This is a genomic window from Streptomyces sp. ISL-12, from assembly GCF_018614415.1.
In the GTDB taxonomy this organism is placed as follows: domain Bacteria; phylum Actinomycetota; class Actinomycetes; order Streptomycetales; family Streptomycetaceae; genus Streptomyces.
The window spans coordinates 1-40,701 of sequence record NZ_JAGGOO010000067.1; the positions used below are offsets into that span (position 1 = coordinate 1).

The 40,701-nt window shown below is 72.4% G+C and carries 39 protein-coding genes and 2 pseudogenes; 26 read left to right on the forward strand and 15 right to left on the reverse strand.

Going from position 1 to position 40,701, the window contains the following annotated elements:
* Window positions 1–189, reverse strand: a pseudogene (locus J7I94_RS18705) (xylose isomerase); the annotation flags it as partial.
* A 206-nt stretch (window positions 190–395) separates the two neighbouring features.
* On the opposite strand from J7I94_RS18705, the gene xylB reads away from it, so the two are divergent.
* The 7 genes from xylB (at window position 396) to J7I94_RS18740 (ending at window position 8,838) form a co-directional block, all read left to right on the forward strand.
* Window positions 396–1,841: a xylulokinase gene (gene xylB / locus J7I94_RS18710; protein ID WP_215168271.1), complete on the forward strand. Its 1,446-nt coding sequence runs from the start codon at window positions 396–398 to the stop codon at window positions 1,839–1,841.
* Window positions 1,842–2,051: 210 nt separating this feature from the next.
* The gene (locus J7I94_RS18715) at window positions 2,052–3,260 is read left to right on the forward strand and encodes an ROK family transcriptional regulator (protein ID WP_215168272.1); all 1,209 of its coding nucleotides are present in this window, start codon (window positions 2,052–2,054) and stop codon (window positions 3,258–3,260) included.
* A 423-nt stretch (window positions 3,261–3,683) separates the two neighbouring features.
* On the forward strand, window positions 3,684–4,286 hold the full coding sequence (locus J7I94_RS18720; RefSeq protein WP_215168273.1) for an N-acetylmuramoyl-L-alanine amidase: 603 nt from the start codon (window positions 3,684–3,686) through the stop codon (window positions 4,284–4,286).
* A gap of 162 nt (window positions 4,287–4,448) precedes the next feature.
* On the forward strand, window positions 4,449–5,579 hold the full coding sequence (locus J7I94_RS18725; RefSeq protein ID WP_215168274.1) for a cellulose binding domain-containing protein: 1,131 nt from the start codon (window positions 4,449–4,451) through the stop codon (window positions 5,577–5,579).
* 102 nt (window positions 5,580–5,681) lie between these two features.
* Entirely contained in the window at window positions 5,682–6,767 is a 1,086-nt protein-coding gene (locus tag J7I94_RS18730; RefSeq protein ID WP_215168275.1) for a lytic polysaccharide monooxygenase, read from the forward strand.
* A 255-nt stretch (window positions 6,768–7,022) separates the two neighbouring features.
* Window positions 7,023–7,412, forward strand: coding sequence for a luciferase family protein (locus J7I94_RS18735; protein WP_215168276.1), 390 nt, complete (start codon window positions 7,023–7,025; stop codon window positions 7,410–7,412).
* Window positions 7,413–7,626: 214 nt separating this feature from the next.
* The gene (locus J7I94_RS18740; RefSeq protein WP_308114615.1) at window positions 7,627–8,838 is read left to right on the forward strand and encodes a phosphodiester glycosidase family protein; all 1,212 of its coding nucleotides are present in this window, start codon (window positions 7,627–7,629) and stop codon (window positions 8,836–8,838) included.
* A 64-nt stretch (window positions 8,839–8,902) separates the two neighbouring features.
* Here the strand turns inward: J7I94_RS18740 and J7I94_RS18745 are convergent, their stop codons facing one another.
* From J7I94_RS18745 to J7I94_RS18770, 6 genes are all read right to left on the reverse strand, one after another.
* Window positions 8,903–9,097, reverse strand: coding sequence for a hypothetical protein (locus J7I94_RS18745; protein WP_215168277.1), 195 nt, complete (start codon window positions 9,095–9,097; stop codon window positions 8,903–8,905).
* Window positions 9,098–9,224: 127 nt separating this feature from the next.
* Entirely contained in the window at window positions 9,225–10,088 is an 864-nt protein-coding gene (locus tag J7I94_RS18750) for a phosphatidylinositol-specific phospholipase C/glycerophosphodiester phosphodiesterase family protein (protein ID WP_215168278.1), read from the reverse strand.
* 182 nt (window positions 10,089–10,270) lie between these two features.
* A complete protein-coding gene (locus tag J7I94_RS18755) occupies window positions 10,271–11,344 on the reverse strand; it encodes an acyl-CoA dehydrogenase family protein (protein WP_215168279.1) in 1,074 nt (357 codons plus the stop codon).
* Window positions 11,341–12,522, reverse strand: a complete 1,182-nt coding sequence (locus tag J7I94_RS18760; RefSeq protein ID WP_215168280.1) for an acyl-CoA dehydrogenase family protein — start codon at window positions 12,520–12,522, stop codon at window positions 11,341–11,343. Before J7I94_RS18760 ends, J7I94_RS18755 begins: the two co-directional genes overlap by 4 nt.
* Window positions 12,519–13,490, reverse strand: a complete 972-nt coding sequence (locus J7I94_RS18765) for an NADPH:quinone oxidoreductase family protein (RefSeq protein WP_215168281.1) — start codon at window positions 13,488–13,490, stop codon at window positions 12,519–12,521. Before J7I94_RS18765 ends, J7I94_RS18760 begins: the two co-directional genes overlap by 4 nt.
* A gap of 101 nt (window positions 13,491–13,591) precedes the next feature.
* A complete protein-coding gene (locus tag J7I94_RS18770; RefSeq protein ID WP_215168282.1) occupies window positions 13,592–14,164 on the reverse strand; it encodes a helix-turn-helix domain-containing protein in 573 nt (190 codons plus the stop codon).
* 78 nt (window positions 14,165–14,242) lie between these two features.
* Here J7I94_RS18770 and J7I94_RS18775 point away from each other — a divergent pair, with 78 nt between their 5' ends.
* The 5 genes from J7I94_RS18775 to J7I94_RS18795 all read left to right on the forward strand — a co-directional run bounded on the left by J7I94_RS18775 (window position 14,243) and on the right by J7I94_RS18795 (window position 18,969).
* Window positions 14,243–15,226: an NAD(P)/FAD-dependent oxidoreductase gene (locus J7I94_RS18775; protein ID WP_308114616.1), complete on the forward strand. Its 984-nt coding sequence runs from the start codon at window positions 14,243–14,245 to the stop codon at window positions 15,224–15,226.
* A gap of 30 nt (window positions 15,227–15,256) precedes the next feature.
* Window positions 15,257–16,795: an ATP-dependent DNA ligase gene (locus J7I94_RS18780; protein WP_215168283.1), complete on the forward strand. Its 1,539-nt coding sequence runs from the start codon at window positions 15,257–15,259 to the stop codon at window positions 16,793–16,795.
* Window positions 16,792–17,253, forward strand: coding sequence for an NUDIX domain-containing protein (locus tag J7I94_RS18785; protein ID WP_215168284.1), 462 nt, complete (start codon window positions 16,792–16,794; stop codon window positions 17,251–17,253). The genes J7I94_RS18780 and J7I94_RS18785 overlap by 4 nt, the downstream gene beginning before the upstream one ends.
* 64 nt (window positions 17,254–17,317) lie before the next feature.
* Entirely contained in the window at window positions 17,318–18,703 is a 1,386-nt protein-coding gene (locus tag J7I94_RS18790) for an NADP-dependent succinic semialdehyde dehydrogenase (protein WP_215168285.1), read from the forward strand.
* A 26-nt stretch (window positions 18,704–18,729) separates the two neighbouring features.
* The gene (locus J7I94_RS18795; RefSeq protein ID WP_215168286.1) at window positions 18,730–18,969 is read left to right on the forward strand and encodes a DUF6213 family protein; all 240 of its coding nucleotides are present in this window, start codon (window positions 18,730–18,732) and stop codon (window positions 18,967–18,969) included.
* On the opposite strand, the gene J7I94_RS18800 is transcribed toward J7I94_RS18795, so the two are convergent.
* Entirely contained in the window at window positions 18,957–19,643 is a 687-nt protein-coding gene (locus tag J7I94_RS18800; RefSeq protein WP_215168287.1) for a transcriptional regulator, read from the reverse strand. The two genes, J7I94_RS18795 and J7I94_RS18800, sit on opposite strands and share 13 nt — an antisense overlap.
* 164 nt (window positions 19,644–19,807) lie before the next feature.
* Here J7I94_RS18800 and J7I94_RS18805 point away from each other — a divergent pair.
* The 3 genes and pseudogenes from J7I94_RS18805 to J7I94_RS18815 form a co-directional block, all read left to right on the forward strand.
* Window positions 19,808–20,890, forward strand: a pseudogene (locus tag J7I94_RS18805) (type III polyketide synthase); the annotation flags it as partial.
* A complete protein-coding gene (locus J7I94_RS18810; RefSeq protein WP_215168289.1) occupies window positions 20,887–22,101 on the forward strand; it encodes a cytochrome P450 in 1,215 nt (404 codons plus the stop codon). The pseudogene J7I94_RS18805 and the gene J7I94_RS18810, both read left to right, overlap by 4 nt.
* A gap of 7 nt (window positions 22,102–22,108) precedes the next feature.
* Entirely contained in the window at window positions 22,109–22,630 is a 522-nt protein-coding gene (locus J7I94_RS18815) for a cupin domain-containing protein (RefSeq protein ID WP_215168290.1), read from the forward strand.
* A 323-nt stretch (window positions 22,631–22,953) separates the two neighbouring features.
* On the opposite strand, the gene J7I94_RS18820 is transcribed toward J7I94_RS18815, so the two are convergent.
* Window positions 22,954–24,180 (reverse strand): acyl-CoA dehydrogenase family protein, encoded by a 1,227-nt coding sequence (locus tag J7I94_RS18820; RefSeq protein WP_215168291.1) that lies wholly within the window; start codon window positions 24,178–24,180, stop codon window positions 22,954–22,956.
* Between the two features lie 169 nt (window positions 24,181–24,349).
* On the opposite strand from J7I94_RS18820, the gene J7I94_RS18825 reads away from it, so the two are divergent.
* Window positions 24,350–24,991 (forward strand): TetR family transcriptional regulator, encoded by a 642-nt coding sequence (locus J7I94_RS18825; protein WP_215168292.1) that lies wholly within the window; start codon window positions 24,350–24,352, stop codon window positions 24,989–24,991.
* A gap of 110 nt (window positions 24,992–25,101) precedes the next feature.
* Here the strand turns inward: J7I94_RS18825 and def are convergent, their stop codons facing one another.
* The gene (def, locus tag J7I94_RS18830) at window positions 25,102–25,644 is read right to left on the reverse strand and encodes a peptide deformylase (RefSeq protein ID WP_215168293.1); all 543 of its coding nucleotides are present in this window, start codon (window positions 25,642–25,644) and stop codon (window positions 25,102–25,104) included.
* A 151-nt stretch (window positions 25,645–25,795) separates the two neighbouring features.
* Here def and J7I94_RS18835 point away from each other — a divergent pair, with 151 nt between their 5' ends.
* The 5 genes from J7I94_RS18835 to J7I94_RS18855 all read left to right on the forward strand — a co-directional run bounded on the left by J7I94_RS18835 (window position 25,796) and on the right by J7I94_RS18855 (window position 30,297).
* Window positions 25,796–27,034 carry a MurT ligase domain-containing protein gene (locus J7I94_RS18835; protein WP_215168294.1) on the forward strand — a complete coding sequence of 413 codons (1,239 nt, stop codon included), beginning with the start codon at window positions 25,796–25,798 and terminating at the stop codon, window positions 27,032–27,034.
* Between the two features lie 27 nt (window positions 27,035–27,061).
* Window positions 27,062–27,790, forward strand: a complete 729-nt coding sequence (locus J7I94_RS18840) for a type 1 glutamine amidotransferase (RefSeq protein ID WP_215168295.1) — start codon at window positions 27,062–27,064, stop codon at window positions 27,788–27,790.
* Window positions 27,791–27,968: 178 nt separating this feature from the next.
* On the forward strand, window positions 27,969–28,994 hold the full coding sequence (locus J7I94_RS18845; RefSeq protein ID WP_215168296.1) for a 6-phosphofructokinase: 1,026 nt from the start codon (window positions 27,969–27,971) through the stop codon (window positions 28,992–28,994).
* A 124-nt stretch (window positions 28,995–29,118) separates the two neighbouring features.
* Window positions 29,119–30,072 carry a cytochrome c oxidase assembly protein gene (locus J7I94_RS18850; protein WP_215168297.1) on the forward strand — a complete coding sequence of 318 codons (954 nt, stop codon included), beginning with the start codon at window positions 29,119–29,121 and terminating at the stop codon, window positions 30,070–30,072.
* Window positions 30,073–30,126: 54 nt separating this feature from the next.
* Entirely contained in the window at window positions 30,127–30,297 is a 171-nt protein-coding gene (locus tag J7I94_RS18855; RefSeq protein ID WP_215168298.1) for a hypothetical protein, read from the forward strand.
* A 3-nt stretch (window positions 30,298–30,300) separates the two neighbouring features.
* Here J7I94_RS18855 and J7I94_RS18860 read toward each other — a convergent pair whose 3' ends face one another.
* From J7I94_RS18860 to J7I94_RS18875, 4 genes are read right to left on the reverse strand one after another with little or no spacing between them, the layout of a single operon-like run.
* Window positions 30,301–31,506, reverse strand: coding sequence for a sensor histidine kinase (locus J7I94_RS18860; protein ID WP_215168299.1), 1,206 nt, complete (start codon window positions 31,504–31,506; stop codon window positions 30,301–30,303).
* Entirely contained in the window at window positions 31,503–33,239 is a 1,737-nt protein-coding gene (locus tag J7I94_RS18865) for a cation acetate symporter (protein ID WP_215168300.1), read from the reverse strand. The genes J7I94_RS18860 and J7I94_RS18865 overlap by 4 nt, the downstream gene beginning before the upstream one ends.
* 5 nt (window positions 33,240–33,244) lie before the next feature.
* On the reverse strand, window positions 33,245–33,607 hold the full coding sequence (locus J7I94_RS18870) for a hypothetical protein (RefSeq protein WP_215168301.1): 363 nt from the start codon (window positions 33,605–33,607) through the stop codon (window positions 33,245–33,247).
* A 3-nt stretch (window positions 33,608–33,610) separates the two neighbouring features.
* Window positions 33,611–34,360 carry a LytTR family DNA-binding domain-containing protein gene (locus J7I94_RS18875; RefSeq protein WP_215168302.1) on the reverse strand — a complete coding sequence of 250 codons (750 nt, stop codon included), beginning with the start codon at window positions 34,358–34,360 and terminating at the stop codon, window positions 33,611–33,613.
* A gap of 77 nt (window positions 34,361–34,437) precedes the next feature.
* Here J7I94_RS18875 and J7I94_RS18880 point away from each other — a divergent pair, with 77 nt between their 5' ends.
* From J7I94_RS18880 to rocD, 3 genes are all read left to right on the forward strand, one after another.
* Complete coding sequence (locus J7I94_RS18880; RefSeq protein ID WP_215168303.1) at window positions 34,438–34,953, forward strand: Lrp/AsnC family transcriptional regulator; 516 nt, start codon at window positions 34,438–34,440, stop codon at window positions 34,951–34,953.
* Between the two features lie 126 nt (window positions 34,954–35,079).
* Window positions 35,080–35,889, forward strand: coding sequence for a dimethylargininase (gene ddaH / locus J7I94_RS18885; protein ID WP_215168304.1), 810 nt, complete (start codon window positions 35,080–35,082; stop codon window positions 35,887–35,889).
* Window positions 35,889–37,109, forward strand: a complete 1,221-nt coding sequence (rocD, locus tag J7I94_RS18890) for an ornithine--oxo-acid transaminase (RefSeq protein ID WP_251075373.1) — start codon at window positions 35,889–35,891, stop codon at window positions 37,107–37,109. The genes ddaH and rocD overlap by 1 nt, the downstream gene beginning before the upstream one ends.
* Before the next feature lie 79 nt (window positions 37,110–37,188).
* Here the strand turns inward: rocD and J7I94_RS18895 are convergent, their stop codons facing one another.
* Complete coding sequence (locus J7I94_RS18895) at window positions 37,189–37,644, reverse strand: RpiB/LacA/LacB family sugar-phosphate isomerase (protein WP_215168305.1); 456 nt, start codon at window positions 37,642–37,644, stop codon at window positions 37,189–37,191.
* Window positions 37,645–37,760: 116 nt separating this feature from the next.
* Here J7I94_RS18895 and J7I94_RS18900 point away from each other — a divergent pair, with 116 nt between their 5' ends.
* Window positions 37,761–39,281 carry an MFS transporter gene (locus J7I94_RS18900; RefSeq protein WP_215168306.1) on the forward strand — a complete coding sequence of 507 codons (1,521 nt, stop codon included), beginning with the start codon at window positions 37,761–37,763 and terminating at the stop codon, window positions 39,279–39,281.
* A gap of 177 nt (window positions 39,282–39,458) precedes the next feature.
* Window positions 39,459–40,424: a YihY/virulence factor BrkB family protein gene (locus tag J7I94_RS18905; RefSeq protein WP_215168307.1), complete on the forward strand. Its 966-nt coding sequence runs from the start codon at window positions 39,459–39,461 to the stop codon at window positions 40,422–40,424.
* The last annotated feature ends 277 nt before the right edge of the window (window positions 40,425–40,701 follow it).

Below are 40,701 nucleotides of genomic sequence, written 5' to 3' on the forward strand. Positions count from 1 at the left end.
CGCACCGAACGGGATCAGATCATCGTCGTGGAACGTCACCCCGTACGCGCCCAGCTCCGCCAGACGCCGCACCGACTCGACCGGATCCAGCTCCGGCCGGGTCGCGTCCCCGAACGGGTCCCTGCCCTGCCAGCCAACGGTCCACAGACCGAACGTGAACCTGTCCTCGGGAGTGGGCTGGTAGCTCATGCCGCGGCTCCTTGCTCGCTTGCGACTATTTCGTCATGGCGCTTTACAAATTAGTATGCGGACGCATTCCTGGGAAGGGTCAGGGTGTCTCGGAGGAGTGATGTCCGTGTCTTCGCGGTCCTGGCTCCCGAAGCGGAAGCCCGTGGAGACATCCCTGGAGTCCCAGGTCGGAATCGCACAGAGCCGCGGAAAGAGGGAGAAGCCCGATGTCAGCAGCCGAGGGTCCGCTCGTCGTCGGTGTGGACACGTCCACCCAGTCCACCAAGGCACTGGTGGTCGACGCGGCCACCGGCCGGGTCGTCGCGAGCGGCCAGGCCCCGCACACCGTGTCGTCGGGGGCGGGCCGCGAGAGCGATCCGCGCCAGTGGTGGGACGCCCTGTGCGAGGCCCTGCGGCAGTGCGGCGAGGCGGCGCACGAGGCGGCCGCGGTGTCGATCGGCGGACAGCAGCACGGACTGGTCACGCTGGACGCGCGGGGGGAGCCGGTGCGCCCGGCCCTGCTCTGGAACGACGTGCGTTCGGCACCGCACGCGCGGCGCCTGATCGAGGAGCTGGGCGGCCCCAAGGCGTGGGCGGAGCGCACGGGCAGCGTCCCCAGTGCCTCGTTCACCGTCACCAAGTGGGCCTGGCTGGCCGAGAACGAGCCGGAGGCCGTCCGCGCGACCAAGGCCGTACGCCTCCCCCACGACTACCTCACCGAGCGTCTCACCGGCGAGGGGACCACCGACCGCGGCGACGCGTCCGGCACCGGATGGTGGGCGGCCGGGACGGAGGCGTACGACGAGGAGACCCTCGCGCGCGTGGGGCTCGATCCGGCGCTGCTGCCCCGGGTCGTACGGCCCGGCGAGGTGGCCGGCACCGTACGCGGCGGTCATGACCTGCCGTTCGCCACGGGCACCCTGGTCGCGCCCGGCACCGGCGACAACGCGGCCGCCGCGCTGGGCCTGGGGGTCAGCCCCGGCGTGCCGGTGATGAGCCTGGGGACGTCGGGGACGGTGTACGCCGTGACGCGGCACCGGCCCGCCGACCCGACCGGCACGGTGGCCGGTTTCGCCGACGCGCGCGGCGACTGGCTGCCGCTCGCGTGCACCCTCAACTGCACGCTCGCCGTCGACCGGGTCGCGACGCTGCTGGGGCTGGACCGGGAGGCCGTCGAGCCCTGCGCCGACGTCACGCTGCTGCCGTATCTGGACGGCGAGCGCACCCCCAACCTGCCGAGCGCCTCCGGCCTGCTGCACGGGCTGCGGCACGACACGACCGGTGGCCAATTGCTCCAGGCCGCCTACGACGGCGCGGTCCACGCCCTGCTGGGCGCCCTGGACCTGGTGCTCGGCGCGGACGCCGACCCCTCCGCCCCCCTCCTTCTGATCGGCGGCGGTGCCCGCGGCACGGCCTGGCAGCAGACCGTACGGCGGCTTTCGGGACGCCCCGTGCAGATTCCCGAGGCCCGGGAACTGGTGGCTCTCGGGGCGGCGGCGCAGGCGGCCGGTCTGCTCACCGGGGAGGACGCGGCAGCGGTCGCGCGGCGCTGGAACACCGCCGCCGGTCCGGTCCTGGACGCCGTGGAGCGGGACGAGGCGACACTGTCCCGGATCTCCGGCGTACTCTCCGACGCGGCCCCGCTGCTGGAGCGGAGCGCGCCCACCAGGTAAGTACCGCCAGGCGATCGCCACCCGCCGAGGCCGGCCGGCTGGACCCGCCGACGCGCGTGGCCGCCATGAATCCACCGTGAATCAGCCATGACCCCGCCGAGGGCATCGACCGAGGACGTCGACCGAGAACATCGACGCGCGCATCGACTGAACATCAACTGACACACCGACTGATAGATCGACTGACAGACCGACGAGGACTGAGGAGGCATGACCGCACCGCCGCACCCCGCGCACCCGGCCGGTCCCGGACGTCCGCTGCCGGACACCCAGCAGGGCATGCGCCGCCGCAATCTCGCCCGGGTGATGCACACCGTCCGCGCCGAGGGCCGGCTCTCCCGGGCCGCCGTCGCGTCACGGATCGGGCTGACCCGTGCGGCGGTGTCGACCCTCGTGGACGAGCTCGTCCGTTCCGGCCTGCTGGAGGAGCTGGGGCCCGAGCGGCCGGGACGGGTCGGCCGGCCCGGATCGGCGCTGGCGGTCAGCGCGAGCGGGCCAGCCGGGATCGGTGCGGAGATCGGTGTCGACCACCTCGCGGTGTGCGCTGTCGATCTGCGGGGCCGGGTGCGGTCCCGGGCCGTACGCCACGGCGGCAACCGCGACCGCTCCGCCAAACCGGTACTCGAACAGCTCACCGGCCTGGTCCGCCAGGTCGTCGACGAGGCCGAGGCGGAGGGCCTGTGGCCGGCCGGGCTGGCCGTGGCGGTACCGGGCCTGGTGGCACGGGACACCCGGACCGTCGTACGGGCCCCCAACCTCGACTGGCACGACACCGACCTCCGCAGCCTTCTGGCCGTGGACATGCCGCTGACCGTGGACAACGAGGCCAATTTCGGCGCACTCGCCGAACTCTGGCTCGGTGACGACACGCCACGGGACTTCCTCCATGTCTCGGCCGAGATCGGCATCGGCGCGGCGGTGGTCGTTGACGGGCTGCTGCTGCGGGGCACCCGGGGCTTCGCCGGTGAACTGGGGCATGTGCCGGTCCACCCCGACGGACCCGAGTGCGCCTGCGGCGGACGCGGCTGTCTGGAGCAGTACGCCGGTGAGGAGGCGGTCCTGCGGGCGTCCGGCCTGGCACCGGGCGAGAACCGCGTCGGCCAGCTCGCGCAGCGCGCGACGGAAGGCGACGAGCGCGTACGGCACGCCCTGACCGGCGCCGGTACCGCGCTCGGCATCGCGCTGACCGGCGCGGTGAACCTGCTGGACCCCGAGAGCGTGATTCTGGGCGGTGCCCTGGCCGAACTCGCACCCTGGCTGCTGCCCGCGCTCCGCGACGAACTGGCCCGGCGCACCGCCGGTCCGGCATGCCCGGTGACCGTGTCCGCCCTGGGACCGCAGGGACCGCTGCTGGGCGCCGCGCACTCGGTCGTACGGACCGTGCTGGACGACCCGGCGGCGGTCGCGGGAAGGGCCTGATCCGGTCCGACCGTCCCAACCTGCCCTGGTCGCCGCCGCTCGCTCGTCGGCGTTCCGGCACACGGCCGGCCCTCACTCGATCGGGTGGCGGAGTTATCCACAGTCGGACGGTTGTCCACCGGAAGGCGCCGCTTCTTCCTGCCCAACCCTCGCTCGCCGTACCGTGATTCACGCGGAACGCAGCCGCCACGAGAACGGCGGCCGCGTCCGCCGGGCCCACCGCCACCTGGAGGAGGGACCGGGTCGTGACGGTGCTCCCGCGGGTGTGCGCGCCACCCTGAGCACACCACCCTCGTCCGCAACCTCGGCATCCGCGACGCCGTTGGCCCTGCACACGAGGGCGAACACGTCCACGACGCTCGTCAGCCACGCACGAAAGCCAATGGATTCCCCACCACCCCGAAGCCTGAAAGGCGACTTCTCATGGAACGGACACGACCGCTCCCCAGCAGACGACGACTCCTCGCCGGCGGCGCCGCCCTCGCCGCCGCCTCTCACACGCTGCTGTCGAACACCCGGGCCGACGCCCGGCCCCAGGACGTCGACCACCCGGGCGCCGATTGGCGGCCGGCGAGCGGGTCGAACTACACCCGGTCCAGCCGCCCGCAGGCCTGTCCCATCGACTACGTGGTCGTCCACGTCAGCCAGGAGACCTACGCCGACACCCTGGCCATCTTCCAGAATCCGCAGAAGAACGTGTCCGCGCACTATGTGGTGCGCTCCTCCGACGGGCACCTGGCGCAGTGCGTCCGCGAGGCCGACATCGCCTGGCACGCGGGCAACTGGGACTACAACACGCGCAGCATCGGAATCGAGCACGAGGGGTGGGTGGATCAGCCGGCGTACTTCACCGACGCGCTGTACGCGAGTTCGGCGGCGCTGACCTCGGCGATCTGCGCGAGGTACGGCATCCCCAAGAACCGGGAGCACATCATCGGGCACCACGAGGTGCCGGGCAGCGACCACACGGACCCCGGTCCGCTGTGGGACTGGACCCGCTACATCAGACTGGTCGACCTCCTGTGACCCGCGACAGTCCGGACGGGCCTCCACCCGACCGGAACGGAGCCGCACACACCCTTGTCAGGGACATGAACAACTCCTACAGTCCCCCCACAACAATGGATGGGAGCGCTCCCATCCGCACTCGTCCCCCAACTCAGCCTCCTCCTCAGAGAGGTCCCCCGCATGCGATCGTCCCCCCACCAGGTCACTACCCTGCGCGGCCTCTTCGGAGCGCTGCTCATGGCCCTCTCCCTCATCGCGGCGCTCGCAACGACCACCGCGCCGGCCAGGGCGGCCGACACCACCATCTGCGAGCAGTACGGCACGGCCACGATCCAGAACCGTTACGTCGTCCAGAACAACCGCTGGGGCAGCAGTGCCGAGCAGTGCGTCACCGTGACCGACACCGGCTTCCGGCTGAGCAGAGCGGACGGCTCGGTGCCGACCAACGGCGCGCCGAAGTCGTACCCCTCGGTCTTCAACGGCTGCCACTACACCAACTGTTCGCCGGGCACCGCACTCCCCGCCCGGGTCGACTCCATAGCGAGCGCGCCCAGCAGCGTCTCGTACGGCTTCGTCGACGACGCCGTCTACAACGCCTCGTACGACATCTGGCTGGACCCGACGCCGCGGACCGACGGGGTGAATCGGACCGAGATCATGATCTGGTTCAACCGGGTCGGCCCGATCCAGCCGATCGGCTCCCAGGTCGGCACCGCCACGGTGGCCGGGCGGAACTGGGAGGTGTGGTCGGGCGGCAACGGTTCCAATGACGTCCTGTCCTTCGTCGCCCCGGCGGCCGTCGACAGCTGGAGTTTCGACGTCATGGACTTCGTCCGACAGGCCGTCTCCCGCGGCCTCGCCGGGAACGACTGGTACCTGACGAGCGTTCAGGCCGGCTTCGAACCCTGGCAGAACGGTGCGGGGCTGTCGGTCGACGCCTTCTCCTCGACCGTCGTCACCGACGACGAGGAGCCGACCGGTCCCGGCACCCCGGCCGCCTGCGAGGTCTCCTACACCCCGCAGGTCTGGCAGGGCGGCTTCACCGCGGAGGTCAGAGTCGGCAACACCGGACCGGCGCCCGTGGACGACTGGCGGCTGGCCTTCACCCTGCCTCCGGGGCAGCAGATCACCCACGCCTGGAACGGATCGGTGACGCCGGCGACGGGTGCGGTGACGGTGCGCGGCCCGGAGCACGGTACGCGGATCGCTGCAGGCGGCAGCCAGACGTTCGGATTCCAGGCCACCTACAGCGGCGCGTTCGCCGAGCCCGACGGCTTCACCCTGAACGGCACCCCCTGCACGGCCCTCTGACGAGGCTCCGACCGGGACCGACCTGGACCGGCCGGAACCACATCAGCGAAAGGACCCGCACCACACCCGACACCAACCAGGAAACAGGAAACTGGAGATTCCATGGCTCGACGCAGCAGACTCCTCTCCCTGGCGGCGGTACTGGCCACCCTGCTCGGCGCACTGGGGCTGACCGCCCTCTGGCAGGGCAAGGCGGAGGCGCACGGCGTGGCGATGACGCCCGGGTCGCGCACCTACCTCTGCCAGCTGGACGCCATCACCGGCACCGGCGCCCTGGACCCGACCAATCCCGCCTGTCAGGACGCACTGGACCAGAGCGGGGCGACGGCGCTGTACAACTGGTTCGCCGTGCTGGACTCCAACGCGGGCGGCCGGGGCGCCGGTTACGTGCCCGACGGCACGCTGTGCAGTGCCGGCGACCGTTCGCCGTACGACTTCTCCGCCTACAACGCGGCCCGCGCCGACTGGCCGAAGACCCATCTGACGTCCGGGGCGACGATCCAGTTGCAGTACAGCAACTGGGCCGCACATCCGGGCGACTTCCGGGTCTATCTGACCGAGCCCGGCTGGTCGCCCACCTCCGAGCTGGCCTGGGACGACCTTCAGCTCATACAGACGGTCACCGACCCGCCCCAGCAGGGCTCGCCGGGCAGCAACGGCGGCCACTACTACTGGGATCTGGCGCTGCCCTCGGGCCGCTCCGGTGACGCGCTGCTCTTCATCCAGTGGGTGCGGTCGGACAGTCAGGAGAACTTCTTCTCCTGCTCCGACATCGTCTTCGACGGCGGCAACGGCGAGGTGACCGGCATCCGCGGCGCCGGGAGCACCCCCGAGCCGACCCCGACTCCGACTCCGACCCCGACCGATCCGCCGCACACGGGGTCCTGCATGGCGGTGTACACCGTGCAGAACAGCTGGAGCGGCGGTTTCCAGGGTTCCGTCGAGGTGATGAACCACGGAACGGAGCCCCGTGCCGGCTGGGCCGTGCAGTGGACGCCCGGTACCGGGACCCGGATCAACAGTGTGTGGAACGGTGCGCTGTCCACCGGGGCCGACGGTTCCGTCACGGTGCGGAACGTGGACCACAACCGGGTCATAGCCGCGGACGGCAGCGTGACCTTCGGATTCACCGCGACCTCCACCGGCAACGACTATCCGATCGGGACGATCGGCTGTGTGAACGAGTAGCCGCCCCCGACCCCGGTCGTCCGAAGACGTCCCGGTAGTCCTGGTGGTCACGAGAGTGCCGGGCAGGACCCGTGGTGTCCGCCGCACGACCATGATCTACTGTGCTCACGACAATGAAGCGCCGCGTGGTCACGCGCGGCGCTTCCCGTGCGTCCGGCACCGTCGGGTACCTCGTACCGGTCCAATTACCTCACGCGCCGGTTACAAATTGCTCAACCCCTGGTTGCCGGGTGGTAATGGAGCGACGATAGGGACATGACTCTGGCCCAGCGTGCCCTGGAGCGACTGCAGGACTGGCCCGACCTCACGGCGGGGCCGGCCAGTTGCGGTACCGGACAGGCGCTCCGCTCAGTCCGTGACGAGATCGTCCACTTCCACTCGGACCGGGACGTGGACCTGCACCTGACCCAACGGGCCATCCAGCGCTTCCACTACGACCTCGGTGGCTCCAGCGCGATCCAGCTGATCCCCGGTTCCCGCTGGGTGACCGTGCACCTGGACTGCGAGACCGATGTCGACCTGCTGATGAGCCTGGTGAGCATCGCGCTCAAGGCGCACCAGACGTGGCCCGCCGCGGAACCGCCGACCGGCTGCAACTTCCACCGCGTCACGGTGCTGCACCGCGACGGCGTCCTGGGCGGCTGAGAACCCCGAGGGACGGAAACGGCCCGCCTCACCCCGCCCCGGCCGAGGACGCCAACGGCGCACCGCTCCGGGCCACCGCCGCCCGCGCGCACCCGAGGGGGTGCGTTTTACCGCCCTTCCGCGCGTCTTTGTCGCTCGGCTGCCCCCATGGTCGCCGCGATCTGATGCACTGCTCTCTGATCCCGTGGAACTGACGGAACATCAGGGAGCGCATGTGACGCGTCGTGCAGCATTCCGCCGGACACTGACGTTCCTGGTCGCCTTCGGCGCGCTGGTGGGCGCGGCACCGGCCGCCGCCGCTCCGGCGGCCGGGGAGATCGCGCCGGGGGTGACCTACGAGGAGTTCGACCTGCCGGCGGCGAGCGGGACGACCCACGCCCATGTGCTCGGCGTCGACCTGAACGTGCCGGACGTCCGGCTGGGCCTGCTGTACCCGGGGGCGGTGGCGGCACGGGCGACGGTCTCCCGGATGGCCGGCGCCCAGGGCGCCATCGGGGGCGTCAACGGGGACTTCTTCAACATCACCGAGAGCCAGCACCCGGGCGTAGAGGCGACCGGCGCGAGCGTGGGACCGGCGATCGCCGAGGGCCGGGCGCTGAAGGGGGCGGTGCCGAAGGGCCAGCGGTTCGGGCCGGCCCTGCCGCCCGGCACCACCACCGAGGCGGTCTTCGGCGTCGGCACCGACCGGCGGGCACGGCTCGACCGGCTCGCCCTCGACGGTCAGATCCGCACGCCGGAGGGCACGCTGCCGCTCGGCGGGTTCAACCAGTACGCGCTGCCGGTGGACTCGGTGGGCGCCTTCACCGGCGAGTGGGGCAGCGCCTCCCGGGTGCGTGCCACCTGCGGTACGGACACCGACCGGGGGGCCGCGTGCAGCACGGACACCTACGAGGTGACGGTCCGCGGCGGCCGGGTGGTCTCCGCGTCCGGCACTCCCGGCAGCGGCCCGATCGCCGACGACACGACGGTGCTGGTGGGCCGTGAGGAAGGTGCGCGGCAGCTGCGGAAGGTCGCCACCGGGGATGCCGTGACCGTCACCCACCGCCTGGTCGCCTCCGCGTCCGGGGCAACGTTCGGCTTCGCCCTCGGTGGCTATCCCGTGCTCTCGGGCGGGCAGCCGCTGCCCGGACTGGACGACCGTACGTCGGCCGTGCGGACCGCGGTGGGCATCGCGGACGGCGGGCGGCGGGTGCTGCTGCTCGCGGTGGACGGCTCGTCCGCGTACCGCTCCGGCCTGACCATCGCCGAGGTGGCCCGGGCGCTGCGCGCACGCGGGGCGACGGAGGGGTTCAGTCTCGACGGCGGCGGTTCGACGACGCTGGTCGCCCGCGCGCCGGGCGCGACCGGTGTCTCGGTGCGCAACCACCCCAGCGGCGGGGCCGAGCGCCTCGTCCCGAACGGGATCGGGGTCTTCTCGGCCTCCTGATCACACCTCTGATACGCCCGCTGATCACGCCTCCTGGAAAGCCCGCTGATCGCGGAACGAGGGATCAGGGCCTGAGACCGCTCACGATGTCGGCCGTGGCGGTGAGCCCGCTGCTGATGGTGGGGGCCATGTTGGTGCCGGCCAGGTAGAAGCCCAGCAGCAGGCAGACCAGCGCGTGGGAGACCTTCAGCCCGCCGTTGCGCAGGAAGATCACCGCCAGGATCGCGAGCAGCAGCACCACAGAGATGGACACGGCCATCGTCAACCTCCTCCGCCACGCCGCATGTCTGGTTCACGGCGTTCGGCCGCAAGTGTGGCGTAGCGGAGGGTTCGTCCGGGCGGCTGACACGTCCTCCGAACGTGTGGTGTCCGTCGTGCCCGGCGCGCTACGCCGCCCGGTGGGCGTCCAGGAACGCCTCCAGACCGGCGAGGTCGTCCGTGTTGAGGTGGTCGACGTCCGCGGCGACCAGTTCCGCCCACACCGCGTCCCGGGCCGGCCCCGCGAGGTCGGGCGTGGCCCAGAAGCGGACGCGCTGTCCGCGGGAGTGCGCGGCGCCGACGATGTCGTGCAGCTTGCGCCGCTCGGCGGCGGGGAAGGTGCCGACGCCCTGCCAGGTGAAGTGGTTGGTCCAGTTGTCGCTGATCAGCGGGACGAAGGAGGCGGGGGCTGAGGTGCCGAGGTCGGTGAGGCGGCCGTCGTAGAAGGCGTGGCGCTCGGTCTGCGCCTCCATGGGCGCGCGGGCCGCCCGGTCGCCGGAGATCACGGCGGTGACGGCGCCGGTGCGCACCCTGCCGTGGGCGTACGTGGTGAACAGGTGCCGGTAGCGGCGCAGGTGACGGTCGAGTTCGAGGTAGGTCGCCGCGCCCTCGGTCTTGATGTCGATGAGCAGTTGCAGCGGGCGGCGGTCCCCGCGGTGGATCCGGCCGCCCTGGGCGCGGACGCGGGCGGCGAGGGGGTCGAGGTAGAGGGACTCCAGGGTGCGGGCCGGGTCGAGGTCCACGGCGTCGTGGGCGACCAGGAGTCGGCCGTCGACGAGGTAGATGTCGGCCTCGACGCTGCCGAAGCGGTGGTCGAGGGCGTCGAGGAGGGGGCGGGGGTGTTCGTAGTCGTTGTGGGCGTGGGCGCGCCACAACGGACGCGGGCGGCGCGTCCGTTCGCCGGCCAGCGCGGGGGCGGCGGGCAGGGCGACCGCGCCGGCGAGGGCGGCGCCGAGGGTGGTGAGGGCTCTGCGACGGGTGGTGAGGGCCATGCTCTGCCTCCCTGGTAGGCCTTACGGGACCTCAGTGAGTATGCGAGGCGGAGGGGGGCCGGGAGCAGGTCGGTGCGGGGAAATTGGCCGGTGGGCCGCCACCTGTTCACTTCGTGCGGGCGGGGCGTACGGAAAAGCCCGCCCAGGCCGGGCGGGCTTCTCCGGAGTGCCGTCGCGGTCTCTTACGGTGCCGGCAGCTCCACCAGCGCGGCCAGCGCCGCGCGGTGGGCGCCCGCCGTGCCGTAGGCGATCGAGTCGGCCTTGGCCCGCTTCAGGTACAGGTGGACCGGGTGCTCCCAGGTCATGCCGATGCCGCCGTGCAGTTGGAGGGCCTCCTCGGCGGCGCGGACGGCGACGGGTGCCGCGTACGCCTGCGCGACGGCCACGGCGACGTCGGTGTCCTGGCCGGTGGCCAGCGCGTCCGCGGCGTTCCGGGCGGCGGCGCGCAGGTGGACGACCTCCAGCCACAGCGCGGCGAGCCGGTGCTTGAGCGCCTGGAAGCCGCCGACGGGCCGGTTGAACTGCTTGCGTTCCTTGAGGTAGCGCACCGTTTCGGTCAGCGTCCAGTCGGCCAGGCCCAGTTGCTCCGAGGCGAGCAGACCGGCGGCGGCCCGCAGGGCGCGTCGTACGGCGGGCCCGGCCTCGCCCAGCCGCTCGCCCGGCACCCCGTCGAACGAGACGTCGGCCACCGGCCGGGTGAGGTCCAGGGAGGTGCGCGGGGTGACGGTCGCGTCGGTGGCGCGCACCGCGTACAGCCCGCCGTCGTCGGCCGGGACCAGCAGCACGTCGGCGACGGCCGCGTCCGCGATGCCGGTCAGCGAGCCGCTCAGGACGCTGTTCTCCAGCCGTACGGCGGGGAAGGCGGCGCCGGGGGCGGTGTGCAGGCCGACGGCGAGCGCGGCGATCCGGCGGCCGGAGGCCAGCTCGGCCAGTGGCTGACCGGCGGCGCACTCCAGCAGCGCCTCGGTGGCGACGACGGCGCTGGTCAGGTACGGGACGGGGGCCACGGCCCGGCCGAGTTCCTCCAGGACGACGGCCGTCTCGCGGTGGCCGGCGCCCTGACCGCCGTACTCCTCGGGGATCAGGAGACCGGCCAGGCCCATCCCCTCGGTGAGGGACTTCCAGACGGTCAGGTCGTGGGGGGTGTCCGTCTCGGTGCGCGCGATGACGCCGGCCGCGTCGCAGTGGTCGGTGAGCAGGTCCCGGACGGCGGCGCGCAGCGCCTCTTCCTCCTCCGAGTACAGCAGGTCGCTCATCGGGCCAGGTCCTTCCAGGCGACGTCCTTGTCGGTGCGGGGCTCGGCGGGCAGGCCGAGGACGCGTTCGGCGACGATGTTCAACAGGATCTCGCTGGTGCCGCCCTCGATGCTGTTGCCCTTGGAACGCAGGTAGCGGTAGCCGGCGTCGCGGCCGGTGAAGTCGACCAGTTCCGGGCGGCGCATGGTCCAGTCGTCGTAGAGCAGGCCCTCCTCGCCGCGGAGTTCCACCTCCAGGCCGCTGATCTCCTGGTTGAGGCGGGCGAAGGCCAGTTTCATGCCGGCGCCCTCGGGGCCGGGGTGGCCGACGGCGAGCTGCTGGCCGAGGCGTTCGCCGGTGAGCCGGGCGACCTCGGCCTCGACCCAGAGGGTGAGCAGGTGCTGGTGGAGGTCGTGGGTGCGCAGCTCGGGGCGTTCGCGCCAGGTCCTGGCGACCGGGCCGATCATGCCGCCCTCGCGGGGCAGGCTCCGGCCGCCGATGGCGACGCGCTCGTTGTTGAGGGTCGTCTGCGCGACCCGCCAGCCGTCGCCGATCTCGCCCAGGCGCCGGGAGTCGGGGATGCGGACGCCGGTGAGGAACACCTCGTTGAACTCGGCCTCGCCGGTGATCTGCCGCAGCGGCCGGACCTCGACTCCGGGGTCGGTCATGTCGCAGAGGAAGTAGGTGATGCCGCGGTGCTTGGGCACGTCCGGGTCGGTGCGGGCGATGAGGATGGCCCAGCGGGCGAGATGGGCGCTGGAGGTCCACACCTTCTGCCCGTCCACCACCCAGCTGTCGCCGTCCCGCACCGCGCGGGTGCCGAGCGCGGCGAGGTCGGAGCCGGCGCCGGGCTCGCTGAACAGCTGGCACCACACCTCCTCGCCGGTCCACAGCGGGCGCAGGAAGCGCTGCTTCTGCTCCTCGGTGCCGTACTTGAGGATGGTCGGGGCGGCCATGCCGAGGCCGATGCCGATGCGCCGGGGGTCGTTGTCGGGGGCGCCCGCGGCGGCCAGTTCGGCGTCGACGACGGGCTGGAGGGTGCGGGGGGCGCCGAGTCCGCCGAGGCCCTCGGGGAAGTGCACCCAGGCGAGTCCCGCGTCGAAGCGGGCGCGCAGGAAGCCGAGGCGGTCGGTGGAGGCGGGCGGGTGCGCGGCCAGCAACTCCCGCGTGCGCTGACGGAGTTTCTCGGTGGTGGTCATGCGGCGGCTCCCTTCTCCAGGACGACGGCCACCCGGCCGGTGGTCACCCCGTCGGCGACCCGCTGCACGGCCCCGGCGGCCCCGTCCAGCGGTACCCGGTCGCTGACCAGCGGCTTGACGGCGCCCGTCGCGGCCAGTTCGGTGAGCCGCCCGTGGCACTCGGCCACCAGTCCCGGGTTCTTGGTGTTGTACAGGCCCCAGTGGAGCCCGAGGATCGCGTAGTTCTTCACCAGGGCGTGGTTGAGGGCGGCGCTCGGGATGTCGCCGCTCGCGAAGCCGACGACCACGATCCGGCCCTCGAAGGCGACCACCTTCGTCGACTGCTTGAACGCGGCGCCGCCCACCGGGTCGTAGATCACGTCGGCGCCACGTCCGCCGGTGGCCTCCTTCACGGCGGCGATCACGTCCTCGCTGCGCCGGTCGATCACCGTGTCGCAGCCCAGCTCCCGCGCGACGGCGGCCTTGTCGGCGCCGCCGACCACGCCGATGACCGTGGCCCCGGCGGCCTTGCCGAGCTGTACGGCCGCGCTGCCGACCCCGCCCGCGGCGGCGTGCACCAGCAGGGTCTCGCCGGCCTGGAGACCTGCCCGGCGGTGCAGCCCGAACCAGCCCGTCTGGTAGCCGATGTGCAGGGCGGCGGCCTCGGCGTCGTCCAGGGCGTCCGGCGCGGGCAGCAGGGCGGCGGCGTCCGCGACGGTGTACTCGGCGAACCCGCCGTACGGCAGCGCGGGGTTGGCCAGGACCCGGCGGCCGTCCTCGGTCTCGGCGCAGACCTCCACGCCCGGCGTGAACGGCAGCGGCGGCCTGACCTGGTACTGGCCCCGGCACAGCAGCGCGTCCGGGAAGTTGACGTTCGCGGCGCGGACCCGCAGCAGGACCTGGCCGTCGCCCGGCGTCGGCGGCGGGACCTCCGCGAGGCGCATCACCTCGCCCGGCTCACCGTTCTCGTGCACCTGCCATGCCTGCATGCGGGGCCTCCACCGACTGCGTCGTCCGTCCGGGTCCACCGCATACTAAGCGGTCGCTTGCCTCAGGGGGAACAGTACGGCCGAGGGAACCGTTCCGCGGGTCATGTTCGAGTGGACCGCGCCCGTACGTGCACCCGCTCGCCCTGCGGTCCGAACAGACTGAGGAACTCCACCGGCACCTCCCCCGCCGCTCCGAACCAGTGCGGCACCCTCGTGTCGAACTCGACGGCCTCACCGGCGCCGACCACCAGATCGTGCTCGCCCAGCACCACGCGCAACCGTCCGGACAGTACGTAAAGCCACTCGTAGCCCTCATGGGTCTGCGGTTCGGGTTCCTCCCGCCGTGGCGGCACCAGCACCTTGAACGCCTGGAGCCCGCCGGGCTGGCGGGTGAGCGGCCAGTAGGTGCGGCCGTGGCGCTGGATCGGCTTGGCCCGGACCCGGGGGTCGCCGACCGGCGGGGCGCCGACCAGTTCGTCCAGCGGCACCTGGTGGGCCTGGGCGATCGGCAGCAGCAGTTCGAGGCTGGGCTTGCGCAGCCCCGACTCCAGGCGGGAGAGGGTGCTCAGCGAGATGCCGGTCGCCTCGGCGAGCGCGGCGAGGGTGACCTCGCGCTCCTTGCGGAGCTGCCGCAGCCGCGGACCCACACCGGCGAGTACGTCGTCCTTCGTCATGGACTTATTGCAGAACCGGCAAATCTGTTTGTCAATCCGCCGCGGTCGGGGCGACTGTCGGATCCGGAGGTGGTCACCGTGACCGAACAGAACAGGCAGACGACCGAGAAGTACGACGTCATCGTGGTCGGGGGCGGCTCGGCCGGGCTGTCCGCCGGGCTGGTGCTGGGCCGGGCCCGGCGGCGGGCCCTCGTCGTCGACGCCGGGGAGCCGCGCAACGCGCCGGCCGCGCACATGCAGGGCTACCTGTCGCGGGACGGCATGCCGCCCGCCGAGTTCCTGGCGATCGGCCGCGAGGAGGTCGCGTCGTACGGCGTCGAACTGGTCCACGACCGGGCGGTGGGCGTCACCCGGGGTGACGCCGAGGGCGGCGACTTCGCCGTGGAACTGGCCGGCGGGCGGACCGTGCGCGCCCGGCGGCTGATCGTCACCACCGGGCTGAAGGACGAGCTGCCGGAGATCCCCGGGGTCGCCGAGCGGTTCGGCCGGGACGTGGTGCACTGCCCGTTCTGCCACGGCTGGGAGGTGCGGGACGAGCGGTTCGGCGTGCTGGCGTCGAGCCCGATGAGCGTGCACCAGGCGCTCATGGTGTCCGGCTGGTCGGACGACGTGACCCTGTTCCTGCACACCGTCGACGAGGGCGAGCTGTCCGACCAGGACCTGCGCAGGCTGGCCGCGGCGGGCGTCAAGGTGGTGCCGGGCGAGGTCGCCGGGCTGGTGGTCGAGGACGACCGGATCACCGGCGTACGGCTGGCGGACGGCTCGGTGCACGAACGGTCGGTGGTGTTCGTGGCGCCGCGTGCCGTGCCGCAGACGGGCCTGCTGGAACAGCTCGGCGCCGAGCTGGACGAGACCCCGTTCGGGGCCTACCCCGTGGTGGACCCGACCGGGCGGACCAGCGTGCCGGGGGTGTGGACGGCCGGCAACGCGATGGGCTTCGCCGAGCAGGTCGTGCACGCGGTGAGCGGCGGCTACCGGGCGGCGTCCGCGATCGTCGGCGAGCTGATCATGTCGGACCTGGACGCGTCCCTGGAGGACCGAGGAGCCGGCGACCAGGTGTGAGCCCCGCCCTCCCGGTGCACCATGAAGGGCATGCTGCTCGCCCGGCTGGCCCGTGTGTCCCAGGAGGTCGCCGCCACCTCGGCGCGGTCCCGCAAGACGGCCCTGCTCGCCGAGTTGTTCCGGGAGGCGGAGGCGTCGGACGTGCCGGTCGTCATCCCCTACCTCGCGGGACGGCTGCCGCAGGGCCGGATCGGCGTCGGCTGGAAGGTGCTGGGCCGGCGCGTCGAGCCGGCCCCCGGACCGACCCTCACCGTGCGCGAGGTGGACGCCCGGCTCACCCGCCTCGCCGCCGTGTCCGGCCCCGGATCGCAGACCGAGCGCACCCGGCTGGTCGCGGAGCTGATGGGCGCCGCCACCGAGGACGAGCAGCGCTTCCTGCTCGGGCTGCTCACCGGCGAGGTCCGGCAGGGCGCGCTGGACGCGGTCGCCGTGGAGGGCCTGGCCCGGGCCACCGGGGCGGACCCGGCGGACGTACGGCGGGCGGTGATGCTCGCGGGGTCGTTGCAGGCGGTGGCCGAGGCGCTGCTCGCCGGCGGCCCCGAGGCGCTGGGCCGCTTCCGGCTCACCGTCGGCCGTCCGGTGCTGCCGATGCTGGCGCACAGCGCCTCCTCGGTGGCGGAGGCGGTCGGCAAGCTCGGCTCCTGCGCGGTCGAGGAGAAACTCGACGGCATCCGGGTGCAGGTCCACCGCGACGGCACCGACGTACGGCTGTACACCCGCACCCTGGACGACATCACCGACCGGCTGCCCGAGGTGACCGCGGCGGCGCTGGAGCTGCCCGGCGAGCGGTTCGTGCTGGACGGCGAGGTCATCTCCTTCGGTCCCGACGGGCGCCCCCGCTCCTTCCAGGAGACCGCCGGGCGTGTCGGCTCCCGTACGGACATCGCCGCGGCCTCCCGGGCGGTGCCCGTCTCCCCCGTCTTCTTCGACGCCCTGCTGGTCGACGGCCGCGACCTGCTCGACCTGCCGCTGGCCGAGCGGCACGCGGAGCTGGCGCGGCTGGTCCCGGAGCCGATGCGGGTGCGGCGCACCCTGATGACGGAGGAGGACGACGTGAAGACCGCGGAGGACTTCCTCGCCGGGACCCTCGCCCGCGGTCACGAGGGCGTCGTGGTCAAGGGGCTGGACGCCGCCTACAGCGCCGGGCGGCGCGGCGCGTCCTGGCTGAAGGTGAAGCCCGTGCACACCCTCGACCTGGTGGTCCTGGCCGCCGAGTGGGGCCACGGCCGGCGCACCGGCAAGCTCTCCAACCTGCACCTGGGCGCCCGCGCCGCCGACGGCTCCTTCACCATGCTCGGCAAGACCTTCAAGGGCATGACGGACGCGATGCTGACCTGGCAGACCGGGCACCTCACCGGGCTCGCCGTGGCCGAACATCCCTGGGGCGTGACCGTACGCCCCGAACTGGTCGTCGAGATCGCCTACGACGGCCTCCAGCGCTCCACCCGCTACCCGGCCGGCGTCACCCTCCGCTTCGCCCGCGTGGTCCGCTACCGCGAGGACAAGCGCCCCGAGGACGCGGACACGGTGGAGACGCTGCTCGCCGCGCATCCGCAGGTCGCGCCGTGAAGCGCAGCGCGGGTCTGCTGCTGTACCGCCGGACCGGCGCGGACCTGGAGGTCCTCCTCGGCCACATGGGCGGCCCCTTCTTCGCCCGGCGCGACCAGGGCGCCTGGACGGTGCCGAAGGGCGAGTACGAGGAGGACGAGCCGGCCTGGGACGCGGCCCGGCGCGAGTTCCAGGAGGAGCTGGGGCTGCCTCCGCCGGAGGGCGACGGGGCCGTCCCGCTGGGCGAGGTCCGCCAGTCCGGCGGCAAGCTGGTCACGGTCTGGACGGTCGAGGCCGACCTCGACCCGGCGACGGTCGTGCCCGGCACCTTCCGCATGGAGTGGCCGCCGCGGTCGGGACGGGAACAGGAGTTCCCGGAACTGGACCGGGTGGCCTGGCTGCCCCTGGACCGGGCGCGCGAGGTGATCGTCACGGCCCAGCGGGCGTTTCTCGACCGCCTGGCGGAGCACTCGGGCTGACGAGGCGCCCTCGCGGCGCGGCGCCCCGCGCCCGGTGCGCGGAAGAACGACAGGGAGGTCGGCCATGCCCATCGCGACGGTGAACCCGGCGAACGGCGAGACGGTCAGGACGTACGAGGCGATGGGCGAGGAGGAGACCGAGCGCCGGCTCCAGCTCGCCGAGGCCACCTTCCGTACGTACCGGACGACGAGGTTCGACGAGCGGGCCCGGCTGATGCACCGGGCCGCCGACCTCCTGGAGGCCGACCAGGACGAGATCGGCCGGGTCGTCACCACCGAGATGGGCAAGCCCGTCAGGCAGGCCCGCGCGGAGGCGGCCAAGTGCGCCAAGGCGATGCGCTGGTACGCCGACCGCGCGGCCGCGCTGCTCGCCGACGAGGAGCCCGACGGGGCGGACGTGAAGGACTCCGGGGCCTCACGGGCGCTGGTGCGCTACCGGCCGCTCGGCCCGGTGCTCGCCGTGATGCCCTGGAACTTCCCCCTCTGGCAGGTGATCCGGTTCGCCGCGCCCGCGCTGATGGCGGGCAACGTCGGCCTGCTCAAGCACGCCTCGAACGTGCCGCAGACAGCCCTCTACCTGGAGGACCTCTTCCACCGCGCGGGCTTCCCCGAGGGCTGCTTCCAGACCCTGCTGATCGGCTCGGCGGCCGTCGACGACATCCTGCGCGACGAGCGCGTGAAGGCCGCCACCCTCACCGGCAGTGAGCCCGCCGGCCGCGCGGTGGCCTCCACCGCCGGGGAGATGATCAAGAAGACGGTGCTGGAACTGGGCGGCAGCGACCCGTTCGTCGTGATGCCGTCCGCGGACCTCGACCGGGCCGCCGAGGTCGCGGTGACCGCGCGGGCGCAGAACGCGGGGCAGTCCTGCATCGCCGCCAAGCGGTTCATCGTGCACACGGACGTCTACGACGCCTTCGCGGAGCGTTTCGTGGCCGGCATGAAGGCGCTCAAGGTCGGCGACCCGATGGACGAGGACACCGACGTCGGGCCGCTCTCCAGCGAGCGCGGCGTGACCGACCTGGTGGAGCTGGTGGAGGACGCGGTGCGCGGCGGTGCCACGGTGCTGTGCGGCGGCGAACGCCCCGACGGGCCCGGCTGGTACTACCCGCCGACCGTGCTGGCCGGCATCGGCCGCGAGATGCGCATCCACCGCGAGGAGGCCTTCGGCCCGGTCGCCACGCTGTACCGCGCGGCCGACCTGGACGAGGCGGTGCTGATCGCCAACGACACCGACTTCGGCCTCAGTTCGAACGTGTGGACCCGCGACGACGCGGACGTCGACCGGTTCGTACGGGATCTGGAGGCGGGCGGCGTCTACGTCAACGGGATGACGGCCTCGCACCCGGCGTTCCCGTTCGGCGGCGTCAAGCGGTCGGGTTACGGGCGTGAGCTGTCCGGGCACGGAATCCGGGAGTTCTGCAACATCACCACCGTATGGCACGGAGCGTGAGCCTTCCGCGACTACGATCCTTTTCTGTGACCCGCGAAGTGACTCTTCCCCTGATCGTCGACGACCGCGGCACCCTGCAGGTGGCCGCGGCCGACGTGAGCAAGCTGCTGCGCACGATGGGCGGACGGTGGCTGCGCCTGGTGGAGACCGGGGAGAGCGGCCGGCTGGACGAGGACACCGTGGCGGCCCTCACCATCGAGCTGGCCAAGCTGGCCGACCGGATCGACGTGGCCTGCATCGCGCACAGCAGCGGTCAGTCGTCCTGACCGCCCCGGGGGTGCTCCAGCTCCCACAGGCTGTCCCAGAACATCGCCTCGTACGCCTGGAGCAGCCGTCCGTAGCGGTGTACGAGGTCCTCGTTCAGGTGGCCGCCGTCCAGTCCGGCCTGCACGGCGGCCGTCGCCCTGTGCTCCAGGCCGGGATCGGGTTCGGCGAAGAAGTCGAAGAAGGCGCAGGCCTGGTCGGTGAAGCCGTGGTGGCGGCGCAGGGCGCCGGCGATGGTCGCGCAGTAGCCGCCCCAGGCGGAGAAGTTGGCGTGCACGGCGAGCACCGTCTCGGCGGGTGAGCCGTTCAGCGCGAGCCAGGCCACGTAGGCGGGGTAGGCCTGGCAGCCAGGCAGCGGCTCATGGGCCACCGACCGGGACTCCCCCACGCCGCAGGCCGCGGCGAACGCCTCCAGTTTCCGGGCGGCGACGGCCTCCCCCTCGGCGAGCGCGGAGAAGTAGGCGGCGACGGGCGGGGTGTCGTCCGCGCGGTGCGCGAGGTACTCGAAGGCCCTGCGGTCGGCGGCGATCACCCACCTCTGCTCCAGCGCCAGCGCGGCGAGCGTGTCCCCGCTCACCGCGCCCCGCGCCACCAGCGGCACGAACCGGTTGGCCCGGGGGTCGGGGGCCAGCTTCCCGGTGGTGGTCTCCAGCAGGTTCCGTGCCGTCGGTGCCATCGTCTTCTCCCTCTCCTCGGCCGCGCCGCGCTCCCAGGGTCCCCGAGACGGAGTAACTCCGCGAGAGAACGGCGTCCCGCCGGGTGATCGTGGATGAACACCCCTAGAGGTGAACCACTTTCTGACCGGGGGGCGCAAGGCCGCCCGGGAGGCGAAAGCAGGCACGGTTCATGGCGACTTTGTGCAGACCCTCGGTGTCCGTACCGGAGCACGTGATCACGATGGAGGAGACGCTCGCGCTGGCACGTGAGCGCCACGCGGACCACCCCCAGCTGCCGTTGGCCCTCCGGCTGATCGAGAACACCGGCGTGCGTACCCGGCACATCGTGCAGCCCATCGAGGAGACCCTGAAGCACCCCGGTTTCGAGGACCGGAACAAGCTCTACGAGGCCGAGGCCAAGCGGCGCGTCCCCGCGGTGATCCAGCGTGCGCTGGACGACGCGGAGGTGCTGCCCACCGACATCGACGTGATCATCTACGTCTCCTGCACGGGCTTCATGATGCCCTCGCTCACCGCGTGGCTGATCAACGAGATGGGCTTCGACAGCACCACCCGGCAGATACCGATAGCGCAGCTGGGCTGTGCGGCCGGCGGCGCGGCGATCAACCGGGCCCACGACTTCTGCACGGCCTACCCCGAGGCCAACGCGCTGATCGTGGCCTGCGAGTTCTGCTCGCTGTGCTACCAGCCCACCGACATCGGCGTCGGCTCCCTGCTCTCCAACGGCCTCTTCGGCGACGGCATCGCCGCCGCGGTGGTCCGCGGCCAGGGCGGCACCGGCGTACGCCTGGAGCGCAACGGCTCGTACCTGATCCCGAAGACCGAAGAGTGGATCATGTACGACGTGAAGGCCACCGGCTTCCACTTCCTGCTGGACAAGCGGGTGCCGGCCACCATGGAGCCGCTGGCGCCGGCGCTGGTGCAACTGGCTCGCGACCACGGCTGGGACGCCACCGACCTCGACTTCTACATCGTGCACGCGGGCGGACCGCGCATCCTGGACGACCTGAGCAAGTTCCTCCAGGTCGAACCCCACGCGTTCCGCTTCAGCAGGGCCACGCTGACCGAGTACGGCAACATCGCCAGCGCCGTCGTCCTGGACGCGCTGCGCCGCCTCTTCGACGAGGGCGGCGCGGACAACCGGGCGCGCGGACTGCTGGCGGGCTTCGGGCCCGGCATCACCGCGGAGATGTCGCTGGGCCGCTGGCGGACCGCGGACGAGACCCAGGGCGTGAGACGAACGTGAGCGAAGAGACGATTCCCCGGACCGCCCCGCCCGTGCGGGACTGGCCGGTCCCGGACCTGCCCGGCACCGACTTCGACCCGGTGCTGCGCGAGCTGATGGCCGAGGGGCCGGTCACCCGGATCTCGCTGCCCAACGGCGAGGGCTGGGCCTGGCTGGTGACCCGCTACGACGACGTGCGGATGGTCACCAACGACCCCCGGTTCGGCCGTGAGGCGGTGATGGACCGGCCGGTGACCCGGCTGGCCCCGCACTTCATCCCGGCCCGCGGCGCGGTCGGCTTCCTCGATCCGCCGGACCACACCCGGCTGCGCCGCTCGGTGGCGGCGGCGTTCACCGCGCGGGGCGTGGAGCGCGTCCGGGACCGGGCCCGCGGGCTGCTGGACGAGCTGATCGACGCCATGCTGGCGCAGGGGCCGCCCGCCGATCTCACCGAGGCGGTGCTCAGCCCCTTCCCCATCGCGGTGATCTGCGAGCTGATGGGCGTCCCGGCCGCCGACCGGCACAGCATGCACACCTGGACCCAGCTGATCCTGTCCTCCTCGCACGGCGCCGACGTCAGCGAGCGCGCCAAGCAGGAGATGGGCGCCTACTTCGCCGACCTGATCGGACTGCGGGAGAACAGCTCCGGCGAGGACGTGGCGTCGCTGCTGGGCGCGGCCGTGGGACGCGAGGAGATCACGCTCCAGGAGGCGGTGGGGCTCGCGGTGCTGCTGCAGATCGGCGGCGAGGCGGTCACCAACAACAGCGGGCAGCTGTTCTTCACCCTGCTGACCCGTCCCGACCTGGCCGAACGGCTGCGCGCGGAGCCGGACATCCGCCCTCTGGGCATCGACGAGCTGCTGCGCTGGATTCCCCATCGCAACGCTGTCGGGCTGTCCCGGATCGCCCTGGAGGACGTGGAGATCCGGGGCGTGCCCATCCGGGCGGGCGACGCGATCTACGTCTCCTACCTGGCCGCCAACCGGGACCCCGAGGTCTTCCCCGACCCGGAGACCATCGACCTCACCCGCAGCCCCAACCCGCATGTGTCCTTCGGCTTCGGCCCGCACTACTGCCCGGGCGGCATGCTGGCCCGGCTGGAGTCGGAGTTGCTGGTCGACGCCCTGCTGGACCGGGTGCCGGGGCTCCGGCTCGCGGTGGAGCCGGCGGAGGTGCCGTTCAAGAAGGGCGCGCTGATCCGCGGGCCCGAGGCCCTGCCGGTGACCTGGTGAGCGCTCGATGACGGCGACCGAGGGACTGCTGGTACCGCCGGGGCACGGCCGGGTGGTCGAGGCCCCGGCCCAGCACGTGACCTTCAAGGTGACGGGTTCGCATTCGCGTATGGCGTCCACCTTCGAGGTGATCGTGCCGCCGGGTTTCGACGTCGGCGCCCATGTGCACACCCGCAGCGAGGAGTTGTTCTACGTCCTCGAAGGCGAGCTGGACGTGCTCGCCTTCGAGCCGCGCGTCCGTACGCCCGACAACTGGCAGCGCTGGGAGTCGAGCCGGGGCAGCCGGGTGGTCCGCGCCACCCCGGGCACGGTCATCGTCGTACCGCCCGGCTGCCCGCACGCGTTCGCCAACCCGACGGACACCCCGGCGAAGATGTTCTTCCAGGCGAGCCCGCCGCCGGATCACGAACGCTACTTCGAGGAGCTGCTGGAGATCCTCCAGGACGGCGGCCCGCCGGACCACGAGGCGATCGAGGCGCTGCGGGCCAAGTACGACATCCAGCAGCTGACGCCGCTGCGCCACCGGTGACCCCCACGCGCACCGTCCGGCAGCCACCCGGGCCGGCCCTGTCCGCCGCGGCGGACAGGGCCGGCCGGCGACCGCCGCGGCGGCTCGGCGCTTCTCGCCGGACGGACGGAGCACACCGCACTTCCCGCGGTACGTCGGCATGCCCGGTCGCCCCGATCCTGGTTCCACCTGGTGGACGGGTGCTCACAGCGGACCAGGCCGGCCGCCGGCTGCTACGAGGCGCTCTCGCCGGCCCGACATCCTGGAGTACGTGGGCCGTCGAGTACGCGGACCGTCCCGAGGCGCGGCAGGAACGGCGCGGATCCCACCCCCTCCCCCGCCAGCTACCGGATCGGCATCCCCGACAGCGTGCGGGCGATCACCAGGCGCTGGATCTCGCTCGTGCCCTCGAAGATGGTGTAGATCGCGGAGTCGCGGTGCATCCGCTCCACCGGGTACTCCCGGGTGTAACCGTTGCCGCCCAGGATCTGGACCGCCTGGGCGGTCACCTTCTTCGCCGTCTCGCTGGCGAACAGCTTGGACATCGAGCCCTCGGCCGCCGTGAACGGCTTGCCGTTGACGGCCATCCAGGACGCGCGCCACACCAGCAGCCGGGCCGCGTCGATGGAGGTGCGCATGTCGGCGAGCTGGAAGGCGACGCCCTGGTTGTCGATGATGGGGCGGCCGAACTGCTCCCGGGTCTGCGCGTATTCGAGGGCGACCTCGTAGGCGGCGCGCGCGGTGCCGACCGCCATCGCGCCGACGGCCGGGCGGGACGCCTCGAAGGTGGCCATCGCGGCGTTCTTGACGCGCTCACCGCCCTTCTTGGCCTTCTCCCGGGCGCGGGCGAGGCGGGCGTCCAGCTTCTCCTTGCCGCCGAGCAGGCAGGAGCCGGGGACGCGCACGTTGTCCAGGATCACCTCGGCGGTGTGCGAGGCGCGGATGCCGTGCTTCTTGAACTTCTGGCCCTGGGACAGACCGGGCGCGCCCGGCGGGACGATGAAGGAGGCGTGGCCCTTGGAGCCCAGCTCCGGGTCGACGACCGCGACGACCACGTGGACGTTGGCGATGCCGCCGTTGGTCGCCCAGGTCTTGGTGCCGTTGATGAGCCACTCGTCCTTGGCCTCGTCGTACACCGCGCGCGTGCGCATCGAGGCGACGTCGGAGCCGGCGTCGGGCTCGGAGGAGCAGAAGGCGGCGACCTTGACGTCGTTGGCGTCGCCGTACATCTGGGGGATCCAGGTGCCGATCTGCTCCTCGGTGCCGTTGGCGAGGACGCCGACGGCGGCGAGGCCGGTGCCGACGATCGACAGGGCGATGCCCGCGTCGCCCCAGAACAGCTCCTCCATGGCCATCGGGATGCCGAGCCCCGTCTGGTCGAAGTACTGCTGGGCGTAGAAGTCGAGGGAATAGATGCCGACCTTGGCGGCCTCCTGGATGACCGGCCAGGGAGTCTCCTCACGCTCGTCCCATTCGGCGGCGGCGGGACGGATCACATCGGCGGCGAAGCCGTGCAGCCAGTCCCGCACCTCCTTCTGTTCGTCGTTGAGCTCCATGGTGAACTCGGCCATGACCCCTCCAGTGACGCACGTGCGTGTTACTAACGGTAACATCGAGTCTGTTACCCGCGGGTAAGAAAAGTCAACTCCCTGCTTCCGTCGGCAGCCCGTTCGATCACCGGAGGGCGGTGAGTGCTAGTTTGCGCAGGCGTCACCGAATCAGCACAGGTGGGGAGAGCACATGGAGACCAGGCAGCGGACCGATCAGCAGCGGTCCGCCGACCGGCGACGGCGAGAGCTGCTGGAGGCCGCCGACCGGGTGGTGCTGCGTGACGGGCCCCATGCCTCGATGAACGCCATCGCCGCCGAGGCGGGCATCACCAAGCCGATCCTCTACCGGCACTTCGGCGACAAGGGCGGTCTCTACGCCGCCCTCGCCCAACGTCACACGGACGCCCTCCTCGCCTCGCTGCGGGCCGCCCTGGACGCCCCGGCGGAGCGGCGGCAGCGCGTCGAGGCCACCCTGGACACCTATCTGGCGGCCATCGAGGCACGCCCGCAGGTGTACCGCTTCCTGATGCACCCGGCGGACAGCGCCCAGGGCGAGACGGGCTTCGACGTCGGCAAGCACTCGGCGCCGCTGCTGCGCCGCATGGGCGAGGAGCTGGCCCAGGTCATCGAGGAGCGCCTCGACCTCGGACCGGGCGGCCAGCAGCTGGCCCGGGTGTGGGGGCACGGGATCGTCGGGATGATGCATGCCGCCGGCGACTGGTGGCTCGGCGAACGCCCCTGCTCCCGCGAGGAGTTGGTGCGCAGCCTGGCCGACCTGCTGTGGGGCCGGCTGGCCGAGGCGGGCGACCGGACGGACGGCCCGGGGTTCTGACGGCCCGGGTCGGCCGGTCCTGACGCTTCGGGCCGGTCGGTCACCGACGGCTCCGGTCAGCGGAATCCTGTCGGCTCCGGTCGCGGGTCACCGGCGGCTCCGGTCGCGGGTCACCGGCGGCTCCAGTCCGCCCGGGCGGCCTGCCGTTCCACCCGCCGGCGCCGCCATCCCGTGAGGTGGTCGACGTACAGCCGTCCCTCCAGGTGGTCGCACTCGTGCTGCAGGCAGCGCGCGAAGAATCCCGTCCCGTGGACGGTGACCGGCTCCCCGTCCGCCGTGAAGCCCTCGACGACGGCGTGGTCGTACCGCTCGGTCCCGGCCTCCAGGCCCGGCAGCGACAGACAGCCCTCGGGCCCGCTCACCACCACCCCGTCGGTCTCCACCAGCCGGGGGTTGACCACATGGCCCAGGTGACGGACGTCCTCGTCGTCCGGGCAGTCGTACACGAACACCCGCAGCGGCTCCCCGATCTGGTTGGCCGCCAGCCCCACGCCGCGGGCGGCGTACATGGTGGCGAACAAATCCTCCACGAGCCCCGCGAGTTCGGGGCCGAAGCCGGTGACCTCGCGGCACGGCTCGCGCAGTACCGTGTCTCCGAGCAGGGTCAAGGGCCGGACGCGCCCGCGGGCGCCCGGGATCGGGCCGTGTCGCATGGCGGCAAGGGTACGGGCCCTGAACGCCCCGCCCGCGCGGGCCGCGATTCGGGAGTGCGAATGGATCTCGATAGGCTGAGGTCCACACCACGTGGCCGTCAGGCTTCCCAGGCTTCAGGCGCGGCGCGTACGCAAGGAGGATCGAGAACTGATGGCAGGCAACTCGGACCCGCTCACGCCGCGGGCCAAGCTGGCCGTGACCGCGGGCAAGGCGGTCGCGGCGGCGTCCCGCGCCGCGGGTCGCGGCAGCGGTTCGGTGATCGGCGGCAAGGTGGCGCTGAGACTCGACCCCGACCTCCTCGCCCGGCTCGCCCAGCACCTGGACGTGACCCTGGTCTCGGCGACCAACGGCAAGACCACCACCACCCGGCTCATCGCCGAGGCCCTCAAGGCGGCCGGGCCGGTCGTCTCCAACGCGCTCGGCGCCAACATGCCGGCCGGCATCACCTCGGCGCTGGCGGGCGGCTCGGACGCCCGGTACGGCGTCATCGAGGTCGACGAGAAGTACCTCGCCGGCGTCGCCCGGGACACCGACCCGAAGTGCATCGCCCTGCTCAACCTCTCCCGCGACCAGCTCGACCGCGCCGCCGAGACCCGGATGCTCGCGGAGGCCTGGCGGGAGGGCCTGGCCGGCTCCAAGTCGGTCGTCGTCGCCAACTGCGACGACCCGCTGGTGGTCTGGGCCGCCTCCTCCTCGCCCAACGTGGTCTGGGTGGCCGCCGGGCAGATGTGGAAGGACGACGCCTGGTCCTGCCCGTCCTGCGGCGGTGTGATGCAGCGCCCCGGTGACGACTGGTTCTGCGGCGAGTGCGGCTTCCGCCGGCCCACCCCGAGCTGGGCGCTTTCCAACGACCACGTCATCGACCCGCACGGCTCGGCCTGGCCGATCCACCTCCAGCTGCCGGGCCGCGCCAACAAGGCCAACGCCGCCTCCTCGGCGGCCGTCGCCGCCGTCTTCGGGGTGCCGCCGCAGGTCGCCCTGGAGCGGATGTACCAGGTGCAGGCGGTCGCCGGACGCTACGACGTGGTCCAGTTCCAGGGCCGCGACCTGCGTCTGCTGCTCGCCAAGAACCCGGCCGGCTGGCTGGAGACCTTCTCCCTGATCGACCCGCCGCCGGCCCCGGTGATCCTCTCGGTGAACGCGCGCGGTGCCGACGGCACCGACACCTCCTGGCTGTGGGACGTCGACTACACGCGGCTGACCGGCCACCCGATCTGCGTGATCGGCGACCGGAAGCTCGACCTGGCGGTCCGCCTCGAAGTGGCGAACCAGCAGTTCCAGGTGTGCGAGAACCTCGACCAGGCGGTGCAGCAGTGCCCGCCGGGCCGGATCGAGGTCATCGCCAACTACACCGCGTTCCAGGACCTGCGCCGCCGCGTCGGCAACTGACCCACGACACCGGTAGGGAACTTGAGAGTGAGCGACAACCAACTGCGCATCGTCTGGATCTACCCGGACCTGCTCAGCACCTACGGCGACCAGGGCAACGTCCTCGTCGTGGAGCGCCGCGCCCGGCAGCGCGGCCTGGACGTGGCCCGGATCGACGTGCGCAGCGACCAGCCGATCCCGACCTCCGGCGACATCTACCTGATCGGCGGCGGCGAGGACCGGCCGCAGCGGCTCGCGGCGGAGCGGCTGCGCCGGGACGGCGGTCTGCACCGGGCGGTGGGCAACGGCGCGATCGTCTTCTCGGTCTGCGCCGGCTACCAGATCCTCGGCCACGAGTTCGTCAACGACCTCGGCCAGCGCGAGCCCGGCCTCGGCCTGCTCGACGTGGTCTCGGTGCGCGGCGAGGGCGAGCGGTGCGTGGGCGACGTCCTCGGCGACATCGACCCGCGCCTCGGCCTGCCCCCGCTGACCGGCTTCGAGAACCACCAGGGCGTCACCCACCTGGGCCCGACCGCCCGCCCGCTCGCCCAGGTCCGCTTCGGCAACGGCAACGGCACGGGGGACGGCACGGAGGGCGCGTTCAACGACACGGTCTTCGGTACGTACATGCACGGGCCGGTGCTCGCCCGCAACCCGCTCATCGCGGACCTGCTGCTGAAGCTGGCCCTGGACGTGAACGCGCTGCCGCCGACCGACGACCGGTGGTACGAGGCACTGCGCGACGAGCGCATCGCGTCGGCCCAGCAGTCCGCCTGACACAGGCGCCCGCCCGCACGTCACCGGCCCGTCTGATGGCACGTCCGCACAGGTGAGCGGGCACGTCCAGCAGGCGGACGCCCCGTGCGGGCGGGCCCGCGGATGCCGCTAGGGTGGCGGCATCCGAGCCGGACATCGCGGTCCGGACCCGTGCCCACTGGAGAAGGTAAATCGGGCTATGCGCATTGGTGTCCTCACGTCCGGCGGCGACTGCCCCGGCCTGAACGCCGTCATCCGGTCCGTCGTGCACCGTGCCGTCGCCGACCACGGCGACGAGGTCATCGGTTTCCGGGACGGCTGGAAGGGCCTCCTGGAGTGCGACTACCTCAAGCTCGACCTCGACGCCGTGGGCGGCATCCTGGCCCTCGGCGGCACCATCCTCGGCTCCTCCCGGGTCCGTCCCGAGCAGCTGCGGGACGGCGTGGAGCGGGCCCGGGGACATGTCCGGGAGCTGGGGCTCGACGCGATCATCCCGATCGGCGGCGAGGGCACGCTGAAGGCGGCCCGGCTGCTGTCCGACAACGGGCTGCCGATAGTCGGGGTGCCCAAGACCATCGACAACGACATCGCCGTCACGGACGTCACCTTCGGCTTCGACACCGCCGTGACGGTGGCGACCGAGGCGCTGGACCGGCTGAAGACCACCGCCGAGTCGCACCAGCGGGTGCTGATCGTCGAGGTCATGGGCCGGCACACCGGCTGGATCGCGCTGCACTCCGGGATGGCGGCCGGCGCGCACGCCGTCGTCGTACCGGAACGGCCCTTCGACATAGAGGAGCTGGCCGCGAAGGTCGGCGAGCGGTTCTCGGCGGGCAAGCGGTTCGCGATCGTGGTGGCGGCGGAGGGCGCCAAGCCGAAGCCGGGGACGATGACGTTCGACGAGGGCGGCAAGGACGTCTACGGCCACGAGCGCTTCGCGGGGATCGCCCGGCAGCTCTCCATCGAGCTGGAGCAGCGGCTCGGCAAGGAGGCGCGGCCGGTGATCCTCGGGCATGTGCAGCGGGGCGGGACGCCCACGGCGTACGACCGGGTGCTGGCGACGCGGTTCGGGTGGCACGCGGTGGAGGCCGCGCACCGGGGCGAGTTCGGGAAGATGACGGCGCTGCGGGGGACGGACATCGTGACGGTGCCGTTGGCGGAGGCTGTGGAGACGCTGAAGACGGTGCCCGGGGACCGGTACGCGGAAGCGGAGTGCGTTCTTTAGGCCGGCACAGTCCCGCGCCCCTCATGGGACGCGCTGTTCAGCCCCCGGTGACATCGGTCGCCGGGGGCGGTTCTAGTCTTGGGGCGGACAGACAGCGTCAATCAGCATGAAATGGGAGCCGGCGATGGATCACAGCGGGCACGGCATGATGACCGAGCTGCCGCCGTTCACGCTGGGGCGGGGGCTCGGGTGGTCCATGGACCCGTTCTTCCTCGTCGCCTGCCTGCTGGGGCTCGCGCTCTACGGCTGGGGGGTCGTCCGGCTCGCGCGGCGCGGGGACTCCTGGCCGCTGGGGCGGACCGTCGCCTTCGTGGTCGGCGTGCTGAGCATCGCACTGGTGATGTGCACCAAGCTGAACGACTACGGCATGGTCATGTTCAGCGTGCACATGGTGCAGCACATGGTCATCAGCATGGTGTCGCCCATCCTGATCCTGCTCGGTGCCCCGGTCACCCTCGCCCTGCGCGCGCTGCCGCCGGCCGCCGTGCGGGGCAGCAAGGGGCCGCGGGAGCTGCTGCTGATGCTGCTGCACAGCCGGTACATGCGGGTGATCACCCACCCCGTGTTCACGATCCCGCTGTTCATCGCGAGCCTGTACGCGCTGTACTTCACGCCGCTGTTCGACTTCCTGATGGGCTCCAAGGTCGGGCACATCGCGATGATGGTGCACTTCCTCGCCGTCGGCGTGGTCTTCTTCTGGCCGATCATGGGCGTGGACCCGGGCCCGCACCGGCCGGGCTATCTGATGCGGATGCTGGAGCTCTTCGCGGGCATGCCGTTCCACGCGTTCTTCGGTATCGCGCTGATGATGGCGTCCTCGCCGATGGTCTCGACGTTCGAGAACCCGCCCGCCTCGCTCGGCATCGACGCGCTCTCCGACCAGAACGCGGCCGGCGGGATCGCCTGGGCGTTCAGCGAGGTGCCCTCGGTCCTGGTGCTGATCGCGCTGCTGTTCCAGTGGTACGCCTCGGACCAGCGGCAGGCCAGGCGCAAGGACCGGGCCGCCGACCGGGACGGCGACAAGGAGCTGGCGGCGTACAACGCCTATCTGGCCTCTTTGCAGACACGCGGGAGCTGAGCGGGGCGCTTCGGGGCACCATGGAGGGGATCGGCCCATGAGGAGGGTGTCGCGATGCCCGGTTCCACGGACGGTTCCACGAAGACGATGGGGGCGCTGACCATCGGCGGCCTGGTGGCGGTGACGGCCTACACGGTGGCGCTCGGCAGCAACGGCTGGCTGTGGTTCGGCTGGGTGCTGCTGGGTCTGATCACGCTGGGGATGGTCGCCTCCCGCAGCGCCTGAGGTTCAGCCGCGGGCCGGCCGGGCGGCCGAGTGGACGCCCGGCTGGTACTTCGGCAGCCGGACCGTGATCTTCATGCCCGCGCCGACGGCCGTCTCGATGGCCAGGCCGTGGTCGTCGCCGTACACCTGGCGGAGCCGGTCGTCGACGTTGGACAGGCCGATGCCGCCGGACGGGCTGACCTCGCGGGCGAGGATCGCGCGGAGCAGGGCGGGGTCCATGCCGGCGCCGTCGTCCTCGATGACGACGAGGGCCTCGGCGCCCGCGTCCTGCGCGGTGATCTGGATGCGGCAGGTGCCGGACTTGCCCTCCAGGCCGTGCTTGACGGCGTTCTCCACCAGGGGCTGGAGGCAGAGGAAGGGCAGCGCGACCGGCAGGACCTCGGGGGCGATCTGCAGGGTGACGGCGAGGCGGTCCCCGAAGCGGGCGCGGACCAGGGCCAGGTAGTGGTCGATGGCGTGCAGTTCGTCGGCGAGGGTGGTGAAGTCGCCGTGCCGGCGGAACGAGTAGCGGGTGAAGTCGGCGAACTCCAGCAGCAGCTCCCGGGCGCGTTCGGGGTCGGTGCGGACGAAGGACGCGATCACCGCGAGCGAGTTGAAGATGAAGTGCGGGGAGATCTGGGCGCGCAGTGCCTTGATCTCGGCCTCGATGAGGCGGGTGCGGGAGCGGTCGAGGTCGGCGAGTTCCAGCTGTACGGAGATCCAGCGGGCCACCTCGCCGGCCGCCCGGACCAGGACGGCGGACTCGCGGGGCGCGCAGGCCACCAGCGCGCCGTGCACCCGGTCGTCGACGGTGAGCGGGGTGACGACGGCCCAGCGCACCGCGCAGTCGGGGGCGGAGCAGGTGAGCGGGAACGCCTCGCCGCGGCCGGTCTCCAGCGGGCCGGCGAGCAGTTCCATGATCTCGGTGCGGTGGTGGCCGCCGGCGCCGTCCCAGACCAGGACCTCCTCGGTGTCCGTCAGGCACAGCGCGTCGGTGCCGAGCAGGGAGCGCAGTTTGCGGGCGGACTTGCGGGCGGTCTCCTCGGTGAGGCCCGCCCGGAGCGGGGGCGCGGCGAGGGAGGCGGTGTGCAGGGTCTGGAAGGTGGCGTGCTCGACGGGGGTGCCCAGTCCGCCGAGGTTCTCGGGGCGGGCGGTGCGCCGGCCCAGCCAGAAGCCGGCCGCCAGCAGCGGGAGGACGGCCACGCACAGTCCCGCCAGGAATCCGCTCATGCCGCTCTGCCTTCGTGAGGGCGCAGTTCCTCCGTGCGCAGTTCTTCGGGGAGGTGGAACCGGGCCAGGATCGCCGCGGCCTGGGCCGGCACCCGGCCCGGGGTGGCCAGCGACACCGTGATCATGGTGAGGAAGCCCAGCGGCACCGTCCAGAGCGCGGGCCAGGCCAGCAGGGCGTGCAGCGCGCCGTCGCCGGGGAAGCCGGCCATCGTGGCGGCCACGGCGAGCAGCGCGGAGCCGCCGCCGACCAGCATCCCGGCCGCGGCGCCCGGCGGGGTCAGCCGCCGCCACCAGATGCCGAGGACGAGCAGCGGGCAGAAGGAGGAGGCGGAGACGGCGAAGGCGAGGCCGACCGCGTCGGCGACCGGCAGCCCGCCCACCAGGACGCTCGCCGCGAGCGGCACGGCCATGGCGAGGGCGGTGCCGAGCCGGAAGTGCCGTACGCCGCGGGTGGGCAGGACGTCCTGGGTGAGGACGCCCGCGACGGCCATGGTCAGTCCGGAGGCGGTGGAGAGGAACGCGGCGAAGGCGCCGCCCGCGACCAGGGCGCCGAGCAGATCGCCGCCCACTCCCCCGATCATGCGGCCGGGCAGCAGCAGTACGGCGGCGTCGGCGTCACCGGTGAGGGCGAGTTCGGGGGCGTAGAGGCGGCCGAGGGCGCCGTAGACGGGTGGCAGCAGGTAGAAGGCGCCGATCAGGCCGAGGACGGCGACGGTGGTGCGGCGGGCGGCGACGCCGTGCGGGCTGGTGTAGAAGCGGACCACGACGTGCGGCAGGCCCATGGTGCCGAGGAACGTGGCGAGGATCAGGCCGTAGGTGGCGTACAGCGGGCGTTCGGTGCGGCTCTCGGCGCGGGACGGGGTCAGGGCGTCGTCGGCGCCGTGGACGGTCGCGGCGGGGACGGGGGTGTGCGGGGCGAAGGTGAGGCGGGTGCCGGCGTCGACGCGGTGCGGGCCGGTGGGCAGGTGGAGCCGGGTGCCGTCGTGGCGGCGGCCGTCGACGGTGCCGTCGACCGTGACGGTCAGCGGGGTTCCGAGCTTCAGGGTGAGGGTGTCCTGGACGCGGACGGTGCGCTGCTCGCGGAAGGCGGCGGGTTCGTCGAAGGCGCGGCTGGGGGCGCCGTCGGCCTGCCAGGCCAGGATCAGGAAGAGGGCGGGGACGAGCAGGGCGGTGAGCTTGAGCCAGTACTGGAAGGCCTGGACGAAGGTGATGCTGCGCATGCCGCCGGCGGCGACGGTGGCGGTGACGACGACGGCGACGATGACCCCGCCGAGCCAGTCCGGCGCGTCGGTGAGCACGGTCAGCGTCAGCCCGGCGCCCTGGAGCTGGGGCAGCAGGTAGAGCCAGCCGACGCCGACGACGAAGGCGCCCGCGAGGCGCCGCACCGCCTGCGAGGCGAGCCGGGCCTCGGCGAAGTCGGGGAGGGTGTAGGCGCCGGAGCGGCGCAGCGGGGCGGCGACGAAGAGGAGCAGCACCAGATAGCCGGCGGTGTAGCCGACCGGGTACCAGAGCATGTCGGGGCCCTGGACCAGGAGCAGCCCCGCGATGCCGAGGAAGGACGCGGCGGAGAGGTACTCGCCGCTGATGGCGGCGGCGTTGAGGCGGGGGCCGACGGTGCGGGAGGCGACGTAGAAGTCGGAGGTGGTGCGGGAGATGCGCAGGCCGAAGGCGCCGACCAGGACGGTGGCGACGACGACGAGGGCGACGGCGGGGACGGCGTAGCTCGACTGCACGGTGGCTAGCGGTCCTCGACCAGGCGGACCAGGTCGCGCTCGTTGCGTTCGGCGCGGCGCACGTACCAGCGGGCGAGCAGGACCAGCGGGGCGTACAGGGCGAAGCCGAGGACGGCCCACTCCAGGCGGCGGGCGTCGGGCATCGCGGCGAACAGCAGCGGGAGCGGGCCGATGAGCAGGACGAGGACGGCGAAGACGGTGAGGGCGGCGCGCAGTTGGGTGCGCATCAGGGAGCGGACGTAGGTGTGGCCGAGGGTGGTCTGCTCGTCGATCTCGGTGCGCGGGCGGTAGTAGGCGGAGGTCCGGCGGCGGGTGCGGCGGGGCGGGCCGGTGACGGTGACGCGGCGCTCGGCGGGGTCCTGGGGCACGGTTCAGGTCCTTCTCATCAGCAGGTCGCGCAGTTCCCGGGCGTGGCGGCGGCTGACCTGGAGTTCCTCGCCGCCGACCAGGACGCTGACCGTGCCGGCGTCCAGGCGCAGTTCCCCGATGTGGCGCAGGGCGACCAGGTGGCGGCGGTGGATGCGGACGAAGCCGCGGGAGCGCCAGCGCTCCTCCAGGGTGGACAGCGGGATGCGGACCAGGTGGCTGCCCTGGGCGGTGTGCAGCCGGGCGTAGTCGCCGCGGGCCTCGACGTGGGTGATGTCGTCGACGGCGACGAAGCGGGTGACGCCGCCGAGTTCCACGGTGATGTGGCCGGGGTCGGGTTCGTGGACGGGGATGCGCGGCAGGGCGCCCCGCAGGTCGGCGGCGCGGCGGACGGCCTCGGCCAGGCGCTCCCGGCGGACGGGTTTGAGGACGTAGTCGACGGCCTTGAGGTCGAACGCCTGTACGGCGAAGTCCTCGTGGGCGGTGACGAACACGATCAGCGGCGGCCGGGCGAAGCCGGTGAGCAGCCGGGCCAGGTCCAGGCCGTCCAGGCCGGGCATCTGGATGTCCAGGAAGACCACGTCCAGGGCGTCCGGTCCGTCGGGGCCCGACTCCAGGGCGCGGTTGACGCGGCGCAGCGCCTCGGTGGCGTCGCCGGCGCCCTCGACGGTCGCGATCCGCGGGTCGGCACCGAGCAGGTACACCAGCTCTTCCAGCGAGGGGCGTTCGTCGTCGACGGCCAGGGCGCGCAGCATGGACGTGGAGTCTAGGGGCGATCCGGACCTGTGAACACGGGCCCGACGTGGACGTATGTGATGGATACAGTGCCCGCATGAACAGCAGGCCGGGCTCCTTCGACGAGCTGGACCGGAAGATCGTGACCGCGTTGATGGCCAACGCCCGGACGTCCTTCGCCGAGATCGGCGCCGGGATCGGGCTGTCGGCGACGGCGGTCAAGCGCCGGGTCGACCGGCTGCGGGAGACCGGGGTGATCACCGGGTTCACGGCGACCGTGCGGCCGTCCGCGCTGGGCTGGCGGACGGAGGCGTACGTGGAGGTGTACTGCGAGGGGGCGGCGCCGCCGCGGCGGCTGGCGGAGGTGGTGCGCAACCATCCGGAGATCACGGCGGCGATGACCGTGACCGGCGGCGCGGACGCGCTGCTGCACGTACGGGCGCGGGACGTGGAGCACTTCGAGGAGGTGCTGGAGCGGATCCGGGTGGAGCCGTTCATCCGGAAGACGATCAGTGTGATGGTGCTGTCGCATCTGATCCCGGACAGCCCGGAGGCCGGGGCCAGCCATCCTGTCCCTGACGAGGCCCCTGTGCGCGCAGCGGACCTGCGCTGAACGGCTGAACTGCGCATGATTGCTGCGCGCACACGCAGCTTTCGTCGCTTGTCGCGCGTCTCCGCCTTTTCTTACCGTGGTGACACACCCCGTCACCCCCTGTGAGCGAAGCGGAGGGATCCCGCTGTGCCCGACTCCCGTGTGCCGCACAGGCGGCGCTTCCTGGTCTGCGAGCCCCGGCACTTCGCCGTGCGGTACGCGATCAATCCGTGGATGAGCCCCGACCGGTCGGTGGACGTCATCCGCGCCCTCGACCAGTGGCAGGCCCTGGTCGACGCCTACCGCGCCCACGGCCACACCGTCGAGCGTGTCGCACCGCTGCCCGGCCTGCCCGACATGGTGTTCGCCGCCAACGCCGCGGTCGTCGTCGGGGGCCGCGTCCTCGGCTCCCGCTTCCTCGCGCCCGAGCGGCGCGCCGAGTCACTGCCGTACGAGGCGTGGTTCAAGGAGCGGGGGTACGAGGTGCAGCATCCGGGGTCGGTGTGCGAGGGCGAGGGCGACCTGGCGCCGGCCGGGCGGTGGATCCTGGCCGGCACGGGATTCCGTACGGCGCCGGAGGCGCACCGGGAGGCGCAGGAGTTCTTCGGCGTGCCGGTGATCTCGCTGACACTGGTGGATCCGTACTTCTACCACTTGGACACGGCGCTGTTCGTGCTCGACAACGACAATGTGGCTTACTACCCCGAGGCGTTCAGTCCGGGCAGCCGTGAGGTACTCGCCCGGCTGTATCCGGACGCGGTGCTCGCGACCCGCGCGGACGCGCTGGCGTTCGGCCTCAACTCCGTCTGTGACGGGCGTCATGTGTTCATCTCACCGGGGGCGACGGCCCTCGCCGGCCGGCTCGCCGAGCGCGGCTATGTCCCTGTCCCCGTCGACCTGTCCGAGTTCCACAAGGCGGGCGGCGGCATCAAGTGCTGCACTCAGGAGATCCGCTGATGACCACGACCGCGCACACCCGGACGTCCGCCGAGCTGATCCGCGCGGAGGAGCCGGTCCTCGCGCACAACTACCACCCGCTGCCCGTGGTCGTCGCCCGCGCGGAGGGCGTCTGGATGGAGGACGTGGAGGGCCGCCGCTACCTGGACCTGCTGGCCGGTTACTCGGCGCTCAACTTCGGCCACCGCCACCCGGCGCTGGTCGAGGCGGCCCACCGTCAACTGGACCGGCTGACGCTGACCTCGCGCGCCTTCCACAACGACCGTCTCGCCCTGTTCGCCGAGCGCCTCGCCGCGCTGACCGGCATGGACATGATGCTGCCGATGAACACCGGCGCGGAGGCGGTGGAGAGCGGCATCAAGGTGGCCCGCAAGTGGGCGTACGACGTGAAGGGCGTCCCGGACGGCGAGGCGACGATCGTGGTGGCGGCGGACAACTTCCACGGCCGTACGACGACGATCGTGAGCTTCTCCACGGACGAGACGGCCCGCGCGGGCTTCGGACCGTTCACGCCCGGGTTCCGCGTCGTGCCGTACAACGACCTGGCGGCACTGGAGGCGGCGGTCGACGGGACGACGGCGGCGGTGCTGATCGAGCCGATCCAGGGCGAGGCGGGGGTGCTGATCCCGGACGACGGTTATCTGGCCGGGGTGCGGGAGGTGACCCGGCGGGCGGGCTGTCTGTTCATGGCGGACGAGATCCAGTCGGGGCTGGGCCGCACCGGGCACACCCTGGCCGTGGAGCACGAGGCGGTCGTCCCCGACCTGGTGCTGCTCGGCAAGGCGCTGGGCGGCGGCATCGTGCCGGTGTCGGCGGTGGCGGGCCGGCGGGAGGTGCTCGGGGTGCTGCGTCCGGGCGAGCACGGCTCCACGTTCGGCGGCAATCCGCTGGCCGCGGCGGTCGGTGCGGCGGTGGTGGAACTGCTGGAGACGGGCGAGTACCAGCGGCGGGCGGCCGAGCTGGGCGTGCTGCTGCGGGAGGGGCTGGCGGCGCTGGTCGGGCGGGGTGTCGTGGGTTTCCGGGCGCGCGGGCTGTGGGCGGGCGTCGACGTCGACCCGGCGCTGGGCACCGGCCGCGAGGTCAGCGAGCGCCTGATGCGGGAGGGCGTCCTGGTCAAGGACACCCACGGCTCCACGATCCGGCTGGCACCGCCGCTGACGATCACGGCGGAGGAGCTCCAGGGGGCGCTGGGGGCGCTGGAGAAGGTGCTGACGCTCTGAAACGGGGGGCGCCGGGGTGACCGGGGGCTGGGTGTGCCGTTGGCGGTCGGCCGAGGTGCCGTGCCCCCGACCGCAGGTGTCACGGGGCGGGGTGGGCGGCGTCGAGCCGGGTCACGTGGGTCACGCTCTCCCGGTCCTCGGCGTCCGTGCTGGGCTCGCCCGCGAACCAGGCGTCGAGGATCTCCGTCAGCAGCGGGCCGGAGGTCAGCCGCAGACTGAGGGCGAGGACGTTGGCGTCGTTCCAGCGGCGGGCGCCGTCCGCCGTGTACGCGTCCGCGCACAGGGCCGCGCGGACGCCCGGCACCTTGTTCGCGGCGATCGACGCGCCGGTGCCGGTCCAGCAGCACACCACCGCCTGGTCGGCACGCCCGGCGGCGACCTCACGGGCCGCCCGCTCCGAGCACACCGCCCACCCGGGGTCGTCCCCGGGGCGCAGCGCGCCGTGGGTCAGCACCTCGTGGCCCCGGCCGCGCAGTTCCTCCACCAGGAGGCGGGCGACGGGTTCGTCCATGTCCGAGGAGACGGCGATCCGCATGCTCCGCAGCCTACTCGGTGATCGACGCGACACCGATCCGTACGAGTGAAATCTGCATTTTGTGGCAGGTGCAGCTGGAAAGCATATGAACGAGCATAAGTTCCGTTTGGAGCGCTATGCCCCCGGAAAGGAACGCAGCCACGTCTCCCACCGACAACGGGCCCGTGCCCGATTCCGCGGCTCTCAAGCGTCACCCGGCTCTCTTCCGTGCCATCAGACGCAGGCAGAACCCCCGGCTGCGCCGGTCGGACATCACGGTGACGGACGAGCGCGCGGTCAAGCGGGCGGTGAAGGCCGCCGCCCTCGGCAACGCCATGGAGTGGTTCGACTTCGGCATCTACGCGTATCTGGCCGGCACCATCGGCCGCGTCTTCTTCCCGTCCGGGAGCGACACCGCGCAGTTGCTGTCCTCGTTCGCCACGTTCGCCGTCGCCTTCCTGGTGCGGCCGATCGGCGGCATGGTGTTCGGGCCGATGGGCGACAAGATCGGCCGTAAGAAGGTCCTCGCGCTGACGATGATCCTGATGGCGATCGGCACCTGCGCGATCGGGCTGCTGCCGACGTACGCCGCGGTCGGCTTCTGGTCGCCGCTGCTGCTCATCCTGTTCCGGCTGCTCCAGGGGTTCTCCACCGGCGGCGAGTACGGCGGTGCCTCCACGTTCATCGCGGAGTACGCGCCGGACAAGCGGCGCGGCTTCTTCGGCTCCTTCCTGGAGCTGGGGACGCTGGCCGGGTACACCTGCGCGGCGGGTCTGGTGACCGCGCTCACCGCGGGGCTGGGCACGGACGCGGTGGACGCGTGGGCCTGGCGCATCCCGTTCCTGGTCGCCGGTCCGCTCGGGGTCGTCGGTCTGTATCTGCGGATGCGCCTGGACGACACCCCCGCCTTCCTGAAGCTGGAGGAGGGCAACGTGCACGTCTCGGACGCGGCGACCGCGGTGGAGACGACGGCCCGGGGCGACCTCGCGAAGATCTTCCGGCAGCACTGGCGGATGCTGGTGCTGTGCGTCGCCCTGGTCGGTGCCTACAACATCACCGACTACATGCTGCTGTCGTACATGCCGACGTACCTCTCGGACGAGCTGCACTACAGCGAGACGCACGGGCTGCTGATCCTCGTCGTCACCATGATCGTGCTGATGCTGGTCATCAACCAGGTGGGCCGGATCTCCGACCGGTACGGCCGCAAGCCCGTGCTGATGACCGGCATGCTGGGCTTCTTCGTGCTGTCCGCCCCGTCGTTCCTGCTGGTGCGGCAGGGCAGCCCGCTCGCCGTGGCGGGCGGGATGCTGATGCTCGGCCTGTCGCTGGTGTGTCTGCTGGGCACGATGTCGGCGGCGCTGCCCGCGATGTTCCCCACCTCGGTGCGCTACGGCTCCCTGTCGGTCGGCTACAACCTGTCGGCGTCCCTGTTCGGCGGCACCACTCCCCTGGTCATCACCGCGCTGATCGGCGCGACCGGCTCGGAGATGATGCCGGCGTACTACGCGATGGCGGCGGCCCTGGTCGGGGTGGTGGCGGTGGCCTGCATGAAGGAGACCGCGCGGCAGCCGCTGGAGGGGTCCCCGCCGTCGGTGCAGAGCGAGGAGGAGGCGGCGGCCATCGTGGAGGAACAGGCTCCCGCGCCGAGGTTCTGAGGCGTTCACGGGGTCCGGCGGCGGTGCGGTGCCGGCGCTCCGGCGTCACGGCCGCGGAGCGCACACGCCCGCGTCGGCTGACGGGATGCCCGGGCGGAACGGGGGCAGTCTGGACGGACGGAACACGTCACTCGGCGGCACCGGGACAGGGGTCCGCCGCGAGGAAGGGTGGGCGCCGTGGGCACCGCCGTACACGTCCCGCAGACCAGGGACATGCGTGGGGAGGAGCTGTCGGGGGACGAGGCGTTCACCGCGCTGCGGCACTACGGGGGCGTGCGGCTGCTGGCCGACTCCTTCGCGCGGTTCCGTTACGCGGACGGCTTCACCAACGCGCGGGCGCTCGCCTTCCAGGTGGTGCTGGGGCTGGTGCCGTTCACCGTCGCCCTGGTGGGCCTGGCCACCAGCGCGCACACCGAGACCGTGGGGCGCGTCGTCGAACTGACCCTCGGCCGGATCGTGCCCGGGGCCAGCGGCGATGTCGTCGCGGACGCCTTCGCGCGGACCCGGCGGTCCGCTCACGGCGACGTGTGGAGCACGCTCGCTCTCTGGCTGGGCCTGGGCTTCGCGCTGCTGAACCTCGCGTCGGCCATGGGCCAGATCGAGCGGGGCGCCAACCGCATCTACGGCATCGAACGCGACCGCCCCCTCCCCCTCAAGTACGCCCGGGCGATCGCCCTCGCGGTCACCGCGGGGATGCCCATGGTGCTCGGGTTCGTCGTCCTGGTCGCCGGTGAGGCGGTCGGTGACGCGGTGATGCGGGCCACCGGGCGGGCGGGGGGCGTGCCGGGCTGGTGGAGCGCGCTGGAGGTGCCGACCGGACTGGCGCTGGCGTGGATCGCCTCCGCGGTGATCTTCCGGTGGTCGCCGCGCCGGGTCCAGCCCGGCTACACCTGGCTCGCCTTGGGCTCGGCCCTGCAGATCCTCCTGTGGGTGACGGCGACCTGGCTGCTGGCGCTCTACGTCGAGGAGAGCGGTTCCTTCGGCGCCCTGTACGGGCCGCTGACCGCGTTCGTCGCCCTGCTGCTGTGGGCCAACCTCACCGCCGTGGCGCTCTTCTTCGGCATCGCCTTCGCCGCACAGCTGGAGGCGGCCCGCGCCGGTCTCGCCTCCCCGGTCCACCCGGACCCGGGGCCGGGCGACTGACCGGCGGGGGCGTCCGGGACGGGTTCAGGGACCGGGTTCAGGGGCGGGCTAGGGCCTGTCGTTTGGATCACGCCGCAGACGCGGGGTCTGGCACGCGCATCTGCGGCGTTGTCGTCACTCGCCGACGCTCCGCGTCGACTCCCTCCTCCGCCTTGCAGCTGCACGCACCAGACCCCGCTCACCGGCATGGACAAGTCCCGCCGATGTCCTGCGTCCTGATCCAAACGACAGGCCCTAGAAGCGACGGGACCGCGACACGCCCCCACCACAATGGACC

Excerpts from the sequence above, each read along its gene's own strand:
- xylB (WP_215168271.1), top strand. The coding sequence starts at position 396 with ATGTCAGCAGCCGAGGGTCCGCTCGTCGTCGGTGTGGACACGTCCACC.
- J7I94_RS18715 (WP_215168272.1), top strand. The coding sequence starts at position 2,052 with ATGACCGCACCGCCGCACCCCGCGCACCCGGCCGGTCCCGGACGTCCG.
- J7I94_RS18720 (WP_215168273.1), top strand. The coding sequence starts at position 3,684 with ATGGAACGGACACGACCGCTCCCCAGCAGACGACGACTCCTCGCCGGC.
- J7I94_RS18725 (WP_215168274.1), top strand. The coding sequence starts at position 4,449 with ATGCGATCGTCCCCCCACCAGGTCACTACCCTGCGCGGCCTCTTCGGA.
- J7I94_RS18730 (WP_215168275.1), top strand. The coding sequence starts at position 5,682 with ATGGCTCGACGCAGCAGACTCCTCTCCCTGGCGGCGGTACTGGCCACC.
- J7I94_RS18735 (WP_215168276.1), top strand. The coding sequence starts at position 7,023 with ATGACTCTGGCCCAGCGTGCCCTGGAGCGACTGCAGGACTGGCCCGAC.
- J7I94_RS18745 (WP_215168277.1), bottom strand. The coding sequence starts at position 9,097 with ATGGCCGTGTCCATCTCTGTGGTGCTGCTGCTCGCGATCCTGGCGGTG.
- J7I94_RS18750 (WP_215168278.1), bottom strand. The coding sequence starts at position 10,088 with ATGGCCCTCACCACCCGTCGCAGAGCCCTCACCACCCTCGGCGCCGCC.
- J7I94_RS18755 (WP_215168279.1), bottom strand. The coding sequence starts at position 11,344 with ATGAGCGACCTGCTGTACTCGGAGGAGGAAGAGGCGCTGCGCGCCGCC.
- J7I94_RS18760 (WP_215168280.1), bottom strand. The coding sequence starts at position 12,522 with ATGACCACCACCGAGAAACTCCGTCAGCGCACGCGGGAGTTGCTGGCC.
- J7I94_RS18765 (WP_215168281.1), bottom strand. The coding sequence starts at position 13,490 with ATGCAGGCATGGCAGGTGCACGAGAACGGTGAGCCGGGCGAGGTGATG.
- J7I94_RS18770 (WP_215168282.1), bottom strand. The coding sequence starts at position 14,164 with ATGACGAAGGACGACGTACTCGCCGGTGTGGGTCCGCGGCTGCGGCAG.
- J7I94_RS18780 (WP_215168283.1), top strand. The coding sequence starts at position 15,257 with ATGCTGCTCGCCCGGCTGGCCCGTGTGTCCCAGGAGGTCGCCGCCACC.
- J7I94_RS18790 (WP_215168285.1), top strand. The coding sequence starts at position 17,318 with ATGCCCATCGCGACGGTGAACCCGGCGAACGGCGAGACGGTCAGGACG.
- J7I94_RS18800 (WP_215168287.1), bottom strand. The coding sequence starts at position 19,643 with ATGGCACCGACGGCACGGAACCTGCTGGAGACCACCACCGGGAAGCTG.
- J7I94_RS18815 (WP_215168290.1), top strand. The coding sequence starts at position 22,109 with ATGACGGCGACCGAGGGACTGCTGGTACCGCCGGGGCACGGCCGGGTG.
- J7I94_RS18820 (WP_215168291.1), bottom strand. The coding sequence starts at position 24,180 with ATGGCCGAGTTCACCATGGAGCTCAACGACGAACAGAAGGAGGTGCGG.
- J7I94_RS18825 (WP_215168292.1), top strand. The coding sequence starts at position 24,350 with ATGGAGACCAGGCAGCGGACCGATCAGCAGCGGTCCGCCGACCGGCGA.
- def (WP_215168293.1), bottom strand. The coding sequence starts at position 25,644 with ATGCGACACGGCCCGATCCCGGGCGCCCGCGGGCGCGTCCGGCCCTTG.
- J7I94_RS18835 (WP_215168294.1), top strand. The coding sequence starts at position 25,796 with ATGGCAGGCAACTCGGACCCGCTCACGCCGCGGGCCAAGCTGGCCGTG.
- J7I94_RS18845 (WP_215168296.1), top strand. The coding sequence starts at position 27,969 with ATGCGCATTGGTGTCCTCACGTCCGGCGGCGACTGCCCCGGCCTGAAC.
- J7I94_RS18850 (WP_215168297.1), top strand. The coding sequence starts at position 29,119 with ATGGATCACAGCGGGCACGGCATGATGACCGAGCTGCCGCCGTTCACG.
- J7I94_RS18855 (WP_215168298.1), top strand. The coding sequence starts at position 30,127 with ATGCCCGGTTCCACGGACGGTTCCACGAAGACGATGGGGGCGCTGACC.
- J7I94_RS18860 (WP_215168299.1), bottom strand. The coding sequence starts at position 31,506 with ATGAGCGGATTCCTGGCGGGACTGTGCGTGGCCGTCCTCCCGCTGCTG.
- J7I94_RS18875 (WP_215168302.1), bottom strand. The coding sequence starts at position 34,360 with ATGCTGCGCGCCCTGGCCGTCGACGACGAACGCCCCTCGCTGGAAGAG.
- J7I94_RS18880 (WP_215168303.1), top strand. The coding sequence starts at position 34,438 with ATGAACAGCAGGCCGGGCTCCTTCGACGAGCTGGACCGGAAGATCGTG.
- rocD (WP_251075373.1), top strand. The coding sequence starts at position 35,889 with ATGACCACGACCGCGCACACCCGGACGTCCGCCGAGCTGATCCGCGCG.
- J7I94_RS18895 (WP_215168305.1), bottom strand. The coding sequence starts at position 37,644 with ATGCGGATCGCCGTCTCCTCGGACATGGACGAACCCGTCGCCCGCCTC.
- J7I94_RS18900 (WP_215168306.1), top strand. The coding sequence starts at position 37,761 with ATGCCCCCGGAAAGGAACGCAGCCACGTCTCCCACCGACAACGGGCCC.